The 56,864-nt window shown below is 53.0% G+C and carries 53 protein-coding genes and 1 riboswitch (1 of these 54 cut by a window edge); of the genes, 31 read left to right on the top strand and 22 right to left on the bottom strand.

Annotation, left to right across the window (positions count from 1 at the left end):
- The 3 genes from BM040_RS12990 to BM040_RS13000 form a co-directional block, all read right to left on the bottom strand.
- Positions 1 to 68 carry the beginning of a sodium-dependent transporter gene (locus BM040_RS12990; RefSeq protein ID WP_092102044.1) on the bottom strand. Its footprint begins 1,585 nt before the window's first position, so the window shows 68 of its 1,653 coding nt (coding positions 1-68); its start codon is at positions 66 to 68; its stop codon lies off the left edge, out of view.
- A 221-nt stretch (positions 69 to 289) separates the two neighbouring features.
- The gene (locus BM040_RS12995; RefSeq protein WP_092102047.1) at positions 290 to 1,195 is read right to left on the bottom strand and encodes an SDR family oxidoreductase; all 906 of its coding nucleotides are present in this window, start codon (positions 1,193 to 1,195) and stop codon (positions 290 to 292) included.
- A 6-nt stretch (positions 1,196 to 1,201) separates the two neighbouring features.
- The gene (locus tag BM040_RS13000; RefSeq protein ID WP_092102050.1) at positions 1,202 to 1,849 is read right to left on the bottom strand and encodes a peptidylprolyl isomerase; all 648 of its coding nucleotides are present in this window, start codon (positions 1,847 to 1,849) and stop codon (positions 1,202 to 1,204) included.
- 285 nt (positions 1,850 to 2,134) lie between these two features.
- On the opposite strand from BM040_RS13000, the gene BM040_RS13005 reads away from it, so the two are divergent.
- The gene (locus BM040_RS13005) at positions 2,135 to 3,697 is read left to right on the top strand and encodes an alanine/glycine:cation symporter family protein (RefSeq protein WP_092102053.1); all 1,563 of its coding nucleotides are present in this window, start codon (positions 2,135 to 2,137) and stop codon (positions 3,695 to 3,697) included.
- A gap of 1,110 nt (positions 3,698 to 4,807) precedes the next feature.
- On the opposite strand, the gene hemC is transcribed toward BM040_RS13005, so the two are convergent.
- The 4 genes from hemC to BM040_RS13025 all read right to left on the bottom strand — a co-directional run bounded on the left by hemC (position 4,808) and on the right by BM040_RS13025 (position 8,785).
- The gene (hemC, locus tag BM040_RS13010; RefSeq protein ID WP_092102056.1) at positions 4,808 to 5,758 is read right to left on the bottom strand and encodes a hydroxymethylbilane synthase; all 951 of its coding nucleotides are present in this window, start codon (positions 5,756 to 5,758) and stop codon (positions 4,808 to 4,810) included.
- Between the two features lie 102 nt (positions 5,759 to 5,860).
- The gene (locus tag BM040_RS13015) at positions 5,861 to 6,985 is read right to left on the bottom strand and encodes a DNA polymerase III subunit (protein WP_092102059.1); all 1,125 of its coding nucleotides are present in this window, start codon (positions 6,983 to 6,985) and stop codon (positions 5,861 to 5,863) included.
- Positions 6,986 to 7,114: 129 nt separating this feature from the next.
- Positions 7,115 to 8,317 carry a GlmU family protein gene (locus BM040_RS13020; RefSeq protein WP_092102063.1) on the bottom strand — a complete coding sequence of 401 codons (1,203 nt, stop codon included), beginning with the start codon at positions 8,315 to 8,317 and terminating at the stop codon, positions 7,115 to 7,117.
- A 222-nt stretch (positions 8,318 to 8,539) separates the two neighbouring features.
- Entirely contained in the window at positions 8,540 to 8,785 is a 246-nt protein-coding gene (locus tag BM040_RS13025) for a type B 50S ribosomal protein L31 (protein WP_092102066.1), read from the bottom strand.
- 189 nt (positions 8,786 to 8,974) lie between these two features.
- On the opposite strand from BM040_RS13025, the gene BM040_RS13035 reads away from it, so the two are divergent.
- The 6 genes from BM040_RS13035 to secDF all read left to right on the top strand — a co-directional run bounded on the left by BM040_RS13035 (position 8,975) and on the right by secDF (position 15,129).
- Positions 8,975 to 9,490 carry a phosphoribosyltransferase family protein gene (locus tag BM040_RS13035; protein WP_092102072.1) on the top strand — a complete coding sequence of 172 codons (516 nt, stop codon included), beginning with the start codon at positions 8,975 to 8,977 and terminating at the stop codon, positions 9,488 to 9,490.
- A 95-nt stretch (positions 9,491 to 9,585) separates the two neighbouring features.
- Entirely contained in the window at positions 9,586 to 10,170 is a 585-nt protein-coding gene (locus BM040_RS13040; protein WP_092102074.1) for a non-canonical purine NTP diphosphatase, read from the top strand.
- 69 nt (positions 10,171 to 10,239) lie between these two features.
- Positions 10,240 to 10,860, top strand: coding sequence for a uridine kinase family protein (locus BM040_RS13045; protein WP_092102077.1), 621 nt, complete (start codon positions 10,240 to 10,242; stop codon positions 10,858 to 10,860).
- A complete protein-coding gene (locus BM040_RS13050) occupies positions 10,857 to 11,549 on the top strand; it encodes a potassium channel family protein (RefSeq protein ID WP_092102080.1) in 693 nt (230 codons plus the stop codon). Before BM040_RS13045 ends, BM040_RS13050 begins: the two co-directional genes overlap by 4 nt.
- 43 nt (positions 11,550 to 11,592) lie before the next feature.
- On the top strand, positions 11,593 to 11,967 hold the full coding sequence (locus BM040_RS13055; RefSeq protein ID WP_245756213.1) for an RNA methyltransferase: 375 nt from the start codon (positions 11,593 to 11,595) through the stop codon (positions 11,965 to 11,967).
- Between the two features lie 165 nt (positions 11,968 to 12,132).
- Positions 12,133 to 15,129 carry a protein translocase subunit SecDF gene (secDF, locus tag BM040_RS13060; RefSeq protein WP_092102083.1) on the top strand — a complete coding sequence of 999 codons (2,997 nt, stop codon included), beginning with the start codon at positions 12,133 to 12,135 and terminating at the stop codon, positions 15,127 to 15,129.
- 927 nt (positions 15,130 to 16,056) lie between these two features.
- On the opposite strand, the gene BM040_RS13065 is transcribed toward secDF, so the two are convergent.
- Positions 16,057 to 16,674 carry a NifU family protein gene (locus tag BM040_RS13065; protein ID WP_092102086.1) on the bottom strand — a complete coding sequence of 206 codons (618 nt, stop codon included), beginning with the start codon at positions 16,672 to 16,674 and terminating at the stop codon, positions 16,057 to 16,059.
- Positions 16,675 to 17,209: 535 nt separating this feature from the next.
- Between BM040_RS13065 and BM040_RS13070 the strand changes: the two genes are divergently transcribed.
- Positions 17,210 to 18,601: a sodium:proton antiporter gene (locus BM040_RS13070; RefSeq protein WP_092102089.1), complete on the top strand. Its 1,392-nt coding sequence runs from the start codon at positions 17,210 to 17,212 to the stop codon at positions 18,599 to 18,601.
- A 958-nt stretch (positions 18,602 to 19,559) separates the two neighbouring features.
- Complete coding sequence (locus BM040_RS13075) at positions 19,560 to 20,228, top strand: carboxypeptidase-like regulatory domain-containing protein (RefSeq protein ID WP_092102092.1); 669 nt, start codon at positions 19,560 to 19,562, stop codon at positions 20,226 to 20,228.
- A 5-nt stretch (positions 20,229 to 20,233) separates the two neighbouring features.
- Here BM040_RS13075 and aroC read toward each other — a convergent pair whose 3' ends face one another.
- Entirely contained in the window at positions 20,234 to 21,313 is a 1,080-nt protein-coding gene (gene aroC, locus BM040_RS13080) for a chorismate synthase (RefSeq protein WP_092102094.1), read from the bottom strand.
- Positions 21,314 to 21,315: 2 nt separating this feature from the next.
- Positions 21,316 to 22,758, bottom strand: a complete 1,443-nt coding sequence (locus BM040_RS13085; protein WP_092102097.1) for a BatD family protein — start codon at positions 22,756 to 22,758, stop codon at positions 21,316 to 21,318.
- Between the two features lie 331 nt (positions 22,759 to 23,089).
- Here BM040_RS13085 and BM040_RS13090 point away from each other — a divergent pair, with 331 nt between their 5' ends.
- A complete protein-coding gene (locus BM040_RS13090; RefSeq protein ID WP_092102100.1) occupies positions 23,090 to 23,281 on the top strand; it encodes a hypothetical protein in 192 nt (63 codons plus the stop codon).
- Positions 23,282 to 23,284: 3 nt separating this feature from the next.
- Here the strand turns inward: BM040_RS13090 and queG are convergent, their stop codons facing one another.
- The gene (queG, locus tag BM040_RS13095; protein WP_092102103.1) at positions 23,285 to 24,229 is read right to left on the bottom strand and encodes a tRNA epoxyqueuosine(34) reductase QueG; all 945 of its coding nucleotides are present in this window, start codon (positions 24,227 to 24,229) and stop codon (positions 23,285 to 23,287) included.
- Between the two features lie 224 nt (positions 24,230 to 24,453).
- Between queG and BM040_RS13100 the strand changes: the two genes are divergently transcribed.
- A complete protein-coding gene (locus BM040_RS13100) occupies positions 24,454 to 24,744 on the top strand; it encodes a hypothetical protein (RefSeq protein ID WP_092102106.1) in 291 nt (96 codons plus the stop codon).
- A 4-nt stretch (positions 24,745 to 24,748) separates the two neighbouring features.
- Positions 24,749 to 25,141: a hypothetical protein gene (locus BM040_RS13105; RefSeq protein ID WP_092102109.1), complete on the top strand. Its 393-nt coding sequence runs from the start codon at positions 24,749 to 24,751 to the stop codon at positions 25,139 to 25,141.
- Between the two features lie 262 nt (positions 25,142 to 25,403).
- Here the strand turns inward: BM040_RS13105 and ruvB are convergent, their stop codons facing one another.
- Entirely contained in the window at positions 25,404 to 26,447 is a 1,044-nt protein-coding gene (gene ruvB, locus BM040_RS13110; protein WP_092102112.1) for a Holliday junction branch migration DNA helicase RuvB, read from the bottom strand.
- A 215-nt stretch (positions 26,448 to 26,662) separates the two neighbouring features.
- Here ruvB and BM040_RS13115 point away from each other — a divergent pair, with 215 nt between their 5' ends.
- Positions 26,663 to 27,169, top strand: coding sequence for a phospholipase D-like domain-containing protein (locus BM040_RS13115; RefSeq protein WP_092102115.1), 507 nt, complete (start codon positions 26,663 to 26,665; stop codon positions 27,167 to 27,169).
- A 5-nt stretch (positions 27,170 to 27,174) separates the two neighbouring features.
- Here BM040_RS13115 and BM040_RS13120 read toward each other — a convergent pair whose 3' ends face one another.
- The 4 genes from BM040_RS13120 to BM040_RS13135 all read right to left on the bottom strand — a co-directional run bounded on the left by BM040_RS13120 (position 27,175) and on the right by BM040_RS13135 (position 32,712).
- Positions 27,175 to 27,789, bottom strand: a complete 615-nt coding sequence (locus BM040_RS13120) for a hypothetical protein (RefSeq protein WP_092102118.1) — start codon at positions 27,787 to 27,789, stop codon at positions 27,175 to 27,177.
- Positions 27,786 to 28,325, bottom strand: coding sequence for an RNA polymerase sigma factor (locus tag BM040_RS13125; protein ID WP_092102121.1), 540 nt, complete (start codon positions 28,323 to 28,325; stop codon positions 27,786 to 27,788). Before BM040_RS13125 ends, BM040_RS13120 begins: the two co-directional genes overlap by 4 nt.
- 348 nt (positions 28,326 to 28,673) lie before the next feature.
- A complete protein-coding gene (locus tag BM040_RS13130) occupies positions 28,674 to 29,852 on the bottom strand; it encodes an acyl-CoA dehydrogenase family protein (RefSeq protein WP_092102124.1) in 1,179 nt (392 codons plus the stop codon).
- A 442-nt stretch (positions 29,853 to 30,294) separates the two neighbouring features.
- The gene (locus BM040_RS13135; RefSeq protein WP_092102127.1) at positions 30,295 to 32,712 is read right to left on the bottom strand and encodes a TonB-dependent receptor; all 2,418 of its coding nucleotides are present in this window, start codon (positions 32,710 to 32,712) and stop codon (positions 30,295 to 30,297) included.
- Positions 32,713 to 32,774: 62 nt separating this feature from the next.
- Positions 32,775 to 32,871: riboswitch (TPP riboswitch) on the bottom strand.
- A 230-nt stretch (positions 32,872 to 33,101) separates the two neighbouring features.
- Here BM040_RS13135 and BM040_RS13140 point away from each other — a divergent pair.
- On the top strand, positions 33,102 to 33,347 hold the full coding sequence (locus BM040_RS13140) for a hypothetical protein (RefSeq protein WP_245756214.1): 246 nt from the start codon (positions 33,102 to 33,104) through the stop codon (positions 33,345 to 33,347).
- A gap of 392 nt (positions 33,348 to 33,739) precedes the next feature.
- On the opposite strand, the gene BM040_RS13145 is transcribed toward BM040_RS13140, so the two are convergent.
- From BM040_RS13145 to pnuC, 4 genes are all read right to left on the bottom strand, one after another.
- A complete protein-coding gene (locus BM040_RS13145) occupies positions 33,740 to 34,615 on the bottom strand; it encodes an aldose 1-epimerase family protein (protein ID WP_092102132.1) in 876 nt (291 codons plus the stop codon).
- 10 nt (positions 34,616 to 34,625) lie between these two features.
- Positions 34,626 to 35,150: an AAA family ATPase gene (locus BM040_RS13150; RefSeq protein WP_092102135.1), complete on the bottom strand. Its 525-nt coding sequence runs from the start codon at positions 35,148 to 35,150 to the stop codon at positions 34,626 to 34,628.
- Positions 35,151 to 35,261: 111 nt separating this feature from the next.
- Positions 35,262 to 35,438 (bottom strand): hypothetical protein, encoded by a 177-nt coding sequence (locus tag BM040_RS21780; protein ID WP_170114119.1) that lies wholly within the window; start codon positions 35,436 to 35,438, stop codon positions 35,262 to 35,264.
- A gap of 230 nt (positions 35,439 to 35,668) precedes the next feature.
- Positions 35,669 to 36,364, bottom strand: coding sequence for a nicotinamide riboside transporter PnuC (gene pnuC / locus BM040_RS13155; RefSeq protein ID WP_092102138.1), 696 nt, complete (start codon positions 36,362 to 36,364; stop codon positions 35,669 to 35,671).
- A gap of 119 nt (positions 36,365 to 36,483) precedes the next feature.
- On the opposite strand from pnuC, the gene BM040_RS13160 reads away from it, so the two are divergent.
- From BM040_RS13160 to BM040_RS13205, 10 genes are all read left to right on the top strand, one after another.
- On the top strand, positions 36,484 to 36,801 hold the full coding sequence (locus tag BM040_RS13160) for a rhodanese-like domain-containing protein (RefSeq protein ID WP_092102141.1): 318 nt from the start codon (positions 36,484 to 36,486) through the stop codon (positions 36,799 to 36,801).
- Between the two features lie 375 nt (positions 36,802 to 37,176).
- Positions 37,177 to 38,646, top strand: coding sequence for an IMP dehydrogenase (gene guaB / locus BM040_RS13165; protein ID WP_092102144.1), 1,470 nt, complete (start codon positions 37,177 to 37,179; stop codon positions 38,644 to 38,646).
- 235 nt (positions 38,647 to 38,881) lie between these two features.
- Complete coding sequence (locus BM040_RS13170) at positions 38,882 to 41,017, top strand: GAF domain-containing SpoIIE family protein phosphatase (RefSeq protein WP_092102147.1); 2,136 nt, start codon at positions 38,882 to 38,884, stop codon at positions 41,015 to 41,017.
- Between the two features lie 20 nt (positions 41,018 to 41,037).
- On the top strand, positions 41,038 to 41,376 hold the full coding sequence (locus BM040_RS13175) for an STAS domain-containing protein (protein WP_092102149.1): 339 nt from the start codon (positions 41,038 to 41,040) through the stop codon (positions 41,374 to 41,376).
- Positions 41,369 to 41,779, top strand: coding sequence for an ATP-binding protein (locus BM040_RS13180; RefSeq protein ID WP_092102152.1), 411 nt, complete (start codon positions 41,369 to 41,371; stop codon positions 41,777 to 41,779). Before BM040_RS13175 ends, BM040_RS13180 begins: the two co-directional genes overlap by 8 nt.
- Before the next feature lie 168 nt (positions 41,780 to 41,947).
- Positions 41,948 to 44,248, top strand: a complete 2,301-nt coding sequence (locus BM040_RS13185) for a peptidylprolyl isomerase (RefSeq protein ID WP_092102155.1) — start codon at positions 41,948 to 41,950, stop codon at positions 44,246 to 44,248.
- Positions 44,249 to 44,351: 103 nt separating this feature from the next.
- On the top strand, positions 44,352 to 45,716 hold the full coding sequence (locus tag BM040_RS13190; RefSeq protein ID WP_245756215.1) for a peptidylprolyl isomerase: 1,365 nt from the start codon (positions 44,352 to 44,354) through the stop codon (positions 45,714 to 45,716).
- A gap of 7 nt (positions 45,717 to 45,723) precedes the next feature.
- Positions 45,724 to 46,689, top strand: a complete 966-nt coding sequence (locus tag BM040_RS13195; RefSeq protein ID WP_092102158.1) for an AAA family ATPase — start codon at positions 45,724 to 45,726, stop codon at positions 46,687 to 46,689.
- A 16-nt stretch (positions 46,690 to 46,705) separates the two neighbouring features.
- Positions 46,706 to 47,305: a hypothetical protein gene (locus tag BM040_RS13200; protein ID WP_092102161.1), complete on the top strand. Its 600-nt coding sequence runs from the start codon at positions 46,706 to 46,708 to the stop codon at positions 47,303 to 47,305.
- An 84-nt stretch (positions 47,306 to 47,389) separates the two neighbouring features.
- Positions 47,390 to 47,818, top strand: coding sequence for a hypothetical protein (locus BM040_RS13205; protein WP_092102164.1), 429 nt, complete (start codon positions 47,390 to 47,392; stop codon positions 47,816 to 47,818).
- Positions 47,819 to 47,896: 78 nt separating this feature from the next.
- On the opposite strand, the gene BM040_RS13210 is transcribed toward BM040_RS13205, so the two are convergent.
- Positions 47,897 to 48,760, bottom strand: coding sequence for an SDR family NAD(P)-dependent oxidoreductase (locus BM040_RS13210; RefSeq protein WP_092102166.1), 864 nt, complete (start codon positions 48,758 to 48,760; stop codon positions 47,897 to 47,899).
- Between the two features lie 155 nt (positions 48,761 to 48,915).
- On the opposite strand from BM040_RS13210, the gene BM040_RS13215 reads away from it, so the two are divergent.
- On the top strand, positions 48,916 to 49,545 hold the full coding sequence (locus BM040_RS13215; protein ID WP_092102897.1) for a GNAT family N-acetyltransferase: 630 nt from the start codon (positions 48,916 to 48,918) through the stop codon (positions 49,543 to 49,545).
- 712 nt (positions 49,546 to 50,257) lie between these two features.
- Here the strand turns inward: BM040_RS13215 and BM040_RS13220 are convergent.
- Complete coding sequence (locus tag BM040_RS13220) at positions 50,258 to 51,409, bottom strand: hypothetical protein (RefSeq protein ID WP_245756216.1); 1,152 nt, start codon at positions 51,407 to 51,409, stop codon at positions 50,258 to 50,260.
- Positions 51,410 to 51,569: 160 nt separating this feature from the next.
- Between BM040_RS13220 and recA the strand changes: the two genes are divergently transcribed.
- From recA to BM040_RS22085, 6 genes are all read left to right on the top strand, one after another.
- Entirely contained in the window at positions 51,570 to 52,625 is a 1,056-nt protein-coding gene (gene recA, locus BM040_RS13225; protein ID WP_092102169.1) for a recombinase RecA, read from the top strand.
- A gap of 169 nt (positions 52,626 to 52,794) precedes the next feature.
- Positions 52,795 to 53,607 (top strand): DUF3108 domain-containing protein, encoded by an 813-nt coding sequence (locus tag BM040_RS13230; RefSeq protein ID WP_245756217.1) that lies wholly within the window; start codon positions 52,795 to 52,797, stop codon positions 53,605 to 53,607.
- A 262-nt stretch (positions 53,608 to 53,869) separates the two neighbouring features.
- Positions 53,870 to 54,559 carry a response regulator transcription factor gene (locus tag BM040_RS13235; RefSeq protein ID WP_092102172.1) on the top strand — a complete coding sequence of 230 codons (690 nt, stop codon included), beginning with the start codon at positions 53,870 to 53,872 and terminating at the stop codon, positions 54,557 to 54,559.
- A gap of 3 nt (positions 54,560 to 54,562) precedes the next feature.
- Positions 54,563 to 55,591, top strand: a complete 1,029-nt coding sequence (locus BM040_RS13240; RefSeq protein ID WP_092102175.1) for a sensor histidine kinase — start codon at positions 54,563 to 54,565, stop codon at positions 55,589 to 55,591.
- 205 nt (positions 55,592 to 55,796) lie between these two features.
- Entirely contained in the window at positions 55,797 to 56,507 is a 711-nt protein-coding gene (locus BM040_RS13245; protein WP_092102177.1) for an RluA family pseudouridine synthase, read from the top strand.
- A gap of 97 nt (positions 56,508 to 56,604) precedes the next feature.
- On the top strand, positions 56,605 to 56,733 hold the full coding sequence (locus tag BM040_RS22085; RefSeq protein WP_262502457.1) for a hypothetical protein: 129 nt from the start codon (positions 56,605 to 56,607) through the stop codon (positions 56,731 to 56,733).
- The last annotated feature ends 131 nt before the right edge of the window (positions 56,734 to 56,864 follow it).

A 56,864-nucleotide genomic window follows, 5' to 3' on the forward strand; every position in this document is an offset into this window, starting at 1 on the left:
ACGGCATTACCGGCCATCGCCAGGATCAGACCGACGCGTGAGCCCCAGGATTCTTTGTTAGCACTCATAAAGTAAGGTAGAAGTGTTTAGTTAGTTTAGTTTGCTAAGGTGATAGTATTAAAAGTAAGGTGTTGTAAGGTTATCGTATCGGCTATGTTAATTGAATTTAAAGGCACAATATATATAAAGCTTCTGATAGTGCATAGAGAATCATATATATTTAAAGTGATGGCTGCCAGCCTGTAGGCCATGGGCAGACTGGCAGCCATCTACCAAGAGTACTGTGGTGTTAGTTAGCGGCCTGCTCAGCTACCATGCGAATGCCCTCCGCGAAAGTATGCGGACGATAGCCCAGCTCGGTTTCGGCTTTGCGGATGATAAAGCCGGTTCGGGCAGGGCGCTTGGCAGGCTGCGAGAAAGTACTGCCGTCAGCCTTCTCTATCAGGGATTTATCCAGGCTGAAGTAATCGGCTACCTGCAGGGCCATGTCGTAAGGGGTGAGCATCTCGGAGCCGGAGATGTGGAAGATGCCCTCGGCGTCTTTCTCGGCGGCCAGCCAGCAGCCCATGGCCAGATCCTCAGCCAGCGTTGGCGTTCGGAACTGGTCGGTTACCACCTTTATCACCTTGCCCGCCTGCAGGCTGTCGCGCACCCAAAGCACAATGTTGGTGCGGCCCTGGTCGTTCACGACGCCATACACCAGCACGGTGCGAAGTATAGCCCACTTGCAATTAGCCTGCTTCACGATCTCCTCGGCCATCAGCTTGGTCTCCCCGTAGAAGTTCACCGGTTTGCCTTCGGCTGTTTCGTCGTACGGGCCATTCTCCCCATCAAAGATAAAGTCGGTGCTTACGTGGATGAGGTGCACGTTATACTTTTCGCAGGCATTTACCAAGTACTGCACGGCATCGCGGTTCAGCAGCAGGGCACCCTCGCGGTCGTTCTCGCACTGGTCCACATTGGTCATGGCGGCGGTATGGATGATATGGGTGGGGCGAAACTCGCTTACCACCTGCTCTACCTGCTCCGGGTTGGTCACGTCCATACTCCGGAACGGCAGCGTGGGGTACAGTTCAGCCAGTTTGTTTTCGCCTCGGCTGGTGGCTAGCAGCTCGACATCCTGCTTTGGCAGCAGTAGTTCGGCCAGTTTCTGGCCCAGCAGCCCGTTAGAGCCTGTTATAAGTATGCGCTTCATGGGGTGTTATTTCTCCAGTGTCTGGGTGTTGTAGTTGTAGTTATACTTTTTGGCAATCTTTTTCTTCTTCATGTTCTCCACGGTCACTTTCATCCTGATATCGGAAAGCGGGCGATCGCGGCCGTCCGTGGGCTGCTCGGCAATCTTGTCGACTATATCCAGGCCATCCACCACCTGCCCGAACACGGTGTACACATCGTCCAGCATGGGGGTGCCGTTATGGTTCTCCACGATGTAAAACTGCGAGCCGCTGCTGGCGCGGGTAGGGTTTACGTGGTCTCCCTGCCGGGCAGCGGCCACGGCACCACGCACATGCTTATGGGCCGGCACAATCTCGGCAGGCACGGTATAGCCGGGATTGCCGGATCCGTCATTGCGCGGGTCGTCGTCTTTGGTGTTCGGGTCGCCGCCCTGTATCATAAAGCCATCTATGACCCTATGGAAGGTAGTGCCGTCGTAAAAGCCTTCTTTCGCCAGCTTCAGGAAGTTGGCCTTGTGTTGCGGCGTATCGTCGAAGAGCAGCAGTTTAATTTCTCCCTGCGGCGTGGAGATGGTTACCAGTTGGTCGTTGCCTTTGGGCTTTTGGGCCAGCACCGCCAGTGGCAGGGCAAGGGCCAAAAGCAGTGCGGCCGCTACGTTTTTGAGCATCCTCATACTTCTGTTTGGTTATACACTTTATGGTTTGCAGGCCGGTATCCTGACCAGCAGAATCTCAAATTTAAATCTTTTTAGCACTTGTTTATACTTTGTGCCGGTTTCTGTAGCCCTAGCGGCACATGGCAAGTATAGCACAGTATGTTCAACGGCTAAAACAGCACTTCTATATTGAATTATCTTAATTTTTTACTGAACTGACAGAGGCAATTTAGCCTGAAACTTTACATTGGCAGCAGAAAAAATTAAATTTAAGGGAAGCAACTAATCAACTAACTCACCTTAATGAAGAAATTCCCACTCGCTGCAGCGCTTAGTCTGGGGGCCTGTAGCAACCTTTTTGCCCAGACCAACACCATAACTGTAGACGAAAAAATAGACGCTGCCATTGGCCCGGCGGCACAGTTTATCTCTGATATTATTTTCTATGAGCTGCCGGTGGCAGGCTATGGCATCCCGCTGATACTGGTGTGGCTGCTGGCCGGAGCCCTGTTCTTTACCGTGTACCTTGGCTTCATCAACATCAGGGGCTTCCGGTATGCATTGGATATTGTGCGGGGCAAGTATAACCAGGCCGACGCTCCCGGCGAGGTTTCGCACTTCCAGGCGCTGACAGCCGCTGTGTCGGGCACGGTAGGCCTGGGTAACATTGCCGGCGTGGCCATTGCCATTTCCCTGGGCGGCCCCGGCGCCACGTTCTGGATGATTATGGCGGGTTTACTGGGCATGTCTACTAAATTCGTTTCCTGCACGCTGGGGGTAAAGTATAGAGACAACCACGCCGACGGCACCGTGTCCGGAGGGCCGATGCACTACCTGAACAAGGGTATGAAGGAGCGTGGCATGGCCGGGCTGGGTAAGTTCCTGGCCGCTTTTTTTGCCATCATGTGTATTGGCGGGGCTATCGGGGCTGGCAACATGTTCCAGATAAACCAGGCGACGCAGCAGTTTGTGGCCGTAACGGGCGGCGAGGCCGGCTCCTGGTTCGGACAAGGCAATGCCTGGATTTTTGGGTTGATTATGGCGGTGCTGGTGGGCTTGGTTATACTTGGCGGCATGAAGAGCATTGCCCGCGTAACCGAAAAAGTGGTGCCCCTGATGTGCGCCATTTACATCATAGCCGCCACCGTTGTGCTTATTTCTAACTTTAAACTCATTCCTGGCGCCTTTACCGCTATCTTTGAGGGGGCCTTCTCTACCTCAGCAGTAGGCGGTGGCTTGGTAGGCGTCATGATTCAGGGATTACGCCGCGGCATGTTCTCCAACGAGGCGGGTATCGGCTCGGCCTCCATCGCGCACTCAGCCGTTAAGACTAATGTACCTGTAACCGAAGGGTTTGTGGCCTCGCTGGAGCCGTTCATAGACACCGTCATCGTTTGCACCATGACAGCGCTGGTGATTGTGGTAACAGGAGCATACCAGCTGGATGCGGCTGGTGACGGCATTGCGCTCACCTCCACGGCCTTTGCTACCGTCATAGACTGGTTCCCAATTGTGCTGGCCGCCGCGGTTATACTTTTCGCCTTCTCCACCATGATTACCTGGTCTTACTACGGCCTCAAGTCCTGGACATACCTTTTCGGCAACACTAAAACCACCAACATCAGCTTTAAAGTAATTTTCTGCGCCTTTGTGGTGCTGGGTGCGCCCATGCAGCTGGGCAGCGTAGTGGCCTTTTCGGATGCCATGCTGTTTGCCATGAGCATCCCGAACATGGTGGGACTTTACATGATGGCCCCTACCGTAAAGCGCGAAATGCAGGATTTCCTGGCCTACGCCCGGTCTGATAACAATAAGCCACTTACCAAAGAGGCTGTAAAAACAGAGGCTGAGGCTACTAATGCTTAACAGCCCGAGCTGTACTGGTCATCGGCTAAAAGTAGGAAAGGGAGTACCTGCAGTGCTGGATCTGCACCTTCCCTAGGAACCAACTATTAGGACATAAGTCAATTGCTGCTTCAAGTTTGCAACTTGGAGCTTTTATGGGACCAGTTTTCAACTGGCGAAAGTATAAAATGCCAGCTATACGTACGCTCGCGAGCTAAGAATAGGCCTCATTGGTGCTCCAAGCCGGAATCCCAAAGTGTAAAAATGCCGCTGCTATACTGGTCTCCTAAGCGCAGGTCCTAAGAACATGGGGTAGGGAGTTCTGCAGTACCGGGTCCAACCACCCCCAACCCCTCCTTGTCTAAGGCGGGGAGCCTGTAGTTACTGGTGCTGAAGTATAAGTTTTATAGTTACTGGCATCTCGCAGACAGGTCGCGACCTGTCCCTACAAAGTATAAACCCACCCCTTGCCCCTCCCTAAAGGGGAATTTATGCTTACCGCACTCTTTGTCATCTCGAGCTGCGCGAGAGATCTATCGGGAATCTTATTTAGATCTCTCCCTATGGTCGAGATGACAGTAATGGCCGTAGCTATCGAACTTGTTCCCAGCCTTTGGGTTAAGCGCCTCGAGAGGTTCCGGTGACGAGTGTGAGCGAGGCATTGCGACGTCAGGAGCAAAGGAAGCGAAAGCAGCGCGATGCCCGAAGGCGAGGCCTCTCGGGCTTGAGAGCTCCAAAGCCAGAGATGAAACGAGACGCTTATGGGAACTAGAGGATGAACGGTAGCTAGAAAGGATAGCTTGTGTCAAGAGGAAGGAAGCGGCGGCTATGGAAGTATAAACCGGGAAGTATAATTTATGAGGACTTGGAAGCCCGCAGCAGCTTAAGTTCCGGACAAGGATGTTCGAAACAGCGGAATAGTCTGAGTTTAAAGTATAGCCAAAGCAAGTATGGCTCTGTGCCCACTCGGATTGCAAATCCGAGAACGTAGGAAGGCACGGGTTGCAAACCCGCGCCAGCGACAATAGTCTCTTTAAAGTATAAAAGCCGGTCTAACTGCGCGCTGCAGCCAAACCGGCTTTTTACTATCAGATTAAAGAAGTATACTTTCTCAGCAACGTGCCGGGTTAATTACTCCTCTCTCTCGGCTCTTATACTTTTCAGGATCTTATCCCCGCCCTGGCCCAGGATGATGTTGGCAAGTTGCTCACCCATTTTCTCCGCGTCTGCCGTGGGCCCTTCCAGCGTTTCCTGCAGCAGCGTTTGTCCATCCAGGCTCACGATACCACCGGTTATAGTCATACCATTCTCTGCAAGCCTTGCCAGGGTAAACGAAGGAATGCTGCAGCCACCCTCCATGGTACGCAGGAAAGCGCGCTCAGCCAGCAGGCAGATGTGGGTGTCCGGGTGGTCCAGGGCTTCTTTCAGCACTTTCTTCAGCTCAGGCTCCAGGTTTCTGGCGCACTCTATGTTCACGCTTCCTTGTCCGGCTGCGGGCACAAACGTGAGCTCCGGAAAGGTATACACCACCAGGTCGTCAAACCCTACGCGGTGCACACCGGCGTAGGCCAGCATCAGGGCGTCCATCCCCTGCTCCTCCAGCTTGCGCAGGCGCGTCTGCAGGTTCCCTCTCGACTCCACCGTGGTCACGTTCGGGTAGTACTGCTTCAGCAGGGCCTTGCGGCGTGTGGAGGAGGTACCAATCACGGCTTTACTATCGCGCTCCAGCTTGAAATCCGGGTTCAGGGAGAGCAGCACATCATTCACTTTCTCGCGCTCCATAAAAGCCAGCAGCTCCAGGTCGTCGGGGATGGTGGACTGCACGTCCTTGGCGCTGTGCACGGCAATCTCCACTTCGCCGTTGCGCAGCGCTATTTCCAGCTCTTCGGTAAAAACGCCCTTGGAGCCCAGCTTGTCCAGCGACTTATCCAGGATCTGGTCGCCCTTGGTGCTGAAGACCACAATCTCGGTTTTAAAGCCAACGGCCTGTAATTTTTCGGCGGCGGAGTTAGCCTGCCAAAGGGCCAGGACACTTCCCCGTGTGCCGATGCGTATGGTTCTGTCTGTTAGATTCTCTGCCATGTTATACTTTCTGTGAGGCTGCGCTTATACGTTATACTTCGCGCCTTGCCCCTGTTTATACTTCCCCTGCAGGGAAGCCTCTGTCTATACTTTCATGCGAAGTTAACCTTTATGCAGGTAACCGGCAATTTGCAGTGAGCTATCCACGAACACCATCTTCGGGTTGGCGTTCCGCTCGATGTGGTAATGCGCCTGGTTGAGCTCCTCGGAAAGCTCCCCGCCGTTGTTGCCCGTTATCACCTTGGAGAACTTCTGTACAAAGTCCAGCTCGGTGGGCGGCAGGAAGGCTATCAGCGAGGCGTCCACGCCATACAGCATGACCTTGCGCAGCAGGTTGAGGGCATAGAGGAGGAAGTTCTTCTGGTTCTCGCGGCCCATGGCCTGGAACTTATCGCTCATCTCCACCAGCTCGTTCACCTTGCGGCTGTAGCAGTGGCGCATCCACTCGGTAAAGAAGGTAAAATAGTCGCTGCTGATCTCACTGGTGAGCTTGGCGGCTGCGTTCAGGTTGCCCTCCGCCAGCTGCGCTATCTGGCCGGCGCGGGCATCATCGAGGTTATAGGTTTGCTGCAGGTGCTGCACCACCTCCTGCTCTGTGAAATGGCGCACCTGCAGGATCTGGGTGCGCGAGGTGATGGTGGCCAGCAGTTTCTCGGCTGCCTGCGCCACCAGCAGAAACAATGTCTGGGCCGGCGGCTCCTCCAGCAGCTTCAGCAGGGCGTTGGCCGCCGAGGGGTGCATCAGCTCGGGCAGCCAGATGACCACAATCTTGTAGTTGCCCTCAAAAGCCTTCAGCGATACCAGCTTTACGAGTTGGCGACTTTCGTCTTTGGAGATAATTCCTTGCTTGTTTTCCGCCCCGATGTGCTGCATCCACTCGTTCAGGCCCTGGTAGGGACTGGCAAGTATAAACTCGCGCCACTCGTTCATGAACCTGCTGCTCAGCGCATCCTTGCTCACAGACTTGGTGGCCGTTACCGGCATCACGAAGTTAAAGTCCGGGTGCACCAGTTTGTTCATCTTCACGCAGCTGCCGCATGTTCCACATGAATCATCCGCTTGCTTAGCTTCGCAGTTGATGTAGGTGGCGTAGGCCAGCGCCAGCGCCAGGTTGGCGCTTCCCTCCTGCCCCAGGAACAGCTGCGCATGAGCCACATGGTTCTGCTGCACCGATTTAAGCAGGAGCTGTTTCGTTTCCTGATGCCCTATGATCTGTGAAAACCGCACGTTTGGAGTTAAGCGTTATGAGTTGAGACTTAGTACAAAGATAAAAGACAAAGGACAAAAGACAGCATTGCCAGGCAACTCCTTTGTCTTTTGTCCTTTAATCTTATGTGTGGCAAGGAATGTTATACTTTACTCTTCCCAATCGCGGTACTGCTCGCCCTGCTCAAAAATGTGTTGAAAGATGGCTTGGTCTGTTTCGCTGAAATGCAGGTTCCGGCGGCACATGATTTTTTCGGCCAACTCGGTGGCTTTGGGTAATTTAAAGGTTACAAACCCATCGGCGCCGCCCCAGCTAAACGAGGGGATAAAGTGCGGCGGGAAACCAGCCCCAAAGATGTTGGCGCTCACGCCCACCACCGTGCCCGTGTTAAACATGGTGTTGATGCCGCACTTGCTGTGGTCGCCCATGATGAGGCCGCAGAACTGCTGCCCGGAGCCCTTCAGGGCGCCCGCCCGGTAGTTCCATACTTTCACCTCGGCGTAGTTGTTCTTCAGGTTGGAGGTATTGGTATCGGCACCGATGTTGATCCACTCGCCCAGCACCGAGTTGCCCAGGTAGCCCTCGTGGCCCTTGTTGGTATAGCCAAATATAACGGAGGCCGCCACCTCGCCGCCCACCTTGCAGAAAGGCCCGATGCTCACGTCGCCGCGCATTTTGCCGCCCACGTTCACGTTGCTCTCCTCGCCCAGCGAGAAAGGCCCCTTGATAATGGCACCCTCGTGCACCTGCGCGTTCTTGCCCAGGTAAATCGGCCCGTTCTCGGCATTCAGGATGGCGGCGCGTATCTTCACGCCTTCTTCTATAAAGATGTTCTCCTCGTTATAGACCATGGTGTACTTGTCGCCGACGGGCTGACTTTGGCGGCCTTCGGTCACCACTGCAAAATCGCTGCGGATCTGGTTGCCGTTCTGCAGGAAAATATCCCACACCTGGCGGATAACGGTGCAGCTGTCGTGCATCTTCCGGCTGGCGGGAGTATGAGCGGCTAGCTCGTCCGGCGTATCGAAAGCAGGCGCATCACTGTTGAAGGCAAGGAGCAGCTCCTGCTGGTACAATGCCTCACCCGGCTTCAGTTCCCGCACGGCCTGCACCAGCTCCGCATCCGGCAGCGCGGCGCCGTTGATGTACAGGTTCTGGCTACCGGTGCCGGTCTTTTTATACTTTGGCTGCAGGTAAGGCTGCGTCAGGAAAGCGACGGGACTGCCCAGGCGTTTTGCCCATTTCTCTGCGATGGTAAGTATACCCACGCGCACTCCGGCCACAGGTCTGGTAAAAGTCAGCGGCAGCAGGTCCTGCCGGATAATCGGGCCATCGAAAAGGATGATATTCATACTGCAAAAGTATAAGTTTTCTCCCAAAATACGGCACATTCGCCATCCTCCGCGGTAGTATTTCAGGATTAACTAGCAAGAATACGTTTAACGCCACGCGTGTACGTACAACAGCAGAGCCTCGCCCAAATAAAATTTAGGGAACGGCCAAAAGCAAAAAAGTCTCCCCGATAAGCATCAGGAAGACTTTTCTGTTGAAACGTTTTAACCGGAGTAGGCCGCTTATTTTTTCTTGTAGCGCGTGTTGAATTTCTCCACACGACCAGCGGTGTCCACGAAGATGTTCTTACCAGTGTAAAACGGGTGAGAAGCAGAAGAAACCTCTACTTTGATTACAGGATACTCTTTACCATCCTCCCAAGTGATTGTCTCGTCAGACGTCATTGTAGAACGTGTGAGGAATTTGAAATCACTTGTCATATCCTGGAAAACCACCTGTCTGTACTCTGGGTGAATGCCTTTTTTCATTATCGTAAACGTTATTTAACCTTAATTTCTGAATCGGACTGCAAATTTAACAAGATAATCTGAAAGTAAAACGCTATAGGCCAAATTATTTTATGCAGCAAGGCAAAAGCAGCGACCAATGCAATTATCTTTATAAATTTGCCCCGGCGGTAGGGTTGCCGCGCCATCAAAAGCCAGAACCAACATCCCATGACAGCACAACAAAAGCAGCAGAGCCTGATACTGGACCGCACACAGATAGAGCAAAAGGTAAAGCGCATTGCCTACGAGATTTACGAGCGCAACTTTGAGGAGCAGGAGTTGGTGCTGGCCGGCATTTACCCTAACGGCTATACCTTGGCCGAGCGCCTAGCCGAGCAGCTGCGCCAAATTTCACCTATTCAGCCGCAGCTGGTAAAAGTATCCCTCAACAAAGATTACCCGCTGGAGGAGCCGGTACAGCTAAGCCCAGAAAACTTGCCCCTGGAAGGCAAGACAGTGGTACTGGTGGATGATGTGCTAAATACCGGCAAGACACTGGCCTATACGCTGGATATTTTTCTCTCGCACAGCCCCAAGAAGGTGGAAGTAGCCACCCTGATAGACCGCCACCACCCGCTCTACCCGATTGCTGCCACATACACAGGCTACTCGCTGGCCACCACCCTGCGCGAGCGCGTACAGGTAGTGCTGCAGCCTGATGAGGTAGCCGCGTATTTGCTGTAAACCTCCCCTACCCCCTGCTAAGAACAGGAGGGGAATGACATTTTTGCCATTATTGATGTATCCTACCAATCCCTGAATACTATAAATCATAGTCCATGAAAAAACTCTGCTTTGCCACCAACAACCGCCACAAGCTAGCCGAGGTAAGCCAGATGCTGGAAGGCAAGTATGAGCTGCTGACCCTGCAGGACATTGGCTGTCACGAGGAGCTGGCAGAGGATCAGGACACGCTGGAGGGCAACTCGCACCAGAAGGCGGCCTATGTATGGGACAACTACCACGTGAGCTGCTTTGCCGACGACACCGGCCTGGAGGTGGAGGCGCTGAATGGGGCACCAGGTGTCTACTCGGCGCGCTATGCCGGCCCGCAGCGCTCCGATGCCGATAACATAAACAAGCTGCTGCAAAGCCTACAGGGGCAGGAGAACCGCCGCGCCCGCTTCCGCACCAGCATCACCCTCATCCTGGATGGCCAGCAGCACCAGTTTGAAGGCATCGTAACAGGAAGTATAGCTACTGAGTGGAAGGGCGACAAAGGCTTTGGTTACGACCCGGTTTTCATTCCGGAGGGCCACGACCGCACCTTTGCCCAGATGAGCGCCGAGGAGAAAAATGCCATTAGCCACCGTGGCCGCGCCACCCAGGAACTCGTGCGCTTCCTCAAGAGCCTGGAAGTATAAAAATACCCTCTGGGAGTAGCCAAATACTCGCTAAAGTCTTAATTTTGTGGCCTGAAACTAAAGCTTCCCATGCAAAAGCCATTCATCGTCGGGATTACAGGAGGCAGTGCTTCAGGAAAAACGACTTTTTTGAACAAACTGCTCGCCTCGTTTGCCCCTGAGAACATTTGCCTGATCTCGCAGGATAATTACTACAAGCCGCGCGAGCACCAGACGGCAGATATCAACGGGGTCATCAACTTCGACCTGCCCTCCTGCATCGACGACGAGGCCTACGCGCACGACATCCTGAAAGTGAGCCAGGGCGAAACCGTGTACCGCCAGGAGTATACTTTCAATAACCCGAACGTGGTGCCGCGCCAGCTGGAGTTCAGGCCCGCCCCAATTGTGGTGGTAGAGGGCATCTTCGTTTTCTACTTCGAGGAGATCGCCAAACTGCTGGACCTGAAAGTATACATCGACGCCAAGGAGTATATCAAGCTGCAGCGCCGCATCGTGCGCGACAAGGTGGAGCGCGGCTATGACCTGGACGATGTGCTGTACCGCTACACCCACCACGTGGCGCCCACCTATGAAAAGTATATTAAGCCGTATAAGAACGACGCAGACATCATCATCCCCAACAACGCCAACTTTGAGCGCGGGCTGGAGGTGATCACGACATACTTAAATGCCAAGATAAAAGCATGAGGAGCAAATTCGCGGTTATAGGGCTGGGCAGGTTTGGCCACTCGATTGCCATTACGCTGGCCGAGCGCGGCGCCGAGGTAATCGCCATCGACAATGACGAGGACCATGTGGAGTCCATCAAGGACCAGGTAGCCTACGCCGTTGCCCTGGACGCCACTGATATTCGTGCACTGGAGGCCCAGAACATACAGGACATGGACGCGGTGGTGGTAGCCATCGGCGAGGACTTTGAGGCCCTGCTGATTGCCACGGCCAACCTGCAGGAGCTCAAGGTGAAACGTGTTATTACGCGTGCCGCCAACAAGCAGCAGCGCCGCATTCTGGAGAAAATGGGCGTGCAGGAGATTCTCTCGCCGGAGGGCGAGGTAGGCAAAACGGTGGCCGAGCGGCTGCTGCAGCCAAACATCCGCACCTTCCTGCCCCTGCCCGACAACTACGAGATCGTGGAGATAAACGCGCCGCGTAACATTGCCAACCGCAGCGTAGCCAAAATATCCCTCCGCGAGAAGTATAACCTCAACTTAATTACCATAAAGCGCTTTTTTGAGGAGATACAGGACGGCAAACCCACCCAGGTGGAGCACATTATCGGGGTGCCCAAGGCCGACACCATCATCTACCCGTCAGACATTCTGCTGCTTATCGGCAAAAAGCAGGATGTGAAACGATTTATAGAAGTGAACCGCTAAAATTTCTTTTTTAACAGAAAAGATTTCATATTTGCGGTTATACATGCCAAAAGCCAGAAAAATATCCAGCTACCTGCAGCATCTGCTGATGTCTGCAACTCTGCTGTGGGCACTTATGCTCAACGGCCAGGAGGTGGTAGCCTACAGACCGGCCAATGGCACTGCAAAGCATACCAGCACTGGCGTAACAGCTGCCCATGGCGCTGAAAAATCCTACGTAAAGCAGAAAGTATCGCTGGAGGGCACGACCTCTTTTGTGGCCCTTAACCTGCAGCAGGACGTGGCCCCACTGCCACAGCAGCCTGAGTTTGCGCAGGCCGCCAACGAGCTGCTGCCGGCTTCCTACACGGCCGTGCCGCCCGGCGCCGGCTTTGTGACCCGTTTTTTCCCTGTTAGCATACAGCCCAACGCCCCGTAGGCTGCCCCCTCTCCTATTCCCTTTTCTCTGCCTTTCCCGGCTCATGTGCTGCTATATCCGGCACATAACGGAACGCACCTACCTGTATTACAGTTATCTAGTAGGATTTAGGAGAGAAGTATACTTTGTACCCAAATTCAATCAATTCATACTTTTACTTAAACAATGCGGAACAAATCGTTAATTATCGGTCTGACGGTGATCGTATCGGCGCTCTGCCTTTACTTTCTGTCATTCTCCTTTGTTGCCGGCAGCGTACAAAGCGATGCTGAAGCATACGCCACCGACGCGCAGGGCAACGTAGACCTCGCAAAGAAACAAACCTACCTCGACTCCATGTGGAAAGAGCCCGTGTTTATGGGCATGACTTACCAGGAGGTAAAAGAGAAGGAGCTTGGCCTTGGCCTTGACCTGAGAGGTGGTATGCACGTGGTACTGGAGGTATCGCCTGTAGAGATCATCAAGTCTATGTCTGGCAACAGCAAAGACCCTAACTTCCTGAAGGCGCTGGACCGTGCCCAGGAGCTGCAGCGTAACAGCCAGGAGAAATTCACGACGCTGTTTGCCCAGGCCTACCGCGAAATTGAGCCAAACGGCCGCCTGAGCCGCATCTTCTCTAACACTGCCAACCGTGGCAAAATCAGCTACGAGTCTTCAAACGAAGAGGTGGTTGACGTAATCCAGACAGAGGTGGACGCCGCGATTGAGCGTTCTTTCAACATCCTGCGTACCCGTATCGACCGCTTCGGTGTAACACAGCCAAACATTCAGCGCCTGAAAGGCACTGGCCGTATTCAAATTGAGCTTCCGGGTGTAGACAACCCAGACCGCGTGCGCAACCTGTTGCAGGGCATGGCTAACCTGGAGTTCTGGGAAGTATGGACACCACAGGAGTTTAACCCATACCTGATGCAAGTAGGCCAGCACCTGGATGAGCAGCAGCGCCTTGGCAAACTTAACCTGAACCTGCGCGGTGCCGCTAAAGCTACACCACAGGCTCCTGTTGCACAGGACTCAACCGACGACGTACTGGCACAAGCTGCTGCCGGCACCGACTCTGCAGCTGTTGCTGCCAATGCACAAACTGATTCAGCTGCCGCTCTGGCCTCCGCTGACACAGCTACCCTTGACCAGCAGGGAGGTGTTCTTACCTCACTGTTTACGTTAATGCCAGGCGGTATCGGAGCCAACGTGCGCGACACGGCCACTATCAACGAGCTATTCAGCAGACCGGATGTACGTGGCATGCTGCCAAACAACATGAAGTTCCTGTGGGGTGTGAAACCAATCGCCGGTGATGGCGGCCAGGAGTTTGTGGAGATGTACGCCATTAAGAGAGGACGTGACGGAAAGGCTCCTTTGAGCGGCGACGTGATCAACGACGCACGCCAGGACTTTGACCAGCACGGCCGCCCTGAAATCTCGATGACGATGAACCCTACAGGCGCCAGAAAATGGGCTCGCCTGACAGGTGACAACGTTGGCCGCCAGGTGGCCATCGTACTGGATAACTATGTATACTCTGCCCCTGTGGTACAGGGCGAGATTACAGGTGGCAACTCCTCTATCTCTGGTAACTTTACCATCGATGAGGCGCAAGACCTTGCCAACATCCTGAAGGCCGGTAAGATGCCAGCTCCTACCCGTATCGTGGAAGAAGCTATCGTAGGTCCGTCTCTGGGCCAGGAAGCCATCAACCAGGGCCTTATCTCTACAGTTGCCGGTCTGCTAATCGTGGTAATCTTTATGATTGCTTACTATGCACGCGGCGGCTTTATTGCTGACCTTGCCCTGCTTTTCAACATCTTCTTTATACTTGGTGTGCTGGCCCAGTTTGGTGCAGCGCTTACACTACCCGGTATTGCCGGTATTGTGCTTACACTGGGTATGGCCGTGGACGCGAACGTTCTGATCTTTGAACGTATGCGCGAGGAGGCAGCCAAGGGCAGAAGCATGCGCGAGATTATCGACGCGGGTTATGACAAAGCCTTCAGCTCTATCTTCGACGCGAACGTAACAACCTTCATTGTAGGCTTCATCCTGTACTTCTTCGGTTCAGGCCCAGTGAAAGGCTTCGCTATTACGCTGATGATCGGTATCGTTACCTCCTTCTTTACTTCGGTATTCATCTCCAGATTGCTCATCGAGCGAACCTTCAAAAAGGCTGGTAAGCTTTCCTTCTCCTCTTCCCTGGCGGATAAAATGTTCCGCAATGTGAAGTTTGATGTGATGAAGATCAAGAAGCCTGCTTACGCCTTCTCACTGACAGTGATTGCATTCGGCTTCATCGCCATGGCTATCAAAGGACCAAACCTTGGCATCGACTTTACAGGTGGCCGCTCTTATATAGTGGAGTTTGACCAGGCTGTACCAGCCTCAGACGTACGCGCATCGTTGTTGGATGATTTCCAGCAGGCAGGTACGGAGGTGAAAACCTTTGGCGCCTCTAACCGCGTGAAAGTGATTACGAGCTGGCACGCAGATGATGAAAGCACGGAGGCAGACCAGCAGGTAAGAACTGCGCTGGAGCAAGGCCTGCAGCAGTACTCCGAGCTTAACCCGCAGATTCTGAGCTCGTCTAAAGTTGGCGCCTCTATGGCCGACGATATTCAGAACACCGCGTTGATTGCAGTTTTACTTGCGCTGGCCGGCATCTTTATCTACGTGATGCTGCGATTCCGTAAGTGGCAGTTCTCGCTGGGTGGTGTGATAGCCCTCCTGCACGACGCGCTGATGATCCTGTCTGTGTTCGCCATCCTGCACCTGTTTGGTATCTCTTATGAAATGGACCAGGTGTTTATTGCAGCGGTACTGACAATTATAGGTTTCTCCATTAACGACACCGTGGTAATCTTCGACCGTATACGTGAGTACATGAGCGACAACCCGCGTGCCAGCATCAGAGATATTGTAAACCCTGCCCTGATTAGCACGTTCAGCCGTACCATCATCACCTCCCTGACCCTGTTCCTGGTGGTAGTGATTCTGTTCCTGTTCGGTGGAGAGGTACTCCGTGGCTTCTCGCTGGCAATGCTTATCGGTGTACTGGCCGGTACGTATTCGTCGCTGTTCATCGCTTCGCCGATTGTAGTGGATACAATCAGAGACGAGAATACAGCACAGCCTGTAGCTTCACAGCAGGTAGCTCAGAAAGTTCGCTAAGAGCACAGTATATAAAACAGGAAAGCCCGGGGCATTTGCTCCGGGCTTTCCTGTTTTATATAGATTTATGGTTCTCCTTGGAGGAATGAGCAGACAGATTTAATAGTATCGTCCCTTACTTTTCAATGCTACGGTCGCAGCCTTCTATCTAACGTAATTGGCTTTCACCTGAAGACCTCGCGGTGTTAGCAGGTCCCGCGTGGGTTTAGCGTTGGCTATACTATTCTGCTGTTCCGGACTTCCTCGTCCGGAATTCCTTCTGCTGCGGACATCCTTGTCCGCTCTTTGCAGTACCGGGCCCAACCACCCCTTGCCCCTCCTTGTCTAAGGAGGGGAATTATACTTACTACACTCTCTGTCATCTCGAGCACTCTTGAGGCAAGAGCCGAAAAGAGCCAACGTAGCTGTGAGAGAGCTATCCAGAATTCTCTCCAGATCTCTCCCGATGGTCGAGATGACAGCAGGAGCAGGGGCTATCGAACCTGTTCCCAGCCTTTGGGTTGAGCGCCTCGATAGATTCCGGTGCCGAGCGTGAGCGAGGCAGCCCGAGGCACGAGGGCAGGAAGCGAAAGCAGCGCGATGCCCGAAGGCGAGCCCTCTCGGGCTTGAGAGCTCCAAAGTATACTATGCAACAATAGCTTATGTAAGTCTATAGGATTAACGGTCGCTAGTAAGAATAGCTTGTGTCCCGCTACGGGAAGCGGCGGCTAAGAAAGTATAAACCGGCAAGTATAAAAGTATAGCCCAAGTATAAAGTATGGTTTTACAAGCCAGTTGGGTTGCAAACCCAACACCATAGTAGGCACAAGTTTTATACTCGCGCCAGCAGTTAAAGACTCAAACGGATGCCGGCGCCAGACAGATATAAAAAAGGAGCCAGCCCCATGAGAGGCTGGCTCCTTTTTTATACTTTATATTTTCAGAAGCTTAGAGCACTACACCGTCAGCCACTACTTCTTTTACCTCCGGTACCATGCGCTTCAGCAGGTTTTCGATACCGGCCTTCAGTGTTACCGTGGCAGATGGACAGCCGCTGCAGGAGCCCTGCAGGTGCACCGTCACCACACCCTCGTGGTAAGACTTGAAAGTGATGTTACCTCCATCCTGCTCCACAGCAGGGCGCACATAGTTCTCCAGCAGGTCGATCACCTTTTTAGAGATTTCTGCGTCCTCGGCTGATGCCTCGCCATGTACGGCAGTGCCGGCCGCCTGGGCCTTGGCAGCAGAGAAGCCTTCGTTAAAGACAGGACCACCTGCCTCTACATAAGACTTCAGGAACGTGCGCAGCTCCGGGATGATTTTTACCCACTCCAGTTCGGCGCTTTTAGTTACCGTAACGAAGTTGCTCGCAATAAACACACGTGAAACGTAGTCGAAGTTAAACAGCTCCTGTGCCAGCGGCGACTCCAGTGCGCTCTCCACGTTAGGGTAGTCTACGCTCTGGCCGTCAGGCAACAGCTGCACGTTCATCACAAACTTCATTGACTCCGGGTTGGGGTTAGCCTCTGCGTACACAGAAACCATTTTCTCTTTATTTTCTATCATAATTGTCGCTGTTTAGAACTAAAACCTGTAGATATACCATTAAGTTTCCAAAATTAGGCATAATTTGTGACAAGTGCACAGGCTTGCCACCCCCACCGCCACAGCGGCCATAAGGATGCCTTCTGCAAAGTATAACCTGTTCCTGACGCAGATGTTCCGGCATGCTGTTAGCCACTACTGAAGGCCTCGCTTGCCTTTGCGCCAGGGCTAACCTGGAGCAAACCGCATACTTTTCAAAGTATAAGAAATAGAATTACTCCTGCTGAACATGTAGCAAGCACAAGCACCACTGCACCTACTTTACCGCAAGGCCACTCCAACTGAAAAGTACAATTATCAACATAAGACTGCTTTTAGGCACAAAACCTGCTCTTAGGTGCCATAGCACATATATACCTTGGTTCTGAGAGTCTCTGATACTGCTCCATGAAAGTACGTTTAATTCATTTCAGACCATGGATTACTCCAGCTATTTTACTCAGATAATGTATCTTTGCATCGCAAGCAAACAATCTAAACAGAACCGACTTACACCATGTTGAACAACTTTATACTTCTGGCTCAGGCCCACGAAGCTTTACCTCTTTTCCTGATCATACCCTTTCTGCTTTTGATAGGTATGATCGCCGCTGGCCCGATTTTCTTTGGACATTTCTGGGAGCACAATTATAAAACCGTCGCTGTTGTTCTAGGCCTAACTGTGTTGGCTTATTACCTTTTTGCTCTGGGGGATGTGCACATGCCGATCCATACAGCGGCAGAGTATTTTACGTTTGCGTCCCTTCTCAGCTCGCTCTATATCGCTGCAGGGGGCATCTACCTCAATGTCAATGCCCGTGCCACACCGGCCATGAACGTGGCGCTAGTGGCCATTGGTGCTGTATTGGCGAACATTATCGGTACAACCGGTGCCTCATTGCTGCTGATTCGCCCTTTCGTCAGGCTTAACAACCACCGTATCAAGGCGTACCAGATTATCTTCTTCATCTTCATCGTGAGTAATGCGGGTGGTTTGCTTACCCCGCTCGGAGACCCGCCGTTGTTCATCGGTTTTATCAAGGGCGTTCCGTTCTTCTGGACACTGCAGCACCTGTTCACTCCGTGGCTGCTCTCTATTGCACTACTTTGCCTGCTGTTCTATTTTGTAGACAGCCGTAACAAGGAAACCGGGTTTACACCGAAGCCAGAGGTAGTTGCCAAAAACGACGAGAAGATGGAGTTCCACTTTGCCGGCAAACGCAACCTGTTTTGGCTGGCCATTATAGTGGGCGCCGTAGCCCTGGACCCAAACGTGGTGGAGGGCCTGCCGCATATCTACTATGACGGGGCCAAAATCTCTTTCCTGCGCGAGTTCATTCAGCTTTCTGCCGCATTCCTGGCTTACCGTAACTCGAATAAGTCGGCGCTGGCCGGAAACCAGTTCAACTTCCACCCTATTCTGGAAGTGGTGTTCCTGTTCTTCGGTATCTTCTTTACCATGATGCCGGCCCTGCAGCTGTCTGCCCAGATTGCTTCATCACCTCAGTATGCACAGTATATCACACCAAGCTTCCTGTACTGGACAACAGGTTCACTGTCCGGTTTCCTGGACAACGCACCAACCTACGCTAACTTCCTGTCGCTGGCTATGGCCAAGTATGACTTGTCTCAGGCGAACGTAGCGGATGTAAAAGCTTTTGCAGAAGGCACTTCTGCTGCTGGTTTAGATACGCTTATCAGTTTAGAAGCGATTTCGCTGGCATCGGTGCTGTTTGGAGCCTTTACCTACATTGGCAACGGTCCTAACTTTATGGTGAAGGCCATTGCCGAGAGCGCTGGTATCAAGATGCCATCCTTCTTTGGCTACGTGGTGCGTTACTCTATCCCGTTCCTGCTGCCTATCCTGGCGCTGGTATGGTTCCTGGTAGTGCACTTGAGGCTGTTTTAAGCAGTCGATAAAAGTATAAAAACCGCCGCCTCTGCATTGCAAGGGCGGCGGTTTTCGTTTTCAAAGGGTTCCTCTTTCCTGACGCAAGCACCCGCTTGTGCCTTCAATTCCCGCTACCGCGAATTTGAAACCCGAATGGATCGCAGAGCCATACTTTATACTTGCCAGCTTATACTTCCATGAGTCACTGCTTCCTGTAACTGGACACAAGCTATCCTTCCAAAACACCACTGTTCCTCTAGTTCCCACAAACCCACCTTTCCATAGCTAGCTTGGCTACCTCCCAGGCCGGGAGGCCTCGTTTTCCCGCTCGGCGCTGTGTTCCCTCCTGCCTTCGCTGCGCTCCGGCTGCCCTAGACGGGCACTGGATCTCACAAGGCGCCTCCCAGAAAAACTGGGTAATATTCGATAGCCTCTGCCATCACTGTCATCTCGACCACTCTTGAGGCGGGAGCCGAAGAGAGCCAGCTTAGCTGTGAGAGATCTGAAGAGAATTCCCGGTAGATCTCTCGCGCTGCTCGAGATGACAGAGAAAAGGGTAAGTATAAATTCCCCTCCTCGGAGGGGCTAGGGGTGGGTTTATACTTTGTAGGGACAGGTCGCGACCTGTCCGCGCGAGAACCGAGGCTACGAGATTTATACTTCAGCCAACGCAGCTACAGGCTCCCCTCCTGGGGGTAGGGGCCCTCGACAAGGCTAAGGAGGGGAAGGGGTGGTTGGACCCGGCGCCGCAACCAGACACTTGGGGACCTGCAGACACCACGAGCGTCTTCAAATTAAAACGAGAATGCGAGCTAAAAGCTCGTGAGCTTAGCTCGCAGGAGGAACAATAACTTAAAGTATAGAGTAAGCACCAAGTACTCAGGAAAATGAAATAATCCATCAGCATAATCGTTTTCCTATATAGTATAAAACTTTTTTATACTTTGCCGCTAACTCAACCCTTCCATGCGCTGCTATGAAAAACAAATCATCTCACTTTACAGCTTACCTTGTCGCTCTTTTGCTGCTTATACTTTGTCCGGAGCAAGCCATAGCGCAGCAGCAGGTGGTGCAGTTATCGGGGATGGTGTTGGATGAGGAGGGAACTACGGGCATGGCGGGTGTGGCTGTGTTTGTGCCGCAAACCAACAGAGGTACTAACACGAATTCCAAGGGCTTCTTTTCGCTGCCGGTGCTGCCTGGCGATAGCGTGGTAATAGCGGCGCTGGGCTACCAGAGGCAGTACTTCCTTATTCCGCATACTTTCTCCGGCACCAGCTACTCCACCTTAATTTACCTGCTCGAGAGCACTACCGCCCTGCCCACGGTAAATGTGATGCCCTGGGCTACGGAGCGGGAGCTACGCGAGGCTATTTCCAAAGTAAAGCTTCCTGAAGAGCCGAAACCGGAAGTGGACCTGGGCCCGCTGGAGCAGAAAGACCTGACCAAAATGACTGCAATGGACGCGGAGACAAATGCGAAGTATGGCCTGCAACAGGCGGGGCAGCAACAGCAGCGGCGCTACATGGTTCCCAGCGATGTGAAAGTGCTCGGCATAGGAATTGGCAGCAACTATAAAAAGAAGAAGGCCTCCCGTGGTGCTAAAAGCCGCAGGAAGGCCTCCCAGAAAGACGTGGCAGAATAGCCGGTTTATACTTTGTTCGCCCGCTGGCGCAGCAGGAAATCGGCAATAACCAGGGCGGCCATGGCGTCCACGATAGGCACGGCACGCGGCAACACGCAAGGGTCATGGCGGCCCTTGCCTTTCAGGGTAATTTCCTCGCCGGCATCGTTGATGGTGGTCTGGGGCTGCAGGATGGTGGCAACCGGCTTAAAGGCCACGTTAAAGTAGATGTCCTGCCCGTTGCTGATGCCGCCCTGTATGCCGCCGGAGTTGTTGGTGCGGGTACGCACGTTGCCCTGCTCGTCGGTATAGAACTCGTCGTTGTGCTCGGAGCCGCGCATTTTCACGCCCTCAAAGCCACTGCCATACTCAAATCCCTTCACGGCATTTATACTTAGCATGGCCTTGCCCAGCTCGGCGTGCAGCTTATCGAACACAGGCTCGCCCAAACCTGCTGGCACCCCTTGTATCACGCAGCTCACTACGCCACCAATGGTGTCCAGGGTATCACGGGCCTCCTCTATCAGGCCAATCATGCGGGCAGCGGTGGCGCCGTCGGGGCAACGCACTTTGTTGGAGTCAATCTGGCTCAGGTCCAGCTCCTGGTACGGCTTGCGCAACTTTATACTTCCCACCTGCGACACGTAGCTCTGCACCGAAATGCCGTAGTGCTGCAGCAGTTTAGCCGCCAGGGCACCTGCGGCCACGCGCGCCACTGTTTCGCGGGCTGAGCTGCGGCCACCGCCACGGTAATCGCGGGCGCCATACTTGGCTGTGTAAGTATAATCGGCGTGCGAAGGGCGGAAGGCATGCTCGATGTGGCTGTAGTCGTGGCTGTGCTGGTCTTTGTTGTTGACCACCAGGGCGATGGGCGTGCCCGTGGTTTTGCCTTCAAAGATACCTGAAAGGATGGTTACCCGGTCCTCCTCCTTGCGGGGCGTGGTGATGTCGGACTGGCCGGGGCGGCGGCGGTCCAGGGCGTGCTGAATTTCGTCCACACTGATCTCCAGACCAGCCGGGCACCCGTCCACAATCACACCAACAGCCGCGCCATGCGATTCGCCGAAGGTGGTTATCTTGAAAAGCTTTCCGTAAGAGTTGCTCATAGTTATCGTTTTATGAAAATGAAGGCCGACACCGCCAGCAGCACCAGCAGGATGATGTTGGTGTAGCGCTTTATCTGGTTGGCCAGATGCACGCTTACCAAGGTGTTGTCCTCGTTTTGGATGATGTTATAAAAAACCCCCAGGTCGCGCGACATAACCAGCGCATCGGTATCGGGGGCACCCGTAATCTGTACTTTAAGGGTGGGGCGCAAGGTATCGTAGGCGGCGGCGGTGGGGTTAAAGTATACCCACTCCATTTTGCGGCCCATGTCGTAGTTACCCGCCTCGCGGCCAATAAGCGTGAACAGGAAACGCTTGGTTCCCATCACGGTGCCTGCCCGCCGGGTGATATCCTGCTGCACATCGGGCGGGAAGAAGTCGAGCCCGGAAGGCGTCTCCGGCGATGGCGGCATGATGGCGGTTAAATTGCCCGTTCCCTCCACCTGAAATATATAGCGGAAGGTTTTACCCACCGGCACCACCTCCTGCGAGAGTTGCTCTTTGAGGCGGTAATCGCCCACGGGCACCACGTCGCGCAGCGGGTGTGGCGGCAGCTCTTTTACCTGCACCTCGCGCGGCCGGGAGAAGAAGGTCTTGTAGCCCTCCTGCCTGTCCTGGGTGAGCAGGGATGGATGCTTGGCCACTTTATACTTTATCATCTCGAGCCGGAGCTGCGGAAAAACCAGTGGCTTGGGCGTAATCGGGTAAAGCACGGCCTCGTAAAGCCTGAAGCGCAGGTAGGGCTCCCCTCGCACTGTGACGTGCTCCGGGGTAATCTCCGTGAAGTCAAACGTCTCCTCCCACACATGCGCCTGCTTGAGTTGCCGCAGGATGCCGTTCATCTGGTTGGCAAAGTCGTGGAAGTCCAGCAGGCGCTGATCCTGCTCGGCCAGGTAAAAGTATAGTATCACGTTCACGCCCTCCCCCACAAACACTTCATCCTTGTCCGTATAAATGGTCAGGAAGGCGTTATCGTCCTTGTCCACAAACTCGGCCTCCTGCTCGGGCTGTGGCTGCTCCTCTTCCGGCACAATCAAATCAGGAGGCAGGTTGGCATTCTGCGGCACGTCGGCCTGCATCTCCGTCACGGTTATCTCCATCCCCTCCGACTGCAGCGTCTGTCCGTTCACCTTCATCGTGAAAGGCTTTAATGTATAGGTGCCTTCTTCCAGGGCGGCGTAGTTCTGGGTAATGGTCAATATCGTGGTGGTGTTGCCGCCCGTGATGATGGTTTTGGTGGAGGAATAGCGGTTGCTTTTCTTGAATCCTTCTATTTCAGGGAAGGTGGTATTGCCCTGCAACTGCTGGTTGTGCAGCCTCACCGAAATGGTATAGTATTGATTTAGCGGCAGCGGGCTCTTACCCAACTCAATAGCAAGCTGCTGCGCCAGCGCGGGCACGAGCATCATGAGCCAAAGAAAAAGGGTAAGTACTACAACTCGCATGTTTGGGGCCGCTTTGCAACGGACTTGGTCTGAGGTATAAAAGCAAATTTAATACTTTTTCGCTAGCAGGCACGTTTCGTATGTAAAGCCTCTCCCAGTGTAGCAAGAAGCCGGGTCCTGTGTTAGCTAACGCAGCGGCTTGTGGCAAAAGTATGAAGGCGCTTTTGCCTGATTTTCCCTCTATACACGGATACCCCACATGGTTATACTTTTACAACAAATTACGGTTCGTTAACTATATAAAGTATAAATATAACGTGACATCCCAGCCTTACGAAAAGCTGGCCCGTATATAATCCCAAACCAGAAAATAGCTTACTATAATACCGAAATGCTGGAATATGTGAAAACAATCTTAGTGAAGGTTAGCTTCGATAAGATGTTGTTTGAAAAAGAACTGCGCAAGGCGTTCAGAGTACTCGTGAAAGAGGAAATTGAGCAACTAAAACAATGGTGCTACGACCAGTTCTCAGGTGTTTACCTGATCATCCTTAACCGTGTTTTTCTAAAGCACCAAAGCTAAAAACTACTCCTCTTCCGGGTTGCCGTGCACAAAGCGGATGTTGCGCACCAGGCCGTTGTAACCGGTGCGCTTAACGGCTGATTTTTTAAACAGCTGCGAGAACACTTCGTGTGTCAACTCCTGCCAATCGCTCGCCTTCAGCTCCTTTAGCTGGGGGTGCGGCGCAAAGGCGGGCTCGCTATGTGGTTTACTGAAGCGGTTCCAGGGACATACATCCTGGCAGATGTCACAGCCGAAGACCCAATTCCCGAATTTCCCGTTCATTTCCTGCGGCAGCTGGTCTTTCAGCTCGATGGTAAAGTAGGAGATGCATTTGCTACCGTCCACCACGTAGGGCTCCACGATGGCGTTGGTCGGGCAGGCGTCGAGGCAGCGGGTGCAGGAGCCGCAGTAGTCTTTAATGGGCCCGTCGTATTCCAGTTCCAGGTCGATGATGAGCTCTGCGATGAAGTAAAAGCTGCCCACTTGCGGCGTTATGAGGTTGGAGTTTTTACCGACCCAGCCCAGACCGCTCTTTTTAGCCCAGGCCTTGTCCAGCACCGGCGCCGAGTCTACGAAGCAGCGGCCGCCCACCTCCCCTATTTCCTCGTTGATGTAGCTGAGCAGCGTTTTGAGCTTGTCTTTGATGACAAAGTGGTAATCGGTGCCGTAGGCGTACTTCGAGATTTTGTAGGTATCCTCCTCCGGCTGCTGGTCTTCCTGGCTGGGGTAATAATTGAGCAGCAGCGACACCACCGACTTGGCCCCCTCCACGAGCAGGCGCGGGTCCAGGCGCTTGTCGAAGTGGTTCTCCATGTAGTGCATCTGCCCATGCATGTGCTGGTTAAGCCAGCGCTCCAGCCGCGGCGCCTCCTCCTCCAGAAAATCCGCCTTGGAAATGCCGCAGTACATAAAGCCCAGCTCACTGGCCTTCTGCTTAATCAGGTATGTATACTTCTCTTTGCTCAATTTATACTTGGCAGCCGCTTTATACTTGACGGCTATACTTTCTGAAGAACAAAGTTAGGGAGAAAAAGGTCCGGTTAGCAATTATTTGCTACAGCAAGGAAGTGAAGCCACTGTAAGCTACAATATGTAATATGTGTGGATAACTCACGGGAAAACTGTGGGTTACCTTACTTGCTATCATCTTATAGATTTGATTATGTTTGTTTTAAACTAACTTAATCAAAATGAAAGATTTAACACCCCAAGAACGACATGCCAAACTCGTAGCGTTCGCTAAAACTATTGGCGTAGACCTCCCTAAGCAAACAAAGGAGCTGTCAGGCTATAAGCCAGAAAACTTCTCTCTGATTACGGTTAATGCAGCTGTCGCTTTATTGGTAGATGCGCTACGATTGACAGGCGGCTCGGTTGGAGGGGGCAAAGACGAGTTTAACCTCTATTACCTGCTGCAGGCTTATATGCTGGACACACAGAAGCGTGACCGACTCAATCAACTCGTAAAGGAGATGCAATAATGATATGCTGAAGAAAAAAGAAAGAGTTCACTTTATTTTGCCTGGCTATTCCACGCTAAGTATGTATGGTAGCCACTTTAATTGGGAGTATGTTTCGGAAAAGAAAGTGGTGTATTTGCACATTAACCTGTCGGATAATCTGAAAGACTCTCAGAAGGCCTTAAATGACTATGCAGATTGTGAAGACTTGCTTAAAGCTAGGGGAAAGATAGGGCGTATCCAGATTAACTCCCGCAAAGTTGGTGAGATTCTGGAGTCAGGACTGACTAGTTCTAAGGAGTTTAATGTGCCGTTACAGATACGATTGAATTTTGGGCAGGTACAGGCTAACTACAACATCAAGGGAGGGAAACTAAGTGAGTTCGGTGTAGATGCACAAGTTACTTATGCAGACTAAGCCGAAGCTTGTCCGTATAGGCCTAAGGTAGTATAGAACATACATACTCTGAACATCTAGAGGAAGCTAACTTTGGCTTTACAAATCCTAGTCCCAATTGATGGAAACAGCGAAAGTCCCGTAAAGTACTACTTCTGGCTTCTCCTGAGAGACTTGTGCCAAAAACAGAAGCCGAGCTACAGAAAGAATTGTAGACAGCGTTAGTGAAAACAAAAAAAGCAGGCCATACAGCCTGCTTTTTCCCTTATATCACAAACAGTTATTACTCCGCCTGGTCGAACAGCCCGCCTGATACCACCTGTTGCGGCGGAACTTTACCCAGGTGCCTGTAGGCTGCCTCGGTTGCCTCACGGCCGCGGGCGGTACGCTTGATGTAGCCTTCCTGGATCAGGAACGGCTCGTATACTTCCTCGATGGTCTCGGCTTCCTCGCCGCAGGCCGTCGCGATGGTGGAAATGCCCACCGGGCCGCCTTTATACTTGTCGATGATGCAGGAAAGGATGCGCTTGTCCATGTCGTCGAGGCCGTTATGGTCCACGTCCAGGGCAGCAAGTGCAAAGCGCGCTATCTCCACATCAATGGTGCCGTCGCCTTTTACCTGGGCAAAGTCGCGGGTACGGCGCAGCAGGTTGTTGGCAATACGCGGCGTACCGCGGCTGCGGCGGGCAATCTCGAAGGCGGCATCGGCATGTATCGGCGCACCCAGCAAAGCCGACGAACGCTTCACAATAGAAGTAAGCAGCTCGGCATCGTAGTACTCCAGGCGCGAGTTAATGCTGAAACGGGCACGCAGCGGCGCCGTGAGCAAACCGGAACGCGTGGTGGCGCCAATCAGCGTGAACGGGTTCAGGCTAATCTGCACAGAGCGCGCGTTCGGACCAGAGTCGAGCATGATGTCGATTTTGTAGTCTTCCATGGCTGAGTACAAGTACTCCTCCACAATCGGGTTGAGGCGGTGGATCTCGTCGATGAAAAGCACATCGTTCGCATCCAGGTTCGTCAGCAAGCCCGCCAAATCGCTTGGTTTATCCAGCACCGGGCCGGAAGTCATTTTTATACCTGCGTCTAGCTCTGAGGCAATGATGTGCGAGAGCGTGGTTTTCCCCAGGCCCGGAGGTCCGTGCAGCAGCACGTGGTCCAGGGCCTCGCCACGGCGCTTGGCCGCCTGCACAAATATCTTCAGGTTCTCCACCACTTTGGCCTGGCCGGTAAAGTCGGCAAAGCTGAGCGGGCGGAGCGCCTTGTCTATATCGCGTTCGGCTGGCGTCATGTAGTCATTTCCGCCAGTGAGATAATCTTCCCTCATGTTATACTTTATACTTTAAATACAGGCTTATTTGCAGCACCTTATCCTAACAGCCAGCCTGTGTAATTGGCTCCATTTCTGCCTACTAATTTACGCATTTTTGCTAAATATTTTATACTATCAAAGTGTAAATCTAACCTCATTAGCAAAACATCTGATTCCTACTTAAACTCGTACCGGGAATGTACCTTTCGGTGCCCTAAGTTAAGCATCGCATGCACCAAAGTCATCAGAAAATTACCAGCCACGCTTTCTTCAGCCCCGGCGACGATTGTTTAAACGCCATCATCAGCGCCATGGACGAGGCGGAAAAGACGATAAAGATCTGCGTGTTCACCATCAGCGACGACCGCATTACGGAGGCTATTCTGCGGGCTTACCACCGTGGCATAAGTATAAAAATCATCACCGATAACCAGAAACTGCACGACACAGGCTCAGACATCCGGGAGCTGGCCGTAAAGGGGCTGAACGTGCGCATCGACAAAACGCGCAGCCACATGCATCACAAGTTCGCCATCTTCGACGAGGCCCGCGTACTGACCGGCAGCTACAACTGGACTCGCAGCGCCGCCCTGCACAACCACGAGAACATCCTCGTCACCGATAACTTCACCATCGTGCAGGACTACAGCCGCGAATTCGACCGCCTCTGGGAAAGTATGATGACGTACGTGCCGGGCAAAAAGTATAAAGACAGGTATGGGGAGGAGGAAGAGTAGGTTCTTTATACTTCCTCCAGCTTTTGCTGCAGCTCCTCAAGCTCCTGTATAATCGGCTCGTATGACTGGTCGTTGTGGCGCTTGGAGTAATACAGCGATATTGCCCCTACTGAAATCATAAAAGCATTCAGCATGATATGCATTACCAGGCGCAGTTTAATGTTTTCATTCCAGAATATGTCGAAGTATATCAGGTTGATACCCGCAAGTATAGCCACCATAAAAAATGGCGTTAGCCTCTGATTAGCTGTATTCAGATAATGGAGTTTCTTTAGTACCTGCTCCACGTATGCTTTACTGCTAAGGTTAACCTGTTTTTTCCATGGCATTGACTTAAACCAATGAAGCAGCCCCAAGGCAAAAGCAGCGCCGAGGGTAAGTCCCATGCCCACATCATACCAAATTGTGTTAGGGTTTAGCAATGGGCGAAGTATAAAAACAAAGGCAACAGCTGTCAAGCTTATTACTATAGCCACCAATAGGTTAGTACGCATTACTTTCCGCTGCAGCACTTTTACACGCACTAGTAAATCTGATTCTGCAGTTGCTCCTCCTGCTTTTGCTTCGGCAGCAGGCGCCTGCTGCGTTTGCCAGTTCTTTTGTATTTCCTCGAAGTTCATCTTTTGTCAGCTTTGTCAAGTTCTATTTCAGCACCTGCCTGCTGCTCCATGAGCAAGGCTAGCTTCTGTTTGACGCGGTTTATCTTCACCCCCACATGGCTCACCGTCAGTCCTAACACCTCTGCAATTTCTTTGTAAGAAACCTCTTCCAGTACCAGCGAAATAATGAGCCGGTCCTGTTTCTCGAGGCAACTGATGCAGTAGTGCAACTTCTGTAACAACACCTCCTGCTCCTGTTTATGAGCAGTTTCAGCAGAGGCATCGGGAAGTTCGCTTATGTGTTGCGGCAGCAATGGTGTATGCTTGTTCTGCTGCTTCCGGTAAAGTATAGCCGTGTTTAAGGCAATGCGGTAGAGCCAAGTACTTAGCTTCGCTTCGCCACGGAAAGTATGTAGGTGCAGCCATACTTTCACCAGCACCTCCTGGTAGAGGTCTTTGGCATCGTCAGGGTCGGCCAGGCAGGCACGGCAGATCCGGTATAGCTTATCACGGTTCTCCCGTACAATCTGCTCGAAGAATTTTTCCTTATCAGGCATCAACAAAACCCTTAAGTTGCCCTTGCGGAAGAGTATACGCCGACGCAATTATACTTTGCTGCACGCCTGGCAGCGGCTTGAGTTCGTAGTATTCCAGTTTCATGTCTAAGTTTGTTAAGGGTGATGGCTGGTTCCGGAGTCAGTGTATACTTTAGAGCAGGGATATTACCATTTATTACAGCCTGCGCCAAAATATTTTGAAACAGATATGTGTCTGCAGTTGGCAAGACGCTCGCGGGAGCTGCGAACACCGCAAGGACTACTAAAATAAAAAAGGCAGCCACTCCCGCGGCTGCCTTTTTATACTTAATAGCCCTCCCCTGTTTTTAGGGAGGGTTAGGAGGGATTCTACTTAAACGCTGGAATACCGGTGATATCCGCGCCTGTGATCAGCAGGTGGATGTCGTGGGTGCCTTCGTAGGTAATCACGGATTCGAGGTTCATCATGTGGCGCATGATAGGATACTCGCCGGTGATGCCCATGCCGCCGTGGATCTGACGTGCCTCGCGGGCGATGTGCAGGGCCATGTCCACGCTGTTGCGCTTGGCCATGGAGATCTGCTGCGTGGTGGCTTTGCCATCGTTCATCAGCGTGCCCAGGCGCCATACCATCAGCTGGGCCTTGGTTATCTCAGTCAGCATCTCAGCCAGTTTCTTCTGCGTGAGCTGGAAGCCACCGATTGGCTTATCGAACTGGATACGCTCCATGCTATACTTACGGGCCGACTCGTAGCAATCGATGGCAGCACCCAGGGCTCCCCAGGAGATTCCGTAGCGGGCCGAGTCGAGGCAGCCGAGCGGGCCGCGCAGGCCGTCCACGTTTGGCAGCAGGTTCTCTTTCGGCACCTTCACGTTGTCGAACACGAGCTCACCGGTGCAGCTGGCGCGCAGGCTCCACTTATTGTGGATTTCCGGCGTTGTAAAGCCTTCCATGCCGCGCTCCACGATCAGACCTTTGATGCGGCCTTCCTCGTTTTTAGCCCACACCACAGCCACCTGGCATTCGGGTGAGTTGGAGATCCACATTTTGGAGCCGTTGAGCAGGTAATGGTCGCCCATGTCCTTGATGTTGGTCACCATGCCGCCCGGGTTGGAACCGAAGTCGGGTTCGGTCAGGCCGAAGCAGCCGAGCCATTCGCCACTAGCCAGCTTGGGCAGGTATTTCTTGCGCTGCTCCTCGGAACCATACTTGTAGATGGGGTACATCACCAACGAGCCCTGCACCGAGGCCGTAGAGCGCATGCCGGAGTCGCCGCGCTCTATTTCCTGCATGATGATGCCGTAGCTGATGTAGTCGAGGCCACCGCCGCCATACTCGGTCGGGATGGTCGGGCCGAAAGCGCCCACTTCCCCGAACTTCCTCACAATCTCGGACGGGAAGTGCCCGTCCTGCGCCCACTTTTCAATGTAAGGGGAAATCTCGCGCTTCACGAAGTCGCGCATGGTCTGACGGATGAGCAGGTGCTCCTCCGTCAGCAGGTCGTCAATGTTATAGTAATCAGGGGCTCCTGATGATTCGTAAGCCATAGTTTTGTTTTAAGGTTAAAGCGTTAGGGTATTATGCAAAGTTAAAATTTTAAGTATAACCTGTATCAGGATTTGCAGGATTTTAGGATTGACTGGATTATCATGCTATACCGCAGGTTTGAGCGCAGCGGTAACTTGTGGTTTGGATTGATGCCGGTTTGTAACTGGTTTTCTGCGCGGGCAGAAAAGTATAGGTTGAAGGATGTATAGTTTAGGTCAAAGTATAAACCCTCGTTCCATAGCTACGGATGATGCAAGCCTTGCTTTTTCAAAGCAAAGCAAGTTGCAAACTTGCCTCATGCACAGCCACAAGTTACGCTGTCGCTAAACTTGCGGTAGGTCCTCTGTCTAATCCTGAGAATCCATCAATCTCAAAAATCCTAGTCAAAGAAAAAGCCCCACCGAACTGGCAGGGCTCCTTCTCTGAAAGTATGGTTTTTAGTTAAAACTTCACGCCCAGGGAAAGCAGGAAGTTACGGGTGGCTTGCGGGTAGTAGTAGTTGTAGTCGTAGCGGTTGCTATCGCCGGTGTACTGCTCGCTCCAGGTATAGCCGTTGGCCACATATTCCTTGTTAAAGAGGTTATTTACCAGCAGTGCCAGCTCCACTTCCCGCATAAACGAGGGCTTGAACGTATAGCGCAGGCGCAGGTCGGCCACCTGGTAGGCATCAATCTTACGCGCATCCGAGGCCGTGTTGTCGAGGTACTGCTTGCCTACGGTTTTGTAAAGTATAGCCGCCCGGAAGCCCCTTACCGGCTGCACCTCCAGCTTATGCGCCGAAACCACCGCCGGCGAGAAAGAGATGTCTGTCTCCTTGTAGTTGGTTTCCACGATATCCTCCACGTTGTAGTCGGCATCATACACATACAGGTGCTCGGTGTAGTTGCGAATCTTGTTTCGGCTGAACGTCACGTTGGAACTCAGCTCCAACACATCGTTAAAGTTGACCATACCCGCCAGTTCTACGCCTGCACGGTAGCTGTCTTTGATGTTGGTGCGCAGCGGCGAGCCTACGTCATTCAGTTGCCCGGTCAGCACGAGTTGGTTGTCGTAGTCCATGTAGTAGAGGTTGGCATCCAAAGTATAGCGCGTGGCTTGTGCATTGCCTCGCAGGCGATAACCAGCCTCCACGTTATACAGCGTTTCGGCTTTCGGGTTGGCGGCGCCTGCCTGCGTGTTCTGCGGCTTATCAGTAAAATCGGAACGGGTAGGCTCGCGGTTGCCCACGGCATAGGAGGCGTAGGCTGTCTGCCCCTCGGCTACCTGGAAGGTAACGCCAGCTTTCGGGTTCAGGAAGCTGAAGTCCACCTCCTGCGTCACGTCGCGGTTATCATCGTCCACGCCGTCTATGCTGTAGTCGATGGTGCGGTACTGCAGGTCTCCGAACACGCCCAGGCGCTCGGTGAGCTGGTAGTTTACCTTGGCAAAGATGTTAAAGTCCGTCTTCAGGGCCTTGTTGAAGTAGTAACGCTGCCCCAGCTCGCTGTCAGAAGCATAGCGGGCCCAGATTACCTCGCCAAAGTGGTCGCCGTCATACTTGTTCCAGGCGCCGCCCAAGGTAGCGTTCAGCTTACCGGCCACATCCGTATAGTTCAGGGCATAGGTAGCGCCGTAGAAATAGTTGTCGAGCCACTTCTGGCGAATCAGGTCGGAGCGGCTGATGGTGGTATCGCCCAGCACGACCGGCGCAATGCCGTAGTTGGCCAGCTTCTGGTTGTTCTTATACTGCTCGTAGTAGCCGCGGCCGCGGGTAAAGTGGAAGGCACCACCCAGGTTCAGGCGCGGCAGCAGGTCTTTGGAGTAGTGCAGCTGGTAGTGGTCCTGCTGGTAGTTATCCGTCTCGTTCTCGTAGGTAAAGCCGTTGTAGGTGCGGTCGGTCTTCAGCTTCTCCTCCGGCACGCCGTCCCAGGCCTGGTAGGTTTTCTCCCTTCCCGAGAAGGTCACGAATTTGAGCATGCCCGTTTTGCCATGATAACCCGCCGCCAGGTAGTAGGATTTCAGGTCGGAGAAAGCTCGGTCGATGTAGCCATCCGAGGACACTTTGGACAAACGCCCGTCGATGGTGAATTTATCGTTGAGCAGGCCCGAGCCAAAGGAAACCGAGTGGCGCCAGGTGTTGTAGGAGCCAAAGGAATTCACGGCCTCGGCATAAGCTTCGCGGTCCACACCGATGGTACGGATGTTCATACTTGCCCCGAAAGCGCCAGCGCCGTTGGTTGAAGTACCCACGCCGCGCTGCACCTGCACGTCCTCGATAGAAGAGGCCAGGTCGGGCATGTTCACAAAGAAAGTACCGTGGCTCTCGGAGTCATTTACCGGGATGCCGTTCACGGTCACGTTAATGCGCGTTATGTCGGAGCCCCGGATACGGATACCCGTGTAGCCCACGCCTGCGCCGGCATCAGAAGTCACCACCACCGAGGGCGTCTGCTCGAGCAGGTAAGGCAGGTCCTGGCCAAAGTTGCGCTCGGCAATCTCCTGCTTGGTTACGTTGGTAAACGTAGTGCCTGTTTTCTCGCTCGCCCGCGTGGCCGACACCACCACCTCGCCGGTTTGCAGGGCCTGCGGGCGCAGCGCCACCTGCACCGGCTCATTCTGCGGCAGGTTTATACTTGCTTGCCCCTGCTCGTAGCCAATGTAGGTTACTCTTAACGTATAAGCCCCGGCAGCAAGGCTTGGGAAAGAGAACTCTCCGCCGTTTCCGGTGGCGGTGGCCGTGTTAGACTCTACCAGTACTACTGTAGCACCGGGCAGACCTTTGCCTGTGGCGGCATCTGTTACACGCCCGTTCAGGGCATGCTGCGCCAGCAGTTGCAGTGGCAATAGCGCTACCGCCAATGCCATCAAAAAGCTTTTCATTTGATTGGAAAAAGAAAAATGGTGAAACATACAGGCATGCCAGGGGTAGGCATCCTGCCACTATTGTTTCCCGAACCTCTCCCTTCGCCGGCATTACCCGGATCAGGTTCAATGGGTATGATCTCAGCCCGTTGTATTGGGGCACCCCTGAGTACAGGCAAAGGTACGGCTCTTTCTGATCTAAACCAAAAATGGGTAGTTTATACTTTTATCCCGCCATAACACAAGCTTTACTTGCCTGCTAAATTTTGCCTCTGGCAGATAACCACTTAGCCCAAAAGTACGTTCTAAAGCATAATGAGGCACGATAGTTTTTACTGCTTATAAGTAAGACGTTTGCTGTGCAGAGAGATCAGCAGAAGTTGAAAAATAAAAAGTGAACCGCGATGATGATCAGCATATTGTACACAGTAGCACTGTTAACCATACTGGCATATTATGCCTTTTCTCCACGTACTAAATTCAACCGCCCCCCATCTACTGACAACGACGATGACGGAGGCGAGCCTTTAGGTGATGACCTGCCGGACCTGGATCTTCCTCCAGGCATTTCGCTTCCTGTAAACGACTTCGAGCCGAGGTATGACATCAGGAAGATAAACGTTCCGAAGTTTCCGGAACCATCCTTGCACTGAGTCCGCTGCAAGCAAAAAGCCCCGCCACGTTTAGCACATGGCGGGGCTTTTTGCTTGGGGAGTTTGGGAGTTACAGGAGTTTGGGAGTTGAGGAGTTAGAGAGTTGAGGAGTTAGAGAGTTGAGGAGTTGGGGAGTTGAGGAGTTGAGGAGTTGGGGAGTTAGAAGGTTTGGAAGTTGCCTGACCTAGGAACGTTTCATTCTTTTTTAGTGCTTTTAATTTTTTGTCATTCTGTAAGAAACCTGGTGGAAGGGAGGTTAAACCTGTTCAAAACGCTACCAAGATCCTTTTAGGATGACATAATGATGCGAATGAAACGGCACCGTACCCCGCCCCCTCATGACAGGTGAGGCAGTTAAGCACCAAGAATCTAATAACGAATAACTAACAACCCTACAGCACCGTGATGGTATAGGTGCGGGCGAAGCTCTGTTCTGGAGCTAACTGATTGATGCCTTCCTTCTCGGTGATGTCGCCGCTCTCACCTACCCTGCCGGCTATGCCGCACCAGGGCTCGATGCACACGTAGCGCGGGTATTCCGGCTTGCCCCAGATACCCAGGTACGGGAAGCCTTCAAACTCCATCTCCACGCGGCGCGGGTTCTTGTGGCTGCCCAGCACCACCTTCTCCGACTGCACTTCCTTAAACACCAGCGCATCTTTGTAGAAGTAACTGCTTTTCAGCGGCAACACGCGTTCCTGCTCCATGACGGATTCTGTGTCGCCGTTCTGCAGGCCGTCCTCGCTTAGCAGGTAGCGGTGCAGCGTTTCCTCCTTTTCAAACTCAATGAAGTAGTCCTCATACTTTTCGTTGGGGTAAAGGGGCACGTTAAAGCCCGGATGAGCACCAATGGAGAAGTATAAAGCCTGACCGCCGGTATTGGCCACGTGGTAGGTAACCGAGAGTTTGTTCCACTCCAATGTATAGGCCACCAGCAGCCTAAACTCAAAGGGGTACTGCTGCAGCGTCTCTTCATCCTCCGTCAGCTGGAAAACGAGTTTGTCGTGCTGCTCCTCCACCACTTCAAACTCCTTGCGGCGGGCAAAGCCGTGGCGCTTCATATCATACTGCTGCCCTTCGAAAGTATACTGCTGCCCCGGCAGCTCACCCACAATCGGGAAGAGGTTAGGCGCATGGCCCGTCCATACCTGCGGGTCGGCCTGCCAGATAAACTCCAGGTTATCGTCTTTCTTGATAAAGTGGTGCAGTTCGGCGCCCAGCGTGTCGATACCCACCTTATAGTTATCGTTCTCGAGGAAGTATAGCATGTTCTTTTGTTTAACGTTGATGTTGTTGCAGGAGCTGTTCCACGTGCTGCGTGGCCTGTTGCAGGCGCTCCTGATGTTGCCCGCTTATCTCCACGAAGGGCGTTTGCAGCGCCTCCAGCTCCCGCTTGTACCAGTCGTAGAAGAACTGGCGCAGGTGCGGGTGTTCGCGCTGCGGATCGGGCTCCCAGGGCAAATCAACGCCCATTAGCAGGCTAAGGTTATACTTTTGCTGCTGCAGTTCTTCCAGTATCCAGGCGGGGCAGTGGCCAAAGGCGTGCTCGCTCCAGATCTTAAGCACCAGCATGTCGGTATCGGCGAAAAGTATAGTATTGGCTTGCTCCTGCAGCTCGCGCTCCAGGGCCAGCTGCCCGCGGGCAATGTTTTCGATATCCTCCAAAGTATAGGGCCGGCCCAGGTTGCCAACGTAGGTGCGGGCATACTCGGGCACCCACACGGTATTGTACCGCGCCGCCAGCTGCCCGGCCAGCGTAGACTTGCCCGTAGACTCCGGTCCGGTAATGGCGATCTTGATCATGGGGCAAAGGTCGGGAAAAATAATGAGGTGCGGAGGTATGGCCTGTACCAAAACGAAAGGGTGTGGCTGTTAGAGCCGCACCCTTTTGTTAAACAGTAGATGTTCAGTTGTCTAGTTCTCTGAGAAGCTATAGTCGTAGAAGTTGTACACCTCCACTACTTTTGGTTTAGCATCTCCGTATTGTCGCAGAAAAACATATTTGGGGCGCTCATCCGGAGACTCATACCCCCACTTCATCCGGTTCTTAAACTTAAGTTCCTCGGGTAATTCCAGTTTACGTTGTTTCATGGTGCTGCCGCGTTAGTGGTTTCACAGACTACGCCCGCACAGGGGGTCGCAGCAAAGGTTGGATATGTACTTGTACGCTTTAATCACAAACAGGTAATTACACTGTTAAAGGATAAAGTATAACTATATAAACCACCTGCTGCCACTGCTATGTTCGCCTCCTGTTACAGTTACAAATAGCCAGTGCACACACCATGCCAGAGCGGGTTCCGCGGCGCGGTTCTTTAGCTTCAGGCCGGCTCCGACACGGGCTCCTGCTGCAGCCTGGCCCTCCGCTTCCACTCTACCAGACCGGCAAAGGCCATCACCAGAAGTACAAAGTAAAACACCGAAGAGAACACCAGGCCCTTTACGAAGTACAAGGGGATGGAGGCAATGTTCGTGGCAATCCACCAGTACCAGCTCTCCACTTTTTTGCGGGCCATCAACCACATGCCCGTGTAGGCGGTAGCGCTGGCAAAGCCATCAGCCCACGGAATCACGCCCTCATAGAAGGCTCCTTTTAGGTAGTGCAGGCAAGTATAAATGATGACGTACAGCACGCCGAAGAACAGCAGTTGCTGTCCCCACTGCCGCCTGTCGGAGAACGTGATGTGCAGCACATGCTCGTGCTGCTTGTTTTTTCTGGCCCACAGCACCCAGCCATACACGCTCAGGATGCTGTAGTAAACGTTCACGCTCGCCTCCCCGATGAGGTGGTACTTAAAACTAAGGTACACGTAAATGACCGTGCTGATGAGCCCAATGGGGTATACCAAAATGTCTTCCTTGCGGGAGTACCACACACTGACCACCCCAGCCACCACGGCCACATACTCCAGCAGCGAGGTTTGCTGCATGCCTGCCACAAACTGTGCCCACAACTCGTGCGCACTGCCGCCTGCGGCCGCCAGCAGAAGCGAATTTATACTTTGCCAGATTTCCATTGCCGCAATTTACATGTACAAAGGTGCACTTGTAAGCAAAAGCTTCTTTAATTTTGGACATGCGCGCAACCTGCCGCGGTTTGTGCCGCTAAAACTATACCTGCTATACCTATACTTACATGGATGAGATTACGGCAAAGGAACTGAGGGACCGCCTGGCCCACAACAGCAAGATACAGCTGGTGGATGTGCGCGAGCCGGAGGAGTTTGAGATATGCAACCTGGGTGGCGAGTTGATACCGATGGCCGAGCTGTCCAAGCAGGCCGGACGCATACGCCGTGACATACCCGTTGTGGTTATCTGTCACCACGGTTTCCGCAGCGCCCAGGCCATCAACTACCTTTCCCAACGCCTCGGCTACGACAACCTGCTCAACCTGAAGGGCGGCATCCACGCCTGGGCCACCCAGGTAGACCCGGACATGGCTACTTATTAGGGTTATGCTTTGGTTTATACTTCCGGCCCATACTTCATACTTGCCATGCATGTGCCGGCAATGTCTGCAAGTATAAATTGCCCGTTTTGACTTTTCTATACTTGCTGCTTCGCCTGAAGACGAAAAGCCTCAGGCATACTTTGGGGTGCCCGCGCATTTATGCCGACGAGGTACCGCCAGTATAAAAGCAAAGGAAAACCAGGCTTTCAACTAGCCTGGATAGCACCCGCGACCAAGGCTAACACTTTAATTTCCAATTATCGCTATACTTTTATAGACAAGCGGATATAAAAAATATCTACTGCACTTGCGTAAATATCTGCTTAGGATTCTGTAACTTTACGCGGCAAATAAGAACCCCTAACTTTATTTGCCATGATCTCCGATCAGTCTAAGATTTTATTTGAGGCGCTGACCTACGACGATGTGCTTCTTCTACCGGCCTACTCCGAGGTACTTCCCCACCAGACCGATACTTCCACCCAGTTAACCCGCAACATCCGCATCAACATTCCGCTTCTGTCGGCTGCCATGGACACGGTAACCGAGGCCGATTTGGCGATTGCGATGGCACAGGAAGGCGGCATCGGCATCATTCATAAAAACATGTCCATCAGAAAGCAGGCCGAGCAGGTGCGCAAGGTAAAGCGTTCGGAGAGCGGCATGATCATGGACCCAATCACTCTGAATGAGAAGGCCACGCTGGGCGACGCCGTGCAGATCATGACCGAGAACAAGATTGGCGGTATTCCGATCGTGAACGACGAAGGCCAGCTGACCGGCATCATCACCAACCGCGACCTGCGTTTCCAGAAAGACCTTACCCTGCCTGTTTCGGATGTGATGACGAGTGAGAACCTGATCACAGCCCAGAAAGGCACCGATCTGGCCAAGGCCGAGGATATCCTGCAGGAGTTCAAGATCGAGAAGCTGCCGGTGGTAGACGAGCACGGAAAACTGGCCGGCCTTATCACTTACAAAGACATCCTGAAGAAGAAAGACCGTCCCTTTGCCTGCAAAGACGAGTATGGCCGCCTGCGTGTAGGTGCCGCCGTTGGGGTAACCCCGGATGTACTGGACCGCGTGAAGGCACTGGTAGACGCTGGCGTAGACGTAATCAGCGTGGATACCGCCCACGGCCACTCTAAGGGGGTGCTGGAGGCAGTAAAGCGCATTAAAACCGAATTCCCGAACGTAGACCTGATTGCGGGCAACGTGGCCACTGCCGAGGGCGCCAGAGCGCTGGCCGATGCTGGTGCCGACGCGGTGAAGGTTGGCGTTGGCCCAGGAAGTATTTGTACGACCCGCGTTATTGCCGGTATCGGTGTGCCGCAGCTCTCTGCCGTAATGGAGGCAGTGAGAGGCCTGGAGGGCACTGGTGTTCCAGTTATTGCCGACGGTGGCATCAAGTTCTCCGGTGATATTGTGAAGGCGCTGGCGGGCGGTGCAAGCACGGCCATGATTGGCTCGCTGCTGGCTGGCACGGAAGAGGCCCCGGGCGAGATGATCATCTACGAAGGACGCAAGTATAAAACCTACCGTGGCATGGGCTCTGTAGAAGCGATGGAGGAAGGCTCCAAGGACCGCTACTTCCAGGGCGACGAGAAAGACTCCAAGAAGCTGGTGCCGGAAGGCATTGTGGGCCGCGTGGCTTACAAAGGCCTGGTGAGCGAAGTGATTTACCAGCTGGTGGGCGGCATCAGGGCCGGTATGGGCTACTGTGGCACGCCACGCATCGAGGATCTGCAGAAAGCCAAAATGGTGAAGATAACCGGCGCCGGCCTGCGCGAAAGCCATCCGCACGATGTGCAGATCATGCGCGAGGCTCCTAACTACAGCCGCTAACGTATAAAGAGTGTGGTGCCATACTTTTGTGTGGCAACATCCAGTAAAAAGTATAGCAGCCGGTGCCTGTGCGCCGGCTGCTATACTTTTTTACAAACATAAACAAAATGCTATATTTTACGTTCGATACAGGGGCAAAGGCAAACCTGCGCTTCCTGAATTACGTTATGCAAGTTGTTTTGCCCCACAGGGCAGGACATCCTTAGCCAAGATGTCGTTTTTTTAACTACCTTTCATGTTAAAAGCAGGCCGGGAAACTTCCTATTCTGCTGTGGCTAATCAAAAGACGGATACCCGTTTTATGCTGTATAAGAACAACGCAAAAACCTTACTGGCAACCACCACGGTAGTAAGCTGGCTCTTACTACTGGTGTATGTGCTGCTCACTGCCGAAAGCAAACAGGCAGGGAGCAACGCGCCCGGTTTTGCGTATCCGTTCATCAGCAACCTCCTGATTGTTATCTTCATCGTGTCGGTGTTCCTGTTTCAACGGCTGCACACCGAGATGCTCAAGGGCGTAGACTTTATCGGCTACCTCTGGAACCTCTTCTCCAAGGCGGGGGTGGCGGCTTACCTGAGCGTGGCGCTCTACCTGGTGTACCGGGTTTACATCAACTACATCGATGAGCAGTATACCTTGCTGCTGCACGTGGTGTATCAGATTAACTTTGGCTTGCTGGTGCTCTTCCTAGCCAAGGCCTTTTACATCTGGCGGCAGCTGCTGCTGCACCACAAAAACAAGTTTCTGCAGATAGCCTGGGATTGGTTTGAGCTGCTGCTGGGCGGCATCCTGCTCCTCACCCTGTTCAACTTCAAGTATACCAGCTACGTTTTCCTGCCGCTGCTGGCGCTGATGGGCTTCTACATCCTCTTTCTGTGCACCAACCTCAAGTGGGTGGCCTACCTTACCTTCAGCAACAAGAGCCGATCGCTGGTGCTGCTGGGTGCCATCCTGCTGAGCTGCTACATCTTCATCCGCTTCTTCTACAACATGGCCGATAACGAGCAGCTCACGGTGGATTATACCGACGTGGGATTCCTGCTGCTGGCCATGCTGTTTGTGGGGCTTTATACATTGGCGGCCTTCCTGGTGTCGTTGTTCAGCCTGCCCACCTCCAGCGTGTTCGAGCAGAAGAGCGAGGATTTGCTCAACTTCCAGCGCCTGAGCCTTTCCATCCAGCAGGGGCAGAGCGAGGCGCAGGTATACGACATGCTAGTGGACAGCACCATCAAGGCCTCGGATGCCAGCGCCGCCTGGTTCGAGGTAATCCGCAACAGCGATCCGCAGGTGACGCACCTGCTCAACATCACCGAGGCGCAGGTAAAAAGTATACGCCACCTGCTGCAGGCCTACAACATCCACAACATGGATTACATCAACAACAACTTGGGCCGCAACCCAGGCTTCCGGGGCTTAGGCCTGCCCTGGAAATCCATGGCCATACTTCCGATAAAATCCACCAAGCACCTTTCGGGGGTGCTATACTTGTTAAAGGACGTGGAGGGCGGGTTTGACCACGAAACCGTGAACGTGCTTCGCACCTTTACCAGCCAGACCACCCTCACCATCGAGAACCTGCGCCTGATTAGCGAGTCGCTGCAGAACGAGCGCTACAAGGAGGAGCTGAAGATTGCCACGCAGGTGCAGGAGAGTCTGAACCCCAAAACATTCCCCACCGATAGCTGGTTTGAGATAAGCACGCACTCGGTGGCCGCCAAAGAGGTAGGAGGCGACTTCTACGATTTCCTGCAGCTGAGCGAATCACGCATCGCCATCATCATCGGCGACGTATCAGGAAAGGGTATCTCGGCCGCTTTCCATATGGCGCAGATGAAGGGCATTTTTCATGGGCTGATGCAGCAGGACATGGCTCCGAGCGAGTTCATGAAGCAGGCCAACAGCGCCCTGAGCCGCTGCCTGGAGCGAACCTCTTTCATTACTTCTTCGCTATATATCATAGATTACCGTATGAAGGGCTTTATGTTCGCACGCGCGGGCCACTGCCATACGTTATACTATAACTCGATGATGGATGACGTGTTCTATTTCAAGACGGACGGTCTGGGGCTGGGCATCCTGCGCGACGACAAAGCCTATGCCGGGCACATCCGCGAGATGTACTACGACTACAACCCCGGTGACGTGATGGTAATATACACCGACGGCATTGTGGAGGCACGCAATTTGCAGAATGAAGAGTATGGCGAGGACAGGCTGCTGTACATGCTCAAGCAGACCTACCACCTGGAGGCCGACGACATTAAGTATGCCATCATCAACGATGTGAACGACTTTACCGGACCCGACAACGTTTATGACGACCAAACACTGCTCGTCATAAAGTTCAGGCCCACCCAACAAAACATATGACTAACCCGTAAAGTATGCCGATGAAAATTACACAAGAAATCAGAGACAACACCGTAATCCTTACCCTGGACGGTGAATTGGACGCAAGTTCCTCCGTAATATTGGACGAAGAGTTATCTGACCCGGAAATTATGAAATACACTATGGTTTTGGTTAATTGCCAGAACCTGAACTATATTTCATCAGCGGGCCTTGGGGTGTTCATCTCCCACTTGCAGCGTTTCGAAGATGCCCAGATCCGGCTAATCTTCTACAACATGCAGGATAAGGTGCGTAACGTGTTCGAGATACTTGGCCTTGACCTGCTCATGACCATCGTGTCCGATTACGAGGAAGCAAGAAGCATTGCCAATGAGTAACTCCATTCGGGTAAATTGTACTAAAAAAAACCTGAAGCTGATACGGGACTTCGTGACGGAGTATCTGCGCACACTTGCGCTCTCAGATATCCTCATGAACCAAATCGTATTGGCAGTGGATGAGATATGCGCTAACCTGATTATACACGCCAACCACGAGGACCCGAGCAAATACCTGACCCTGAAGGTACAAACCGTGAAAGACCAGGTGAAGTTTGAGATTTCCGACCAGGGCCGCGCCTTTGAGCAAAGCAACTACCGGGAGCCCAACATCCAGGAGCACATCCGGATGGGCAAAAAGGGCGGCGTGGGCATTGCCCTGGTCAACCGCATCATGGACAAGGTGGAGTTTGTGACGGACGGCACCCAAAACACCTGCCTGCTTTATAAGAAAATCAGATAAAGTCAGTTACATACTTTAACTGCCCTTCTTCCGTTATCGGGGAACAAATACTCCTGCAATTATATTAAGGATACAGTTTTTGATTTATCTGTCAGAAATTTTACCTAAAATTGCAATTCCTGGTCCCCCGGGCCGGCGAGAAAGATACTACTGATTTTACATCAACCTATGCGCAGCAACCACCTACTGGTAGCGGCAGCCGCCCTGGCCATTGCCGGCTGTACCGCCACTAAGAAGAACGACAGTAAAGAACCCGCAATCGCTACGCTTGGCAACCAGCCTATCTCCACTTCCGAGTTCCGCTATGTGTATGAGAAGAACAACGGCGGTAACGACGATGCCTATACCCGCGAAAGCGTAACAGACTACCTGAGCCTCTACACCAATTTCAAGCTGAAGGTAATCGAAGCCGAGAACCGCGGCCTGGACACGACCATGGCCTTCAGGCGGGAACTGGAGGGCTACAAGGAGCAGCTGGCGCAACCTTTCCTGACAGAGAAGAGCGTAACTAACCAGCTGGTGAAGGATGCCTATGAGCGCATGAAGCAGGAGGTGAACGCCTCGCATATCCTTATCTCCCTGGCCCCGGACGCCGCCCCTGAAGATACGCTGGCCGCCTACAACCGCGTGGTGGAGCTGCGGCAGCGCGCCCTCAAAGGCGAAGATTTCGGAAAGCTGGCACGGGAAAATTCCCAGGATCCATCAGCTGCTGAGAACAATGGCGAGCTAGGCTATTTTACAGCCCTGCAGATGGTGTACCCGTTCGAGGACGCGGCCTACAAAACCGCCGTTGGCGATATCTCCAAGCCCGTTCGCACGCGCTTTGGCTACCACCTGATTAAAGTAAACGACAAGCGTACTGCCCGCGGCGAGGCCAAGGTAGCCCACATCATGGTGCGCTCCACGCCAAACGCCCCTGCCGCCGACTCGCTGGCGGCCAAGCAGCGCACCGACGCTATCCACCGCCGCCTGCAGCGCGGGGAGCAGTGGGAGAAACTGGTTACTGAGTTCTCGGAGGATGCCAGCACTGCCCGCAACGGCGGCGAGCTGCCGTGGTTTGGCACCGGCCGCATGATCCCTGCCTTTGAGGAGGCTGCCTTTGGCCTGCAGAAGCCGGGCGACATCTCCAAGCCGGTTTACACGCCTTACGGCTGGCACATTATCAAGCTGATCGAAAAGCGTAGCCTGCCGGCCTTTGAGGATATGGAACAGCACCTGCGCAACAAGATAGCCAAAGACTCCCGCTCCGAGCTTAACAAGAGCGCCTTCCTGAAGCGTATCCGCCAGGAGAACAGCTTTACCGAGAACGCAGAGGTAAAGACTGCGGCGCTGGCTAAGGCTTCTGACGAATTGCTGCAGGGCACCTGGACCTATGACGAGAATGACAAGGCGCTGAAGCAAACGCTTTTCTCTATCCAGGGGAAAAACTACACTGTGGCTGATTTTTATACTTATGTAAAAGCCGAGCAGCGCCCGCGCACCAGCGGCACTGCCGCCCACACCATGAACCTGCTCTACGATAACTTTGCAGAGGAGTCCCTGCTGGAGTATGAGCGCAACAACCTCGAAAACAAGTATACCGACTACCGCATGCTGGTGCAGGAGTACCACGATGGCATTCTGCTGTTCCAGCTGATGGACGAGAAAGTATGGAGCAAGGCCATTGAGGACACTGCCGGGCTGCGCACCTTCTTTAACCAGAACCGTGAAAAGTATAAGTGGGGCGAGCGCGCTGATGCCGTGGTTATCAGTGCAGCCAACAAGGAGTTGCTGCAGCAGGCACAACAGCAACTGAATGCAGGTCGCTACCCCGTTTCCTTTGCCAGGCTGAGCGATGTGCTGTTTGCCCAGAACAAGGCAGAGCTTACGGCAGAGGGCAAAGCCGAGCTGGACAAACTGGCAAACCTGCTGGAGCAGAACCAAAGCCTGACGCTGGAAATTAACGGCCACACCGATGCCCGCGAAAACGCCAGTATAGCGGAGGCGCGCGCCAACGCTGCCAAAGCCTACCTGCAGCAGCAGGGAGTACCGGCCGCACAGATAACCAGCAAAAGCCTGGGCAAGAGCAAGCAGGCCGGACCCGACAACACCGAGACCGGCCGCCGCCGCAACCGCCGCACTTCCTTTGCCCTTTATACTTCGGAGCTGGCTGCCCTGGCCGAGAGCCTGAACAAGGACAACCCGCTGGCCGTGCAGATCACGGAGAAGAAGTTCCAGCGAGGCGACAACAAGGCGCTGGACGCCGTGGAGTGGAAGGAAGGCAGCTATACCTTGCAGCAGAACGGCCGCGAGTACTTCATTCTCATCAAAGACGTGCTGGCGCCTGCCCACAAGGAGCTGAGCGAGGTGCGTGGCCCGGTTATCTCCGATTACCAGAACTACCTGGAGGAGCAGTGGGTGCAGGAGCTGCGCAGCAAGTATCCGGTAAATATTAAAGCAGAAGAGGTAGAAAAGCTGGTGCGGAAGTAGGCCCTGGCCCTACGGCTAATTTGCCCTGCTTTTCGTGTATTTCAGAATAAAGAAGTAACTTGTGCGTTATTTCCCAGCATAAGTATAAATTAAAATAGATCCCTTGAAAAAGATACATCAGTTTGCCCTGTTGGCCTTTGCGGCACTTTGCCTCATCGTATCTTCTGCCCATGCCCAGGCTCCTGTGCAACAGGTGCAGGTGGATGGCATCATCGCGAAGGTAGACAACCACGTCATACTTCGCTCCGACCTGGAATTCGGCTACCTGCAGTACCTGGCCCAGTCGAAACAACAGCCCAGCGAAGATCTGAAGTGCCAGATCTTTACTTCCCTGCTGCAGGACAAACTCCTGCTGGCCCGCGCCGAGATTGACTCGATAACGGTGGAGGAAGTGATGGTGACGGGTGAGTTGGACGAGCGTATCAACTACCTGGCCAGCCAGGTGGGCGGCACCGAGCGCCTGGAGCAGTACTACAACAAAAGCCTGCGCCAGCTCAAAGACGAACTCCGCAAAACGGTTCGCGAGCAAATGGTAATGGAGCGTATGCAGCGCGAGATCACCAGCAAAGTATCGGTTACGCCCAAGGAGATTAAAAGGTATTTCAACAACATCCCGAAAGACAGCCTCCCTTACTTTTCTACAGAGGTGGAGATTGGCCAGATTGTGATCCACGCCGAAATTGGCCGTGAGCAGAAACAGGCGGCGCGCCAGCAACTGGAAGAACTTCGCAAGCGTATACTTGCCGGTGAAGATTTTGCCACACTGGCCAAGCAGTATTCTCAGGACCCGGGTTCTGCGCAGGACGGTGGCGAGCTGGGCTTCTTCAAGAAGAAGGAGCTGGTGCCGGAGTATGAGGCAGCCGCCCTTCGCCTGGAGCCGGGAGGCATCTCCAACGTTATCGAGTCGCAGTTCGGTTTTCACCTGATTCAGCTGATCGAGCGCCGCGGGCAGGAGTTTAACACCCGCCACATCCTGATAAAACCGGCCACCGCCACTGTGGACATTAACGCAGCGGTAACCGAGCTGGACAGCGTTCGTTCGCTTATAGTAAGCGATAGCCTTACGTTTGCACAGGCAGCCAAGGAGTACTCCGATGACACCAACACCAAGGATAACGGCGGCATGCTTACGAGCCGCGCCACCGGCACCACCTACATCCCGATGGACCAGGTGGACCCGGCTATCTTCTTTGTGATTGATACGCTGGAGGTGGGCGAAATATCTAAGCCGGTGTCCTTTACCACACCAGACGGCAAAGACGCGGCCCGCATACTTTACCTGAAGTCTAAAACGCCGCCGCACCTGGCTAACCTGACGGACGATTACCAGAAAATTGCCAACGCGGCCCTTGCCCAGAAGCGCAGCAGCGCCGTAAGCGATTGGTTTAAGAAGAACGTTAACACGGTATACATCGAAATAGACCCGCAGTACGAGGAATGCGGCGGGTTGGAGCATCTAACGCAATAACGAACCTATGAAGCAGTTCACCTCTGACAAAGAAGCAGCCGACGCCCTGCACTACTCTTACCGGGAGCTCACTTCCGAAATCTCGAAAGTGATTGTAGGTCAGGACGAAGTGGTAAGGTTAGTACTTACAGCTGTTTTTTGTCAGGGGCACTGCCTGTTGGTGGGCGTGCCGGGGCTGGCTAAAACGCTCCTCATCCAAACCATCGCCTCCACGCTCGACATGAGCTTTAACCGGGTGCAGTTCACGCCAGACCTGATGCCCTCCGACATCGTGGGTGCCGAAACGCTGGATAACGACCGCAATTTCCGGTTCGTGACAGGCCCTATCTTCGCCAACATTGTTTTGGCCGACGAGATAAACCGCACGCCGCCCAAAACCCAGGCTGCCCTGCTGGAGGCGATGCAGGAGCACGCTGTAACCGTAGCAGGACACCGATACCGCCTTCCAGAACCTTTCTTCGTGCTGGCCACACAAAACCCGATTGAGCAGGAAGGCACCTATCCCCTGCCTGAGGCCCAGCTCGACCGCTTCATGTTCAACATCACGCTGGGCTACCCTAGCTACGAGTCGGAGCTGCAGATTGTGAAGAACACCACCGGGGCTACCGTACATCAGCTCAACAGGATTCTGCACGCCGATGACATACTGGCCTTTCAGCAGCTCGTGCGCCGCGTGCCTGTGGCAGACAATGTGGTGGAGTATGCCGTGAAGCTGGTGCACCAGACCCGCCCGAACATGCCCATGGCTTCCAAGCAGGCAAACCAGTTTCTGGAGTGGGGAGCAGGCCCAAGGGCTTCGCAGCACCTGATCGTGGGGGCCAAGTGCAACGCCATCCTTAACGGCAAGTATAGCCCCGATATTGAGGATGTGCAGGAAGTGGCGCTGCCTATACTTCGCCACCGCATTGTGCGCAACTTTAAAGCCGAGGCCGAGGGAATCTCAGAAGAACAACTGATCCGGGAGCTGCTGTAGGCGCTCAAGTCCGCTTATGCAGTCCTTATATCAGACAAGGCCTTATTTCCGACAAGAATTTGAAATTTCTGATGGTAAGCTCAAAGTCTTACAAGAAGCTCCTTTTCTGAAGGAATCCATTGAAATACCTTTTGAAGAGATAGCGGGGAACAAGTTAATTCCCAGGGAAGAGTTTAACCGGAACCTGGTTACCTTTTCAACCTTACTGTTCGTTGTGCTCTGCGCCAAACTGTACTTTCAAATCTTTGGCGACAAACAAGACTACGGCGTAACACTGTTTGTATTGTGTTTGTTCTGCTTCTTCTCGTTTCTTGTCTATTTCACACGTAAAAAGTCTCTCGTTCTAGTTGCTTCTACTAAGCGCGTTGAATTCTTTGAGGAATCCCCTGACAAGGCAACTGTACATACTTTTATTCAAGAGCTACAGGCTCAATCAAAGAAGTACCTGCTGTATAAGTATGCTAAGATGGATGAGCGTATCCCGCTTGAAGAGCAATTAGAGCAGGTAAATTGGCTAAGAGACAGGAATGTCATTACGCCACAAGAACATCAGCAACTTGCTGCCCTGTACAGCAAAGAGTATAGTTTGAGCATTCCGGAAGCTGGTAAGGCGTAACCAAGAGAGCTGCAGAGGTTGGATGTAACCCAAATTAGTGTAATTTTGCGCCCATACTTATAGTTACATTTACTCGATACAAATATGGAAGCGGCTGCTTTATTCCTTCGCTTTAGAGATAACCTGAATAGCATCGCCAATGCGCTGAACAGCAAGCTGGAGATTCGCACCATGCCTTACAACGTCTCCATTCCGCTGGAGATAGACCTGCTGGCTGATGTGCTGCGCCTGCACGGGCTGGATTTTCAGTCAGGCACTCCTGGCTTGGCCCGCCTGTTTGATTTTCAGCAATGGTATCTGCAGCACCAGCAGCAGGCGGACGAGGTGATGCAACGCGTGCTGGAAGACAAGAAAGCATACATGAAAACGGCCACCGGCACCGTACTTCAAAAGGAGATGCTGTACCGCCGCCTGGAGTTCTTCAAAGAAACAGCCCACACGCTGGAGGTAATGATGATCCAGCAGAACCTGCATAGCCCAAAGCACTTCAACTACCCGTACCTGAACGCGTAGTAAGTATAAAGAAGTATAAATACGAAGCCACTCCCTAAAGTATAGGGAGTGGCTTCGTGCTATTACGTAGTCTATACTTTACTTGCGGATAGAAGTATGGCTTTCCTTGGAGTGCTTCAGCTTCAGCTGCCCATCAGGCTGCTCCTTCATACTTGCTGCGGCCATATCACCGGCCGGGCCTTTGGCGATGAGCGTACCACCATCCACCGGGAAGATGGCACCTGTTACATAAGAGGCCTCCTCCGAAGCCAGGAACAGGTATACGTTAGCCACCTCTTCCGGCGTGCCCCGGCGGCCCATCAGCGTGCCCTGCGTTACCATCTGCTCCATCTGCTTGTCCATTGGGCCGGTTTCCTTGTGCGTCCAGCCGGTATCAATAGGCCCAGGAGCTACAACGTTGCAGCGAACGCCTTTTTGCGCCTGCTCGGCTGCCAGTCCCTTGGCAAAGGCATGCATAAATCCTTTAGTGCCACCATACGGGGCGTTCTGTGCAATGCCGAGCGCCCCTGACTCAGAGCCCGCGCACACAATATTGCCCTTGGTTTTCTGCAGCTCCGGCAGCGCCGCCCTGCTCATCACAAAGGCCGTCCGGATGTTGTTTTTGAGCAGGTAATCAAATGCCTCCTCCGAGTAGTCGGAGAGCATGTTCACCTCCGGAAAGGTGCCTGCGTTGTTGATCAGGATATCGAGTTTACCATACTGCCTAACAGCCAGCTGCACGCAGCTCTCGGCGTTGGCCAGCAACGATAAATCGGCTGTGAACGGAATGGCGGTGCCTCCCTCCTCCTGTATTTCCCGTGCCACGTCCTCTACCGGGTCCTCCGGAAAACCGGCCACTATAACGCTTGCTCCCTCTCTGGCGAATTTCTTACAGATGGCCTCACCGATGCCTGCGCCACCGCCCGTCACGATGGCTACTTTTCCTTCAAGTCTGTTTCCCATTTGCTTTCATGTCATTTTAAGTGGTTCAAAATCAATTCATACTTTGTAACGGCAGAAGCACGCCAACTGTTGGATGCGCCTAAACTTGCCGTCATGGCAACACGTTTTACCTTAGTTAGCGTATGAGTGAGCAGAAACCTGACACTTTATCTTTGATGAGCTTTCTTTACAACGCACTCCCTGAAGACTTTGACGAGCACCTCGAGACCAAAAACCTGCTGCTGCGCCCTTACCAGGACGGAGACGAGCGCGACTTCATGCGCTTGCTGCAGGAGAGTATGGCGTACCTGAGCCCTGCTTTTCCGGGACGCCTGTCGCGGGTGCGTGTTCTGGATGATGCCCGCTCTCAGGTGCAGCAACTGCGCACCGACTGGGACAACCGCCGCACGTTTGAGTTTGGGGTATGGCAGAAGCAGGATAATCGTTACATCGGCGATATTGCCCTGAAGAATCTGGACCGCTCTGTACCCAAAGCCGAGGTAGGTTTATACTTTGATGGCTGGCCTGCCACCCGACAGCTAGCGCAGGAGGCCCTGGATGAGGTGATCCATTTTGCCTTCGGCCCCCTGGGCCTAAATAAAGTATACCTGCGTTGCACAACTGCCAACGAGAGCTACGGCTCTCTGGCCGAGAGCTGCGGATTTATGAAGGAAGGCGTGTTGCGCTGCGACCACCGCGGCGCCGACTCGGATGAGCTCCTGGACCTGACCTACTACGGCCTCACCCGCCAGGATTTTGAGAGCAAGCAGCAACAGCAGGCAGCAAATTCTACGGCGGTTGTATAGGTGTTTTAGGCTGCTATACCGGGTCCAACCACCCCTACCCCTCCTTGTCTAAGGAGGGGAGTTCTGTGATTACGATGGCTGAAGTATAAGTTTCGTAGTTGCTGTCCTTACGCGGACAGGTCGCGACCTGTCCCTACAACGTATAAACCCACCCCTAGCCCCTCCGAGGAGGGGAATTTCTGTTAACGATTAACACCCCTATAGTCCCCTCAAGGGGACAGTTTATACTTGTTGCATAGCAAAGGCAGTGGCTATCGAACCTATTCCCAGCCTTTGGGTTGAGCGCCTTGTAGATTTCTGGTGCCCGCTAAGGGCATTGCGACCGAAGGGTAGCAAAAGAAATGTACACCGCGCGATGCCCGAAGGCGAGGCCTCCCGGCCTGGGAGGGCACCAAGTAAGAGATGAAACGAGACGTTTGTGCGAACTAGAGGATGAACTGTAGCTAGCAAGGATAGCTTGTGTCAAGCAGAGGAAAGCGGTGGCTAAGAATCTATAGCAGCAAGTATAAAGTATAGCCAGAGTAAGTATGGCTTTCCAAGCCAGATGGGTTGTAAACCCAACATCATTAGTAGGCACGGGTTGCAAACCCGCACCAGCGACGGGGATGGAAGTGTAGCCTAGTATAAAATCCTGAAAATTCTGATTAAGACAAGTATAAAGTATAAACCTACTTCTACCTTATCAATGTCTTCAGACAGCTATACTTTATACTTAGCGCTTTGCCTTGGCCAGAAAAAAATCAGTATTAAAAGCCAGGTAGAAGCCGCTGGAGAACTCCAGTTTCGGGTTGTTGAAGTCCCAGAGAGGCTCCAGGCGCAGCGTTAGGTTCAGGTTTTCCACCAGCTCAATGTCTTTCATCAACCGAAGGATAAGCAACTCCCGATCCTCCTCCAGGTAATCAGGGTGCTTAAAAGTAGTAGAGGCCGATTGGTACAGCTTGCCGCCCAACTCACTGATGTAGCCATCGCCGCGCCAGTAGCTCAGCATCACATCCTGGTATTTTGTGTCAGCCCCGATGTTGAAGTATAACCCGTGGCCCTGCTCGTAAGGCAGCTGCAGCTCGTTCGAGAAATCCTTAAAGCCCACCACATAGTTTTTAGTATAAAGGCGGTGCAACACCCGGCGGCTATACTTCTTCTCCAGCTCCAGGCCTATGGCAGCATTGGCTACGGTGGTTAGCGGCAGTTCGGAAGCGTCTATCTGGCCACCCTTGTGCTGGGCCGTAAACTGCAGGGGCAGCGTTAAGTATAAACTGTCGGCCAGGTTGCCGCGTCCCTCCTGCCCCAGCAAAAGTATCGCCAACGCCGCGCCGCCGTTTACCTGCTCCTGGTCGTCCTCGCCGCGGTAGAGCATGTTCACCCAATCGGCCCAGGCATCTACGTGAAAGCGGTTGGTTTGTAGCTTGTACTGAATGCCGTTTTCCAGCCGGTTAAGTATAAGCCGCTCGAAATCATAGAGGGGTTCGATGTAGCCGTGGTTCAGGTTTCCCTCCAATGTGCCGAAGAGCAGCTGCCAGTTTTGCCGCTGCACTTTAATGGTAAAGGTCGGGAGGATGTCCTCGTAGCCGGACGCGCCGAAGTCTTTCCAGAGCAAGGCACCCGCTTCTATCACCAGGTTTTCGGTGGGTTGGTAGCTAAGCTTGGGGTTAAGCTGGTAGCCGAACAACGTATAGCCGTCGGCGATTTTGTTGAAGTACTCGTTGTTTTTCAGGAAACCCAGCGCCTGCACCTGCATCCTAATATTTTTAGCATTCTGCTCCCGTACCTGCACCTGCTGCATCAGCGCCCGGTTGTTTAGTTGCGCTCTGGCAAGGGGGCTTACAATCAACAAAATCAGCAGAAAAAAAACTTGTAGCAAGCGCATAAAAAAGCAGTGAGTATGGCACAAAAACAGGTGGAGCTATGTTATAATCAGACGGCAGCAATCAGCTAAAAAAATTAGCAAATTACTTACAAACTATTTTGAAGATTGGTGCCGATTTAGTAATTTCACCTTCAATATAAAGCTAATTAAGAAAACACACATGAGCGTAAGCAACGAAAAACTGAAGGCCCTGCAGCTGACCATGGACAAGCTCGACAAAACATACGGCAAAGGCACCGTTATGAAGCTGAGCGACAACAAGGTTGAGGACATTCCGGCCATCTCCACTGGTTCACTGGGCCTGGATATTGCGTTGGGTATCGGCGGTTTGCCACGCGGCCGTGTCGTAGAGATCTACGGTCCTGAATCTTCTGGTAAAACCACGCTTACTTTGCACTGCATTGCAGAAGCACAGAAAAAAGGCGGCCTGGCGGCATTTATCGACGCTGAGCACGCATTCGACAGAATATACGCCCAGAAACTGGGAATCGACACAGAAAACCTGCTGATTTCTCAGCCAGATAACGGGGAGCAGGCGCTCGAAATCGCCGACCACTTGATCCGCTCTGGTGCTATTGATATTATCGTAATTGACTCTGTGGCCGCCCTCGTGCCGAAAGGCGAACTGGAAGGCGACATGGGCGACAGCAAGATGGGTCTGCAGGCGCGCTTGATGTCTCAGGCGCTGCGTAAGCTGACCGGTACCATCAACAAAACAGGCTGTACCTGTATCTTCATCAACCAGCTGCGCGAGAAGATTGGTGTGATGTTCGGTAACCCAGAGACGACTACAGGTGGTAACGCCCTGAAGTTCTATGCTTCTGTGCGTCTGGATATCCGCCGTGTGGGCCAGATTAAGGAGAGCGCCGACAACATTACCGGTAACCGTACCCGCGTGAAGGTGGTGAAGAACAAGGTAGCCCCTCCTTTCAAAGTGGTGGAGTTCGACATCATGTATGGCGAAGGCATCTCTAAGGTAGGCGAGGTACTGGACCTGGGCGTAGAGCTGGGCATCGTGCAGAAGTCCGGTTCGTGGTTCTCCTATAACGGCGACAAGCTGGGCCAGGGCCGCGACGGCGTGAAGCAAATCCTGCAGGACAACCCGGAGCTGATGGAAGAGATCGAGAACAAGATCAGAGCCATCGTGAAAGGCGAGCCGGAGAAGGTTGCCGCCGCTCTGGACGACTCAGCCGCAGCTGCAGCCGCTGCCGAGTGAACTTTATTTCCCAACCTGAAGTAAAAAAAGGTGCTACCCCGGTAGCACCTTTTTTATTTAAAATCAGTTGAATAGCTAAAGGAGATTCTATAATTTAAGCCTTGGCAAATATTGGTACAGAACTTGATTATAGGTATGTATTGATACTGGAACCAAAAGGAAGGCACTTATGATGAAGAAGTTTTTCCCGGCACTCATTCTACTTACGATCGTACTTTTTGGCTTTGCCACCAAGGACCGTATGCGATCCCACCCCAACGAGAGCTTTAGCACCGGAGAGGTATTGAAGTATAAGGTGCACTACGGCCCTATTACGGCGGCAGAGGCTGTTATCGATATTTCACCGGAAATACACACCGTAAACGACCGCGCCTGTTACAAGGCCACGGTCTATGGCAGAACCAACAGCTCTTTCGATCTCTTTATTCGCGTGCGCGATACCTGGCAATCCTACATAGACACGGCTGCCATTGTGCCGCAGCGCTCGTTCCGCAACATTGAGGAAGGCAACTACCGCAAGCGCGAGACGGTGCATTTCGACCATTTCGCCAACAAGGCGCATGTAGAGAAAAAGAAGAAATCGAAGAAGGTAGAGAAGCAGACCTATAAGATAACCGATAACGTGCAGGACATCGTGAGCGGTTTTTACTACCTGCGCACCCTCGACTTTAACAAGATGCGCGTGGGCGATAAAGTAAACGTGCAGGGATTCTTCGATGAGGAGCACTTTAACATGGAGGTGGAGTTTAAAGGCCGTGAGGTGGTGAGCACCAAGGCGGGCAACATCAAAGCCATTAAACTGGTGCCGCGCATGCCGGAGAACAAAATGTTTAAAGGCGAGAACTCCATCACGGTATACCTGTCCGATGATAAAAACAAGATACCGGTACTAATACAGGCAGAGATGTTTGTAGGCTCGGTGAAGGTGAACCTCTACGATTATAAAAACCTGAAAAACGAGCTCTTGTTAGCCCGTAAATAAGTATAAAAGCCAGCCAACGCTGGCTTTTATACTTTACCATCGCACTGTATAAGATGTAAGGCGCTGAATGCTGGTCCGTTAGAAGTATGAACCAGCCCAAGGTTAAGGAAATGTTACCGGTAGGTTATACTTTTGTTACGTCATCCCTTCTTGCTACAAGGAATGGTATCTTTGCGTAGAGAGAACGGCAGCAGCCACTCGATACACAGCGCGTTGACCAGCGCAGGTGTAGCCAGACACATATAACCAAAGACTCTATACCGTGCAAACAGCATCGCATTACAAAGTTCTTGTAGTAGACGACGATTCAGACATCGTGGAACTGCTGCAGTATAACCTTACCCGCGAAGGATACGAGGTGAGCACTGCCGACAACGGGAAAAAGGCCGTGGAGATGGCCAAACAGGTAAAACCAGACATTATTCTGCTGGACGTGATGATGCCGGTGATGGATGGCATCACTGCCTGCCGCCAGTTGCGCGAGCAGGAGGAGTTCCGCCAGACGCACATCATCTTCCTGACTGCCCGCTCCGAGGAGTTCTCGGAAGTTGCCGCCTTCGAGGCCGGTGCCGATGACTTTATCACCAAGCCCATAAAACCCCGTGCCCTGCTTAGCCGCCTGGCAGCCTTTGCCCGCCGCGAGGCGCAGCTGGAGGGGCAGGACAAGGTAATCGAGGCAGGCGACCTGAAGATTGACCGCACCAGCTTTGCCGTTTACAAAGGCGAGGAGAAAATCACGCTGCCTAAGAAGGAGTTTGAGCTGCTGGCTTTCCTGGCCGCCACTCCCAACAAGGTATTCACGCGCGAGGAGCTGCTGAGCAACATCTGGGGCAACGACGTGTATGTGATTGCCCGCACGGTGGATGTGCATGTGCGCAAAGTGCGGGAGAAGGTGGGCGAAGGAAACATCAAGACCATAAAGGGTGTTGGCTATAAGTTTAACACCGACTAATACATGAACCTGAACTCGCGTACGCTTGCTCTCTTAACCTCACTGGCGGTAGCTCTTGTGCTTACCGCCTTTCTTGCTTTAGCCAGCTCGTTCTCCTCACAGGGCTTTGTGATAGCGCTGGTAATCGTGTTTATCTGCTGCTTCGTGCTGGTGCACTTCTCCTACGAGGCGCTGGTGTTTCGGGAGATAAAGCACATATACTCCAGCCTGGAGAAACTGAAGCGGCAGGATTTTAAGAAAGTGGAGAGCCGCTCTACCTTCGCCGCCGACCCGCTCAAGAAGATAAAGGACGAAATTTACCTGATAGCCGAGCGCAAGCAGCAGGAGATTGATGAGCTGAGGAGCCTGCAGATGATGCGCAGCGAGTTTCTGGCCGACGTGTCGCATGAGCTGAAAACACCTATTTTTGCCGCTCAGGGCTTTATCCATACCTTGCTGGATGGCGCTGTAGACGACCCGAATGTACGCGATAAGTTTCTGGAGAAGGCAGCCCGCAGCCTGGACGGCCTCGATGCGCTGGTGCAGGACCTGATCAGCATCTCGCAACTGGAAAAGGGCGTGGTGAAGATGGCCAAGCGCAACTTCGACGTAGCCCAGCTGGCGCGCGATGTAGCCGAGCAACTGGAACTGAAGGCGGTACAGCAGGAAATTACCATCCACGTGGAGGCCACCGAACCCGTCATGCTCTTTGCCGACCCGAACCGCATACGCCAGGTGTTCACCAACCTCATCGACAACGCCATCAAGTATGGCCGCAGGGGCGGTAACATCTGGGTCATGTTCGATGAGGGCAAGAAAAAGTATACCATCACGGTAAAAGACGACGGAAAGGGTATAGCCCAGGAGCATATCAACCGCATTTTTGAGCGCTTCTACCGCATCGACAAAAGCCGCACCCGCGACACCACCAGCACCGGCCTTGGCCTTTCCATCTGCAAGCACATCATTGAGGCGCACCGCTCGTTTATAGCCGTAAAAAGCGAGGTAGACAAAGGCACCACCCTTCGGTTTAAGCTTCTGAAGGCGAAGTAGGGTTTCGTTGTTCGTTATTAGTTATTTGTTATTGGTGCAGAAAGCTACTGCCCCTGCTGGTAGCACCCATGGTTATACTTTGCCAGAAGTATAGCGGCGCCACTAACAACGGGCAACGCTGGCAATCAACCAACCACTATTATCCGTATCTTTGCAGGATGCACGGCCGCAATAGGTGGCTGCGCCCGAACAAAGTATAAAACGCATGAAGTACCCGGTTTTTGAAGACCTGATAATATTTGAGAACGAGGATTACGTAGTGGTAAACAAGCCGCCGTTTCTGGCCACGCTGGAAGACCGCACGCCTAACACGACCAACCTGTTAAAGCTGGCCCGCCAGTATAACCCGGACCTGCAAGCCTGCCACCGTCTGGACAAGGACACCTCTGGTTGCCTGGTGCTGGCCAAGAACCCGGAGGCCTACCGCAACCTGGCCATGCAGTTCGAGTCGCGGGAAGTATACAAAGTATACCATGCCGTGGTGTGGGGCACGCACAAATTTGAGGATGAGCTCGTGAGCCGCGCCATTTTATCCAACGCCAAGGGGGTGGCCAAGCTATCGCCACAGGGTAAGCCCGCCGAGACATACTTTAACACCCTAGAGAATTATGCCCGCCATACCTTGGTAGAATGTCTCCCCGTGACTGGCCGCCTGCACCAGATACGCGTGCACCTGGCCTTCCTGAACGCCCCTATTGTAGGGGACTCGTTGTACGGAGGCGAGCAGGTATACCTGAGCAGCCTGAAGCGCGGTTTTAACTTGAAAAAGAACACAGAGGAGTTGCCCCTGATCAAGCGTTTTGCGCTGCACTCGTTCAACATTGGCTTTGTGCTACCCAACGGAGAGCCAGTTAAAATTGAGGCCCCATACCCGAAGGACTTCGGTGTGCTGGTAAAGCAGCTGCGCGCGCATTAGACTTAGACGATTTTTTTGACAAAGGACAATAGAAGTATGGCTGGCCTGCTTCTTTTGTCCTTTTATACTTTCTGCCGCAAGTTTATTGTGGCTAAGTATGGCAGCAGTTTGCAACTGCTTTGCTTTGGAAAAGCAAGGCTACGAAGGCTTTAGCTATACTTTAAAGCCTGCCGAAGTACAGACTGTTGATGAAAACACCAACAATGGCGGGAAGAAGTATGAATAGCCTGTTTCTTCTGTCCTTTATACTTCTATGCTTGCCCGAAGTATAAAACCCGCTTTTCGGAAGGATGAAGTTTCCCCGGTCCTTTGTCTTTTGTCATACTTTCCTTTGTCCGAGAGTCCTTTATAAAAATC

Source organism: Pontibacter chinhatensis (assembly GCF_900113285.1).
In the GTDB taxonomy this organism is placed as follows: domain Bacteria; phylum Bacteroidota; class Bacteroidia; order Cytophagales; family Hymenobacteraceae; genus Pontibacter; species Pontibacter chinhatensis.

What these genes read in the sequence shown, in the direction of transcription:
- aroC (WP_092102094.1), bottom strand. Translation starts at nt 21,313, where the DNA reads ATGAGCAACTCTTACGGAAAGCTTTTCAAGATAACCACCTTCGGCGAA.
- BM040_RS13035 (WP_092102072.1), top strand. Translation starts at nt 8,975, where the DNA reads ATGACAGCACAACAAAAGCAGCAGAGCCTGATACTGGACCGCACACAG.
- BM040_RS13200 (WP_092102161.1), top strand. Translation starts at nt 46,706, where the DNA reads ATGCAGTCCTTATATCAGACAAGGCCTTATTTCCGACAAGAATTTGAA.
- BM040_RS13125 (WP_092102121.1), bottom strand. Translation starts at nt 28,325, where the DNA reads ATGCCTGATAAGGAAAAATTCTTCGAGCAGATTGTACGGGAGAACCGT.
- BM040_RS13215 (WP_092102897.1), top strand. Translation starts at nt 48,916, where the DNA reads ATGAGCTTTCTTTACAACGCACTCCCTGAAGACTTTGACGAGCACCTC.
- BM040_RS21780 (WP_170114119.1), bottom strand. Translation starts at nt 35,438, where the DNA reads ATGAAACAACGTAAACTGGAATTACCCGAGGAACTTAAGTTTAAGAAC.
- BM040_RS13100 (WP_092102106.1), top strand. Translation starts at nt 24,454, where the DNA reads ATGAAAGATTTAACACCCCAAGAACGACATGCCAAACTCGTAGCGTTC.
- BM040_RS13205 (WP_092102164.1), top strand. Translation starts at nt 47,390, where the DNA reads ATGGAAGCGGCTGCTTTATTCCTTCGCTTTAGAGATAACCTGAATAGC.
- secDF (WP_092102083.1), top strand. Translation starts at nt 12,133, where the DNA reads ATGCGGAACAAATCGTTAATTATCGGTCTGACGGTGATCGTATCGGCG.
- BM040_RS13230 (WP_245756217.1), top strand. Translation starts at nt 52,795, where the DNA reads ATGATGAAGAAGTTTTTCCCGGCACTCATTCTACTTACGATCGTACTT.
- BM040_RS13160 (WP_092102141.1), top strand. Translation starts at nt 36,484, where the DNA reads ATGGATGAGATTACGGCAAAGGAACTGAGGGACCGCCTGGCCCACAAC.
- BM040_RS13120 (WP_092102118.1), bottom strand. Translation starts at nt 27,789, where the DNA reads ATGAACTTCGAGGAAATACAAAAGAACTGGCAAACGCAGCAGGCGCCT.
- pnuC (WP_092102138.1), bottom strand. Translation starts at nt 36,364, where the DNA reads ATGGAAATCTGGCAAAGTATAAATTCGCTTCTGCTGGCGGCCGCAGGC.
- guaB (WP_092102144.1), top strand. Translation starts at nt 37,177, where the DNA reads ATGATCTCCGATCAGTCTAAGATTTTATTTGAGGCGCTGACCTACGAC.
- BM040_RS13210 (WP_092102166.1), bottom strand. Translation starts at nt 48,760, where the DNA reads ATGGGAAACAGACTTGAAGGAAAAGTAGCCATCGTGACGGGCGGTGGC.
- BM040_RS13070 (WP_092102089.1), top strand. Translation starts at nt 17,210, where the DNA reads ATGTTGAACAACTTTATACTTCTGGCTCAGGCCCACGAAGCTTTACCT.
- BM040_RS13185 (WP_092102155.1), top strand. Translation starts at nt 41,948, where the DNA reads ATGCGCAGCAACCACCTACTGGTAGCGGCAGCCGCCCTGGCCATTGCC.
- BM040_RS13050 (WP_092102080.1), top strand. Translation starts at nt 10,857, where the DNA reads ATGAGGAGCAAATTCGCGGTTATAGGGCTGGGCAGGTTTGGCCACTCG.
- BM040_RS13175 (WP_092102149.1), top strand. Translation starts at nt 41,038, where the DNA reads ATGAAAATTACACAAGAAATCAGAGACAACACCGTAATCCTTACCCTG.
- BM040_RS13140 (WP_245756214.1), top strand. Translation starts at nt 33,102, where the DNA reads ATGATCAGCATATTGTACACAGTAGCACTGTTAACCATACTGGCATAT.
- BM040_RS13040 (WP_092102074.1), top strand. Translation starts at nt 9,586, where the DNA reads ATGAAAAAACTCTGCTTTGCCACCAACAACCGCCACAAGCTAGCCGAG.
- BM040_RS13020 (WP_092102063.1), bottom strand. Translation starts at nt 8,317, where the DNA reads ATGAATATCATCCTTTTCGATGGCCCGATTATCCGGCAGGACCTGCTG.
- BM040_RS13180 (WP_092102152.1), top strand. Translation starts at nt 41,369, where the DNA reads ATGAGTAACTCCATTCGGGTAAATTGTACTAAAAAAAACCTGAAGCTG.
- BM040_RS13150 (WP_092102135.1), bottom strand. Translation starts at nt 35,150, where the DNA reads ATGATCAAGATCGCCATTACCGGACCGGAGTCTACGGGCAAGTCTACG.
- ruvB (WP_092102112.1), bottom strand. Translation starts at nt 26,447, where the DNA reads ATGAGGGAAGATTATCTCACTGGCGGAAATGACTACATGACGCCAGCC.
- hemC (WP_092102056.1), bottom strand. Translation starts at nt 5,758, where the DNA reads ATGGCAGAGAATCTAACAGACAGAACCATACGCATCGGCACACGGGGA.
- BM040_RS13045 (WP_092102077.1), top strand. Translation starts at nt 10,240, where the DNA reads ATGCAAAAGCCATTCATCGTCGGGATTACAGGAGGCAGTGCTTCAGGA.
- BM040_RS13025 (WP_092102066.1), bottom strand. Translation starts at nt 8,785, where the DNA reads ATGAAAAAAGGCATTCACCCAGAGTACAGACAGGTGGTTTTCCAGGAT.
- recA (WP_092102169.1), top strand. Translation starts at nt 51,570, where the DNA reads ATGAGCGTAAGCAACGAAAAACTGAAGGCCCTGCAGCTGACCATGGAC.
- BM040_RS13245 (WP_092102177.1), top strand. Translation starts at nt 55,797, where the DNA reads ATGAAGTACCCGGTTTTTGAAGACCTGATAATATTTGAGAACGAGGAT.
- BM040_RS13145 (WP_092102132.1), bottom strand. Translation starts at nt 34,615, where the DNA reads ATGCTATACTTCCTCGAGAACGATAACTATAAGGTGGGTATCGACACG.
- BM040_RS13005 (WP_092102053.1), top strand. Translation starts at nt 2,135, where the DNA reads ATGAAGAAATTCCCACTCGCTGCAGCGCTTAGTCTGGGGGCCTGTAGC.
- BM040_RS13115 (WP_092102115.1), top strand. Translation starts at nt 26,663, where the DNA reads ATGCACCAAAGTCATCAGAAAATTACCAGCCACGCTTTCTTCAGCCCC.
- BM040_RS13065 (WP_092102086.1), bottom strand. Translation starts at nt 16,674, where the DNA reads ATGATAGAAAATAAAGAGAAAATGGTTTCTGTGTACGCAGAGGCTAAC.
- BM040_RS13220 (WP_245756216.1), bottom strand. Translation starts at nt 51,409, where the DNA reads ATGCGCTTGCTACAAGTTTTTTTTCTGCTGATTTTGTTGATTGTAAGC.
- BM040_RS13105 (WP_092102109.1), top strand. Translation starts at nt 24,749, where the DNA reads ATGCTGAAGAAAAAAGAAAGAGTTCACTTTATTTTGCCTGGCTATTCC.
- BM040_RS12995 (WP_092102047.1), bottom strand. Translation starts at nt 1,195, where the DNA reads ATGAAGCGCATACTTATAACAGGCTCTAACGGGCTGCTGGGCCAGAAA.
- BM040_RS13055 (WP_245756213.1), top strand. Translation starts at nt 11,593, where the DNA reads ATGCCAAAAGCCAGAAAAATATCCAGCTACCTGCAGCATCTGCTGATG.
- BM040_RS13135 (WP_092102127.1), bottom strand. Translation starts at nt 32,712, where the DNA reads ATGAAAAGCTTTTTGATGGCATTGGCGGTAGCGCTATTGCCACTGCAA.
- BM040_RS13170 (WP_092102147.1), top strand. Translation starts at nt 38,882, where the DNA reads ATGTTAAAAGCAGGCCGGGAAACTTCCTATTCTGCTGTGGCTAATCAA.
- BM040_RS22085 (WP_262502457.1), top strand. Translation starts at nt 56,605, where the DNA reads ATGGCAGCAGTTTGCAACTGCTTTGCTTTGGAAAAGCAAGGCTACGAA.
- BM040_RS13240 (WP_092102175.1), top strand. Translation starts at nt 54,563, where the DNA reads ATGAACCTGAACTCGCGTACGCTTGCTCTCTTAACCTCACTGGCGGTA.
- BM040_RS13130 (WP_092102124.1), bottom strand. Translation starts at nt 29,852, where the DNA reads ATGGCTTACGAATCATCAGGAGCCCCTGATTACTATAACATTGACGAC.
- BM040_RS13000 (WP_092102050.1), bottom strand. Translation starts at nt 1,849, where the DNA reads ATGAGGATGCTCAAAAACGTAGCGGCCGCACTGCTTTTGGCCCTTGCC.
- BM040_RS13195 (WP_092102158.1), top strand. Translation starts at nt 45,724, where the DNA reads ATGAAGCAGTTCACCTCTGACAAAGAAGCAGCCGACGCCCTGCACTAC.
- BM040_RS13085 (WP_092102097.1), bottom strand. Translation starts at nt 22,758, where the DNA reads ATGCGAGTTGTAGTACTTACCCTTTTTCTTTGGCTCATGATGCTCGTG.
- BM040_RS13075 (WP_092102092.1), top strand. Translation starts at nt 19,560, where the DNA reads ATGAAAAACAAATCATCTCACTTTACAGCTTACCTTGTCGCTCTTTTG.
- BM040_RS13090 (WP_092102100.1), top strand. Translation starts at nt 23,090, where the DNA reads ATGCTGGAATATGTGAAAACAATCTTAGTGAAGGTTAGCTTCGATAAG.